Source organism: Lactococcus sp. FSL K6-0773 (assembly GCF_038006485.1).
GTDB lineage: Bacteria > Bacillota > Bacilli > Lactobacillales > Streptococcaceae > Lactococcus > Lactococcus lactis.
The window spans coordinates 1383521-1441191 of the sequence record NZ_JBBOVF010000001.1 but is presented as its reverse complement, the minus strand read 5'-3'; the positions used below and the strand labels follow the sequence as shown (position 1 = coordinate 1441191).

At 35.2% G+C, this 57671-nt stretch carries 52 protein-coding genes, 1 tRNA gene and 1 pseudogene (1 of these 54 cut by a window edge); 40 read left to right on the top strand and 14 right to left on the bottom strand.

Annotated features, from left to right (window positions below; genetic code table 11):
* Nucleotides 1–612: the 5' portion of a peptidylprolyl isomerase gene (locus tag MHB61_RS06925; RefSeq protein ID WP_003131617.1), read on the bottom strand. Its footprint begins 219 nt before the window's first position; only the first 612 of its 831 coding nucleotides appear in the window; it begins with the start codon at nucleotides 610–612; its stop codon lies off the left edge, out of view.
* Nucleotides 613–922: 310 nt separating this feature from the next.
* On the opposite strand from MHB61_RS06925, the gene MHB61_RS06920 reads away from it, so the two are divergent.
* The 3 genes from MHB61_RS06920 to MHB61_RS06910 all read left to right on the top strand — a co-directional run bounded on the left by MHB61_RS06920 (nucleotide 923) and on the right by MHB61_RS06910 (nucleotide 4260).
* Nucleotides 923–2356 (top strand): amino acid permease, encoded by a 1434-nt coding sequence (locus tag MHB61_RS06920; RefSeq protein ID WP_003131616.1) that lies wholly within the window; start codon nucleotides 923–925, stop codon nucleotides 2354–2356.
* A 114-nt stretch (nucleotides 2357–2470) separates the two neighbouring features.
* Nucleotides 2471–3283: an NADPH-dependent FMN reductase gene (locus tag MHB61_RS06915; RefSeq protein ID WP_003131615.1), complete on the top strand. Its 813-nt coding sequence runs from the start codon at nucleotides 2471–2473 to the stop codon at nucleotides 3281–3283.
* Entirely contained in the window at nucleotides 3283–4260 is a 978-nt protein-coding gene (locus MHB61_RS06910; RefSeq protein WP_003131614.1) for an FAD:protein FMN transferase, read from the top strand. Before MHB61_RS06915 ends, MHB61_RS06910 begins: the two co-directional genes overlap by 1 nt.
* A gap of 95 nt (nucleotides 4261–4355) precedes the next feature.
* Here MHB61_RS06910 and lysS read toward each other — a convergent pair whose 3' ends face one another.
* Entirely contained in the window at nucleotides 4356–5840 is a 1485-nt protein-coding gene (lysS, locus tag MHB61_RS06905) for a lysine--tRNA ligase (RefSeq protein ID WP_010905307.1), read from the bottom strand.
* Between the two features lie 198 nt (nucleotides 5841–6038).
* Nucleotides 6039–6857 carry a LysR family transcriptional regulator gene (locus MHB61_RS06900; protein ID WP_003131611.1) on the bottom strand — a complete coding sequence of 273 codons (819 nt, stop codon included), beginning with the start codon at nucleotides 6855–6857 and terminating at the stop codon, nucleotides 6039–6041.
* A 163-nt stretch (nucleotides 6858–7020) separates the two neighbouring features.
* On the opposite strand from MHB61_RS06900, the gene MHB61_RS06895 reads away from it, so the two are divergent.
* On the top strand, nucleotides 7021–8016 hold the full coding sequence (locus MHB61_RS06895) for a YeiH family protein (RefSeq protein WP_010905308.1): 996 nt from the start codon (nucleotides 7021–7023) through the stop codon (nucleotides 8014–8016).
* 212 nt (nucleotides 8017–8228) lie between these two features.
* Here MHB61_RS06895 and MHB61_RS06890 read toward each other — a convergent pair whose 3' ends face one another.
* Nucleotides 8229–9173, bottom strand: a complete 945-nt coding sequence (locus MHB61_RS06890) for an L-lactate dehydrogenase (RefSeq protein ID WP_003131609.1) — start codon at nucleotides 9171–9173, stop codon at nucleotides 8229–8231.
* A gap of 293 nt (nucleotides 9174–9466) precedes the next feature.
* Nucleotides 9467–10287: pseudogene (locus MHB61_RS06885) on the bottom strand (LysR substrate-binding domain-containing protein).
* 154 nt (nucleotides 10288–10441) lie between these two features.
* Between MHB61_RS06885 and MHB61_RS06880 the strand changes: the two are divergent.
* The 5 genes from MHB61_RS06880 (at nucleotide 10442) to MHB61_RS06860 (ending at nucleotide 15839) form a co-directional block, all read left to right on the top strand.
* Nucleotides 10442–11416 carry a TDT family transporter gene (locus MHB61_RS06880; RefSeq protein ID WP_003131606.1) on the top strand — a complete coding sequence of 325 codons (975 nt, stop codon included), beginning with the start codon at nucleotides 10442–10444 and terminating at the stop codon, nucleotides 11414–11416.
* Between the two features lie 288 nt (nucleotides 11417–11704).
* Nucleotides 11705–12925: a tRNA uracil 4-sulfurtransferase ThiI gene (gene thiI, locus MHB61_RS06875; protein ID WP_003131605.1), complete on the top strand. Its 1221-nt coding sequence runs from the start codon at nucleotides 11705–11707 to the stop codon at nucleotides 12923–12925.
* Between the two features lie 213 nt (nucleotides 12926–13138).
* On the top strand, nucleotides 13139–14542 hold the full coding sequence (locus MHB61_RS06870) for an MFS transporter (protein WP_003131604.1): 1404 nt from the start codon (nucleotides 13139–13141) through the stop codon (nucleotides 14540–14542).
* A 160-nt stretch (nucleotides 14543–14702) separates the two neighbouring features.
* Nucleotides 14703–15308: an FMN-dependent NADH-azoreductase gene (locus tag MHB61_RS06865; protein ID WP_003131603.1), complete on the top strand. Its 606-nt coding sequence runs from the start codon at nucleotides 14703–14705 to the stop codon at nucleotides 15306–15308.
* 96 nt (nucleotides 15309–15404) lie between these two features.
* Nucleotides 15405–15839, top strand: coding sequence for an OsmC family protein (locus tag MHB61_RS06860; RefSeq protein WP_003131602.1), 435 nt, complete (start codon nucleotides 15405–15407; stop codon nucleotides 15837–15839).
* A 35-nt stretch (nucleotides 15840–15874) separates the two neighbouring features.
* On the opposite strand, the gene MHB61_RS06855 is transcribed toward MHB61_RS06860, so the two are convergent.
* The 3 genes from MHB61_RS06855 to tyrS form a co-directional block, all read right to left on the bottom strand.
* Entirely contained in the window at nucleotides 15875–17917 is a 2043-nt protein-coding gene (locus MHB61_RS06855; RefSeq protein WP_003131601.1) for a cation:proton antiporter, read from the bottom strand.
* A 90-nt stretch (nucleotides 17918–18007) separates the two neighbouring features.
* Nucleotides 18008–18478 carry a hypothetical protein gene (locus tag MHB61_RS06850; RefSeq protein WP_010905310.1) on the bottom strand — a complete coding sequence of 157 codons (471 nt, stop codon included), beginning with the start codon at nucleotides 18476–18478 and terminating at the stop codon, nucleotides 18008–18010.
* Nucleotides 18479–18601: 123 nt separating this feature from the next.
* Nucleotides 18602–19861 carry a tyrosine--tRNA ligase gene (gene tyrS / locus MHB61_RS06845; RefSeq protein ID WP_003131599.1) on the bottom strand — a complete coding sequence of 420 codons (1260 nt, stop codon included), beginning with the start codon at nucleotides 19859–19861 and terminating at the stop codon, nucleotides 18602–18604.
* A gap of 144 nt (nucleotides 19862–20005) precedes the next feature.
* Here tyrS and MHB61_RS06840 point away from each other — a divergent pair, with 144 nt between their 5' ends.
* Nucleotides 20006–22411 (top strand): transglycosylase domain-containing protein, encoded by a 2406-nt coding sequence (locus MHB61_RS06840; protein ID WP_137016370.1) that lies wholly within the window; start codon nucleotides 20006–20008, stop codon nucleotides 22409–22411.
* Nucleotides 22412–22468: 57 nt separating this feature from the next.
* On the opposite strand, the gene pepA is transcribed toward MHB61_RS06840, so the two are convergent.
* Nucleotides 22469–23536 (bottom strand): glutamyl aminopeptidase, encoded by a 1068-nt coding sequence (gene pepA / locus MHB61_RS06835; RefSeq protein ID WP_014570380.1) that lies wholly within the window; start codon nucleotides 23534–23536, stop codon nucleotides 22469–22471.
* A 102-nt stretch (nucleotides 23537–23638) separates the two neighbouring features.
* Here pepA and MHB61_RS06830 point away from each other — a divergent pair, with 102 nt between their 5' ends.
* The 7 genes from MHB61_RS06830 to groL all read left to right on the top strand — a co-directional run bounded on the left by MHB61_RS06830 (nucleotide 23639) and on the right by groL (nucleotide 29096).
* Entirely contained in the window at nucleotides 23639–23923 is a 285-nt protein-coding gene (locus MHB61_RS06830; protein ID WP_003131596.1) for a hypothetical protein, read from the top strand.
* A 41-nt stretch (nucleotides 23924–23964) separates the two neighbouring features.
* Nucleotides 23965–24282 (top strand): thioredoxin family protein, encoded by a 318-nt coding sequence (locus MHB61_RS06825; RefSeq protein ID WP_003131595.1) that lies wholly within the window; start codon nucleotides 23965–23967, stop codon nucleotides 24280–24282.
* An 85-nt stretch (nucleotides 24283–24367) separates the two neighbouring features.
* The gene (gene ytpR / locus MHB61_RS06820; RefSeq protein ID WP_003131594.1) at nucleotides 24368–24994 is read left to right on the top strand and encodes a YtpR family tRNA-binding protein; all 627 of its coding nucleotides are present in this window, start codon (nucleotides 24368–24370) and stop codon (nucleotides 24992–24994) included.
* Between the two features lie 162 nt (nucleotides 24995–25156).
* Nucleotides 25157–26497, top strand: a complete 1341-nt coding sequence (gene nox, locus MHB61_RS06815; protein WP_014570381.1) for a H2O-forming NADH oxidase — start codon at nucleotides 25157–25159, stop codon at nucleotides 26495–26497.
* A gap of 89 nt (nucleotides 26498–26586) precedes the next feature.
* Nucleotides 26587–26976: a single-stranded DNA-binding protein gene (locus MHB61_RS06810; protein ID WP_010905314.1), complete on the top strand. Its 390-nt coding sequence runs from the start codon at nucleotides 26587–26589 to the stop codon at nucleotides 26974–26976.
* Nucleotides 26977–27095: 119 nt separating this feature from the next.
* A complete protein-coding gene (gene groES / locus MHB61_RS06805) occupies nucleotides 27096–27380 on the top strand; it encodes a co-chaperone GroES (protein ID WP_003131589.1) in 285 nt (94 codons plus the stop codon).
* 87 nt (nucleotides 27381–27467) lie between these two features.
* Nucleotides 27468–29096, top strand: a complete 1629-nt coding sequence (gene groL / locus MHB61_RS06800; RefSeq protein ID WP_003131585.1) for a chaperonin GroEL — start codon at nucleotides 27468–27470, stop codon at nucleotides 29094–29096.
* A gap of 45 nt (nucleotides 29097–29141) precedes the next feature.
* Here groL and MHB61_RS06795 read toward each other — a convergent pair whose 3' ends face one another.
* The 3 genes from MHB61_RS06795 to yycF all read right to left on the bottom strand — a co-directional run bounded on the left by MHB61_RS06795 (nucleotide 29142) and on the right by yycF (nucleotide 32261).
* The gene (locus tag MHB61_RS06795) at nucleotides 29142–29954 is read right to left on the bottom strand and encodes an MBL fold metallo-hydrolase (RefSeq protein WP_003131583.1); all 813 of its coding nucleotides are present in this window, start codon (nucleotides 29952–29954) and stop codon (nucleotides 29142–29144) included.
* A gap of 170 nt (nucleotides 29955–30124) precedes the next feature.
* On the bottom strand, nucleotides 30125–31567 hold the full coding sequence (locus tag MHB61_RS06790; RefSeq protein ID WP_014570382.1) for a sensor histidine kinase: 1443 nt from the start codon (nucleotides 31565–31567) through the stop codon (nucleotides 30125–30127).
* Nucleotides 31560–32261, bottom strand: coding sequence for a response regulator YycF (gene yycF, locus MHB61_RS06785; RefSeq protein WP_003131580.1), 702 nt, complete (start codon nucleotides 32259–32261; stop codon nucleotides 31560–31562). The genes MHB61_RS06790 and yycF overlap by 8 nt, the downstream gene beginning before the upstream one ends.
* 177 nt (nucleotides 32262–32438) lie before the next feature.
* Here yycF and tmk point away from each other — a divergent pair, with 177 nt between their 5' ends.
* The 5 genes from tmk to rsmI all read left to right on the top strand — a co-directional run bounded on the left by tmk (nucleotide 32439) and on the right by rsmI (nucleotide 36095).
* Entirely contained in the window at nucleotides 32439–33074 is a 636-nt protein-coding gene (gene tmk, locus MHB61_RS06780; protein WP_003131575.1) for a dTMP kinase, read from the top strand.
* A 132-nt stretch (nucleotides 33075–33206) separates the two neighbouring features.
* Complete coding sequence (locus tag MHB61_RS06775) at nucleotides 33207–34067, top strand: DNA polymerase III subunit delta' (RefSeq protein ID WP_003131573.1); 861 nt, start codon at nucleotides 33207–33209, stop codon at nucleotides 34065–34067.
* 51 nt (nucleotides 34068–34118) lie between these two features.
* Complete coding sequence (ricT, locus tag MHB61_RS06770; protein ID WP_003131572.1) at nucleotides 34119–34901, top strand: PSP1 domain-containing protein; 783 nt, start codon at nucleotides 34119–34121, stop codon at nucleotides 34899–34901.
* Nucleotides 34894–35220, top strand: a complete 327-nt coding sequence (yabA, locus tag MHB61_RS06765) for a DNA replication initiation control protein YabA (protein WP_003131570.1) — start codon at nucleotides 34894–34896, stop codon at nucleotides 35218–35220. Before ricT ends, yabA begins: the two co-directional genes overlap by 8 nt.
* Nucleotides 35220–36095, top strand: a complete 876-nt coding sequence (rsmI, locus tag MHB61_RS06760) for a 16S rRNA (cytidine(1402)-2'-O)-methyltransferase (RefSeq protein WP_010905318.1) — start codon at nucleotides 35220–35222, stop codon at nucleotides 36093–36095. Before yabA ends, rsmI begins: the two co-directional genes overlap by 1 nt.
* Nucleotides 36096–36171: 76 nt before the next feature.
* Here the strand turns inward: rsmI and MHB61_RS06755 are convergent, their stop codons facing one another.
* Together MHB61_RS06755 and mvk are read right to left on the bottom strand one after the other, a co-directional pair.
* Nucleotides 36172–36363 carry a hypothetical protein gene (locus tag MHB61_RS06755; protein WP_003131566.1) on the bottom strand — a complete coding sequence of 64 codons (192 nt, stop codon included), beginning with the start codon at nucleotides 36361–36363 and terminating at the stop codon, nucleotides 36172–36174.
* Between the two features lie 62 nt (nucleotides 36364–36425).
* Entirely contained in the window at nucleotides 36426–37358 is a 933-nt protein-coding gene (mvk, locus tag MHB61_RS06750; RefSeq protein WP_003131564.1) for a mevalonate kinase, read from the bottom strand.
* A 305-nt stretch (nucleotides 37359–37663) separates the two neighbouring features.
* Between mvk and mvaD the strand changes: the two genes are divergently transcribed.
* From mvaD to MHB61_RS06660, 18 genes are all read left to right on the top strand, one after another.
* On the top strand, nucleotides 37664–38620 hold the full coding sequence (gene mvaD / locus MHB61_RS06745; protein WP_010905319.1) for a diphosphomevalonate decarboxylase: 957 nt from the start codon (nucleotides 37664–37666) through the stop codon (nucleotides 38618–38620).
* Nucleotides 38607–39596, top strand: a complete 990-nt coding sequence (locus MHB61_RS06740; RefSeq protein WP_003131562.1) for a mevalonate kinase family protein — start codon at nucleotides 38607–38609, stop codon at nucleotides 39594–39596. Before mvaD ends, MHB61_RS06740 begins: the two co-directional genes overlap by 14 nt.
* A 52-nt stretch (nucleotides 39597–39648) precedes the next feature.
* Nucleotides 39649–40692, top strand: a complete 1044-nt coding sequence (gene fni, locus MHB61_RS06735) for a type 2 isopentenyl-diphosphate Delta-isomerase (RefSeq protein WP_003131561.1) — start codon at nucleotides 39649–39651, stop codon at nucleotides 40690–40692.
* A 157-nt stretch (nucleotides 40693–40849) separates the two neighbouring features.
* The gene (locus MHB61_RS06730) at nucleotides 40850–41470 is read left to right on the top strand and encodes a superoxide dismutase (protein ID WP_003131560.1); all 621 of its coding nucleotides are present in this window, start codon (nucleotides 40850–40852) and stop codon (nucleotides 41468–41470) included.
* A 248-nt stretch (nucleotides 41471–41718) separates the two neighbouring features.
* Nucleotides 41719–44073, top strand: coding sequence for a carbon starvation CstA family protein (locus MHB61_RS06725; RefSeq protein ID WP_003131559.1), 2355 nt, complete (start codon nucleotides 41719–41721; stop codon nucleotides 44071–44073).
* A gap of 301 nt (nucleotides 44074–44374) precedes the next feature.
* Nucleotides 44375–45715, top strand: a complete 1341-nt coding sequence (locus MHB61_RS06720) for a DEAD/DEAH box helicase (RefSeq protein WP_003131558.1) — start codon at nucleotides 44375–44377, stop codon at nucleotides 45713–45715.
* Nucleotides 45716–45718: 3 nt separating this feature from the next.
* A complete protein-coding gene (locus MHB61_RS06715) occupies nucleotides 45719–46303 on the top strand; it encodes a YdcF family protein (protein WP_003131556.1) in 585 nt (194 codons plus the stop codon).
* Between the two features lie 155 nt (nucleotides 46304–46458).
* Nucleotides 46459–47205 (top strand): MurR/RpiR family transcriptional regulator, encoded by a 747-nt coding sequence (locus MHB61_RS06710; RefSeq protein ID WP_003131554.1) that lies wholly within the window; start codon nucleotides 46459–46461, stop codon nucleotides 47203–47205.
* 241 nt (nucleotides 47206–47446) lie between these two features.
* A complete protein-coding gene (locus tag MHB61_RS06705) occupies nucleotides 47447–47773 on the top strand; it encodes a PTS sugar transporter subunit IIB (protein ID WP_003131553.1) in 327 nt (108 codons plus the stop codon).
* A gap of 84 nt (nucleotides 47774–47857) precedes the next feature.
* Nucleotides 47858–48208 (top strand): PTS lactose/cellobiose transporter subunit IIA, encoded by a 351-nt coding sequence (locus MHB61_RS06700; RefSeq protein ID WP_003131552.1) that lies wholly within the window; start codon nucleotides 47858–47860, stop codon nucleotides 48206–48208.
* Nucleotides 48209–48298: 90 nt separating this feature from the next.
* On the top strand, nucleotides 48299–49030 hold the full coding sequence (locus MHB61_RS06695) for a MurR/RpiR family transcriptional regulator (RefSeq protein WP_003131551.1): 732 nt from the start codon (nucleotides 48299–48301) through the stop codon (nucleotides 49028–49030).
* Nucleotides 49031–49321: 291 nt separating this feature from the next.
* A complete protein-coding gene (locus MHB61_RS06690; RefSeq protein ID WP_003131550.1) occupies nucleotides 49322–50659 on the top strand; it encodes a PTS sugar transporter subunit IIC in 1338 nt (445 codons plus the stop codon).
* A gap of 81 nt (nucleotides 50660–50740) precedes the next feature.
* On the top strand, nucleotides 50741–52177 hold the full coding sequence (locus tag MHB61_RS06685) for a 6-phospho-beta-glucosidase (RefSeq protein WP_003131549.1): 1437 nt from the start codon (nucleotides 50741–50743) through the stop codon (nucleotides 52175–52177).
* Between the two features lie 285 nt (nucleotides 52178–52462).
* On the top strand, nucleotides 52463–52744 hold the full coding sequence (locus MHB61_RS06680; RefSeq protein ID WP_003131548.1) for a hypothetical protein: 282 nt from the start codon (nucleotides 52463–52465) through the stop codon (nucleotides 52742–52744).
* Nucleotides 52745–52901: 157 nt separating this feature from the next.
* Nucleotides 52902–52972 (top strand) — tRNA-Cys (locus MHB61_RS06675).
* Nucleotides 52973–53105: 133 nt separating this feature from the next.
* Nucleotides 53106–55070 (top strand): NAD-dependent DNA ligase LigA, encoded by a 1965-nt coding sequence (gene ligA, locus MHB61_RS06670; RefSeq protein ID WP_003131547.1) that lies wholly within the window; start codon nucleotides 53106–53108, stop codon nucleotides 55068–55070.
* Nucleotides 55071–55222: 152 nt separating this feature from the next.
* Nucleotides 55223–56251 (top strand): diacylglycerol kinase family lipid kinase, encoded by a 1029-nt coding sequence (locus MHB61_RS06665; protein ID WP_010905327.1) that lies wholly within the window; start codon nucleotides 55223–55225, stop codon nucleotides 56249–56251.
* Between the two features lie 216 nt (nucleotides 56252–56467).
* Nucleotides 56468–57604: an ABC transporter ATP-binding protein gene (locus MHB61_RS06660; RefSeq protein WP_003131545.1), complete on the top strand. Its 1137-nt coding sequence runs from the start codon at nucleotides 56468–56470 to the stop codon at nucleotides 57602–57604.
* The last annotated feature ends 67 nt before the right edge of the window (nucleotides 57605–57671 follow it).

Here is a 57671-nt window from a genome sequence, read left to right as displayed (position 1 = left end):
CTTGTCTTGAATTTGACTGGTCATATCTTGGGAATTTTGCACAATGAAAAATTGTGAACTGCTAGAGCTTGCTTGGCCAGTATTTGCTAAAGCAAGTGCGCCGCGGATATTGTACAGTTGATTAGAAATTTCAGTATCAAATGTTTTCCCACCAAAAATTGAAGCAGTACCAGTTCCTTGATTAGAAGGGTCACCAGATTGAATCATGAAATCTTTGATGACACGGAAGAATTCATTATTTTTGTAGTAACCATTTTTGGCAAGAACAAGGAAATTTTGAACCGCATTAGGGGCCAATTTAGGGAAAAGTTTAATATTGATATTTCCAGCAGTCGTTTTAATTTCGACCTCAGCTTCATCCTCAGCAACAGTTGTAGAAAGTTGTGGCAAAGTCAAATCATTAAGGGCAGTTGTAGAATTTTTTACTGCATCATGTAATTTATAATTTGTTGGATAATCAACTTTTTGGCTTGAAGAAGTGCTTGTACTACTTGCTGTATTATCAGTTGTTTTTGGACGATTTGCAAAGAAAACAAGGAGTCCAACGACAATAACTAAGACAATCCCAAAGATTGTAAAAAGAATTGTATTATTTTTTTTATTCGTATTCATAGGAATATTTTAACATAAAAATGAGTAATTATAAATTTTTATCAAATTAATTCTTGCAATTTCTAAAAAAAAGGTATAGAATATAGAAAAATCACGAAAGGAGAATCACGAAATGAATAACTTCTCATTACGCCATCATCATTTGCATAGATAAGAGTTGTGTCATACAGTAGGTATAGATACAGCTTTAGAGTACGCTCAAGTATCTATGCCGGTGATTCTCAAGAGACCGGTTGTAAAGACAACTGGTCTTTTTATTTGTTCGTGCTCTGGTTTGTAGAAAAAAACAAGAGATTAGAAAGCAAAGATTATGGAAAATCAAAATCAGGTCAAGCGCAACCTTAAACAGCGCCACATCACCATGATTGCATTGGGTGGTACAATTGGAACAGGTTTATTTTTAACTTCAGGAGCAACAATTAGTCAAGCAGGTCCCTGGGGCGCAGTTCTTGCTTATTGTTTTATTGGTATTATGGTTTACTTCGTAATGACTTCCTTAGGTGAGATGGCGACATATTTGCCTAACTCAGGTTCATTCTCCGATTATGGCGGTCGTTATGTTGATCCTGCTTTTGGCTTTGCATTAGGGTGGAACTATTGGCTCAATGGAGCGATTACCATTGCCGTGGATTTAACGACAGCAGGATTGATTACGCAGTTTTGGTTCCCGCACCTTCCGTCTTGGATATTTTCAGGAATTGCGACGGTCTTAATTTTTATTATTAATGTTATGGCGGTTGGAGCATTCGGGGAAACAGAATATTGGTTATCAACGATTAAAGTGATTACGATTGTCCTCTTTTTAGCTATTGGTTTACTTACCATTTTTGGAGTTTTGGGACAAGGAAATGTTGATGTCGTTGCCAATTTAAGTGCTGGCAATCATGGCTTTGTTGGTGGAATTTCAGGATTTGTTGGAGTTTTACTTATTGCCGGATTCTCTTTTCAAGGAACTGAGCTTTTAGGGATTACCGCAGGTGAATCTGAAGACCCAGGTAAGTCAATTCCTAAAGCAATGAACTCTATTTTCTGGCGTATCTTACTTTTTTACATCTTTTCAATCATTGTGATTGCTGCAATTATCAATTTTAAAGACCCTCGCTTGTTAAATCCAAATTCGACAGCTGTCATGAGTCCATTTACTATTGTCTTTAAAAATATTGGCTTTGCAGTTGCAGCTTCAGTTATGAATGCGGTCATTCTTACTTCGGTAATTTCATCAGCAAATTCAGTAATGTATGCTTCAACACGTATTCTTTATTCATTGGGACAAGAAAAAGGCGCACCAAAATTCTTTGGACGAACAGCAAAAAATGGAATTCCTTTTTATGCCCTATTAGCCACAACAATTATTTGTTTTATTGCTTTCTTAACTGGAATATTTGGAACGCAAATTTATCTTTTCTTGGTTGATTTATCATCACTAACAGGCTTTCTTGCTTGGCTTGGAATTTCTATCAGTCATATCCGTTTTAGAAGAGCCTATATTGCTCAAGGGAAAAAATTGGAAGATCTTCCTTACAAAGCTAAATGGTTCCCATTTGGTCCAATTGTTGCGCTCTTGATGACTGCGGCGATTGCCATTAATCTTGACCCAGCCATGCTCTTTAGTGAGCACTGGGGTGAAGGCTTAGCTTTATACGCTGCAATTCCTATTTTCATTATTCTTTATTTTGGTTATAAATGGAAGTATAATACAAAAATTATTCCACTTGAAGAAGTAGATTTGAGTCGGGAAAAATAATATCTGAATCACAATTCGTATAGAGTTGTGGTTTTTTATTTATAATATAAAGAGAAGTAAGGACATTTTTTAAGAGTTACTTACCCAAAATTACCAAGTGAAAGAGGAAATGGGATGAAGTTTATCGCCATTGTTGGGACCAATGCTAGTTTTTCTTATAATCGAAAACTCCTTTGGTACATGAAAAAACATTTTACAAAAGAAGCACAAATTGAAATAGTAGAAATTACAGACCTGCCACTATTTTCTGAGGATATCAGAGAAATTCCTGAAGGGGTTCAGAAAATTGCAGAGGCAATAAGAGAAGAGGATGGTTTGATTTTTTCAACGCCTGAATATGATCATGCGATTACTGCTGCTTTGAAATCATTGATAGAATGGCTGTCATGGATAAAACCTCAGCCATTGAACAGTCTACCGGTTATGATTGTTGGGGTTTCTCTTGGAAATATGGGAACTGTTTTTGCCCAAGAAAACCTTCGACAAATTTTGAGTTCACCGGGTCTGGATGCTTTTGTTTTACCTTCCAATCAATTTCTTTTAGGACGAGCAGCTGAAGCATTTAATCAACAAGATGAATTGATCGATGAACGGACAATTAGCTGGTTGGAGCATTGTTTTAATAATTTTATGATTTACAGTAAAACATTAAAACCGATGAGACTTCCTTCGCTAAAAAAAGAGAATAATAAAGAAATAATTGAGAGTGAGGAAAGTAAAAACTCTACAGAAACCGATGAAGTTTGGTGGACTAAAGAAACGAATCAAGGATTGCCAGTTCTTTCCGATGCAGATACAGGAGCTTCTGAGTATGAAGAAGTGATTGAACCTGAAAATTCGGCCTATCTACAATTTTTGGAAGAGGGAGAAACTTGGAAGTTTGATGATATTGGAGAATTAAGAGGAAAATCGGAAGAAGAAGACTGATGAAAATTTTAGAAAAAAAGTCAACCTTGAAAATTTCCAAAACTTATCGAGCTTTAGGGACAGTCATTAGCTTAACAATTTATGGTCATCAAGACGAGGAGCTATTAGATAAAACTTATCAATTAATCAAGTATTATGAGCAGCTTTTTACGGTAAATCGTGACCAATCAGAATTGATGGCTGTCAATCATAAAGCGGGAATAGAGCCTGTTCAAGTATCAGGAGCAGTTTATGGCTTAACAAAAATAGCGCTTGAAAAAAGCAAGGAAGCATTTGGTTTTAATGCAGCAATTGGTCCTCTCGTTAAACTTTGGCATATTGGCTTTTCAGACGCTAAATTGCCAACTCAAGCAGAAATAGATGAAAAGTTAAAAATAATTAATCCAGATAGGATTATTCTAAGGGATGATGAATTTTCAATTTTTTTGCCAGAAAAAGGGATGGAAATTGACTTAGGAGCGATAGCAAAAGGTTATATTGCCGACCGGATTAAAGATTTTTGGCATGCTTACGGTATCTCCTCCGGCATCATTAATCTAGGAGGAAATCTTCTATTGGTGGGAGAAGCTCCGCATCAGACAGATAAAAAATGGCGCATAGGCATTAGAAATCCTTTAACTAATGATAAAAAATCTGTGCTACAGCTTTTGTCTGGTGAAGGTTCTGTTGTGACTTCGGGAATTTCTGAGCGTTACTTGAAAGTGAATGATAAGATTTACCACCATATTATTGACTCCAAAACAGGTTATCCACACCATAATCAGCTGGCCAGTGTTACTATTTTATCCAAAAAATCAATTGATGGTGAAATTGAAACGACCCGATTATTTTTTGCTGACGGTCCAATTGAAAATTGGCTGACAGAAAATCCGGAAGTTTATGGCGCTATTTTTATTAGTAAAGATAAGAAAATAAAAGCCGTTGGAATTCCCCAAAGTCAGATTTATGTTGCTGATCAAAGTTTTGAATTTGAATAAGTTAAAATTTAAGTGTAGATAATTTCTGTCAGTACTTTTGCCAATAAAAATTTACTGACAGAAATAAAAAAACCGCCAAAAGCGGTTTTTATTTTTTATTTCATAGTTGGGAAAAGCAAAACGTCACGGATTGAAGTTGTGCCAGTAAAGAGCATCACTAAGCGATCAATCCCGATACCGAGTCCACCTGTTGGTGGCATACCGTGTTCGAGTGCTTCAACATAATCGTAATCGACACCAGTTGCTTCATCATCTCCAAGTTCTTTAGCTTTAGCTTGAGCTTCAAAACGTTCCAATTGGTCAATTGGGTCATTCAATTCGCTGAAAGCATTGGCGTATTCTTTACCGTTGATGAAAAGTTCAAAACGGTCAGTAAAACGTGGGTCTTTTTCATTCATTTTAGCAAGTGGTGAAATTTCTTTTGGATGACCAAAAACGAAAGTAGGTTGAATCAAAGTTTCTTCAACATATTTTTCAAAGAATTCGTTAATGATATGACCAACAGAAGTGAAATGTTTTTCAACATGAATATCATGTTCTTTTGCAAGAGCTGTTGCTTCTTCAAAAGTCATCTCAGGCCAGAAATCAACTCCAGCAACTTCCTTGATGGCATCAACCATGTGAACACGTTTGAATTTTCCGCCAACATTAATTTCTTTACCATCGTATTCAAGAACATCTTGACCAACCACTGTTTTAGCAACATGTTGGAAGATTCCTTCTGTCAAATCCATGATATCTTCAAAATCAGCATAAGCTTCATAAGATTCCATTGTTGTGAATTCTGGATTATGAGTCATATCCATTCCTTCGTTACGGAAGACACGGCCAAGTTCATAAACTTTTTCCATTCCACCAACAATCAAACGTTTCAAGTGTAATTCAGTTGCAATACGAAGCGCCATATCAATATCAAGACTGTTATGATGTGTGTAGAATGGACGAGCAGCAGCACCACCGGCTTCATTGTTAAGTACTGGAGTTTCAACTTCAAGATATCCACGACCATCCATATAACGACGGATTTCACTGATAATTTTAGAACGAGTGACAAAACGATTGAAGCTTTCTTTATTTGAAATCAAATCCAAATAACGTTTACGATAACGTGTTTCAGTGTCAGTCAAACCATGGAATTTTTCAGGCAAAGGACGAAGCGCTTTTGAGAGGAAAGTCAATTTTTTTGCTTTAATTGACAATTCACCCATGTCAGTTTTCATGATTTCGCCTTCAACACCAAGGAAATCTCCGAGGTCAGCTTTTTTGAAAATTTCATAATTTTCTTCGCCGACTTCATCTTTACGAACATAAAGTTGAATTTGGCCTTCGCGGTCTTGAAGATGGGCGAAACCGACTTTACCTTTACCACGTTTAGTCATCAAACGACCAGCGACAATTCCTGAAAGCGCAAGTTCATGCAATTCTTCTTTCGTCTTTTCGTCATAAGCTTCGTGTAGTTCTTGTGAGTTGTGCGTACGTGTAAATTTATGTCCAAATGGGTCAATTCCCGCTTCGCGCAGGTTTTCCATTTTTTCACGGCGGACTTTCATTTGGTCATTAAGTTCTTCGATTTCAGCCAAAATAGTACTCCTTGTAATTTTTTATTCTCTCTATTTTAACATATTTTCAAAAAATTAACAGAAATTTTTTTGTCAGTAAACGCTTTAAGCATAGGCTTGAGAAGATTTTTTTACTATCAGTAAAAAATGCTGATAAAATGACTGACAGAAATTTAGAAAATGATGAATGACCTTAAAGAATTTCTGTCAGTAAATTTTTTAAAACTCACTTAAATTTTTGATTTTTTTAATCACAGTTTTGAGCAATTTGTCTTGTTCAGACAAAAAAGAAAGACCATAAAAAATGCGTTGATAACGTTCGCCAAGATTTTGAAAAGCAATATTTTCATTAATAAATCGTTTTGAAATCAATGACAGGCCAATGCCAGCCTTAAGTTGACTGACAATCATATCATTGTTATTGACGCTGACCAAATTCTTTGGATTAAGATTATTTTCTTTAAGATAATTATGTGTATAATGAGCCACACCAGACCCTGCTTCGCGAATAAAAAAGATGTCACTTTCTGGATTGCCAGCAAGAACGAGTTCATCTTTAAAAAGTGGGAAAGTTTCGATGGTTTCATCCATCATCGGTTTTTCAATAATTCCAAAATGAATTTCATGATTACGAATTAAATCAAAAACCTCTTGAGAATCAAGCATCATTAATTCAATGTTAAGTTGTTCAAGTTCAGGAATTAAATTTTTAAAAATCAAAGGTAAAACAGTAGTTGCTGAACTATGGGAAGCAGCAATTTTAAAAGGTTTACGACTAGGTGTCTGATTTTTTAGGGAAAATTGTAATTCATTCCAATCATTGAGCGTTTTTAAAGCCTTAGGATAAAGAAGGTGGGCACTTTCTGTGGGAATTACTTCTTGGTGTTGCCCTCTTGAAAAAAGGTGAACTTTTAGTTCTTCCTCCAATTTTTTAATTCTAACAGTTGCGGTTGGCTGTGAAATAAAACATTGATTAGCAGCTCTGGTAAAGCTTTTGGTTTCAAACACAGCAATAAAAGTTTCGAGTAAAGCGAACATAAATCTTCCTTTAATTAATAAAAGTAATTTTAAAAATGATAATAATTTATTTTACAAAATAAAGGAGATTGTGTAAACTAATTGATGCTAGACAATTAAAAAAGGAAAAAGTAGAAAAATGTTAAAATTAAAAAATTATATTAAAAATGATAGACAGGCCATAATGAGTATTTTGCCAGGCTTTCTGCTCTCCTTTGCCATTGCTATAGTAAGTTATTTACTCAATCGTTTCATCTTCCATAGTTTAGGTTCAGCAACCATTGCAATATTATTAGGAATTATTTTAGGTAATTTGTACTTCAAACAAGTCACTTTATTTGCAGGAACAGCTTGGTCAGAAAAAAAACTTCTGGAATTTTCAGTGATGTTTTTAGGGGCCACAGTCACTTTCCAAACCATTGGTAAGTTAGGATTCTCCGGAGTAGGATTTATACTAATACAAATGATTTCAACAATTATTTTTGTTTTGTTTATGGGTAAAAAACTAGGATTTTCTGCTAATGTTTCTGCCCTAATGGCTTCTGGGAATGCAGTTTGTGGTTCATCAGCAATTGCCGCAGTTGAACCAGTTATTGGAGCTGAAACCAGTGAGAAAAGAACATCGATTGCGATGGTCAATCTTATGGGAACTATTTTAATGCTAAGTCTTCCATTTTTAGGAACTTGGATGTTCGGTAATAATGATTTATTAAGGGGGGCACTGATTGGTGGAACAGAACAATCTGTTGGTCAAGTCGTTGCTTCAGCAACAATGGTAAATCCAAACACAACAACCTTAGCCACTCTATTTAAAATTATGCGAATTATCATGCTCGTTTTTGTTGTTTTATATTTTGGTTTCAGAAGTAAAAAACAAAAAAGAAATGAACAAGGACCTACTCAAATAAAAATTAAAAGAAATTCTTTTTTACCCTGGTATGTTCTTGGTTTCTTAGTGCTTTGTACTTTAGATACATTGATTCATTTTGTGCCGGAAGTTTCAGCTACCGCAAAATTTCTATCCGGTTGGTGTGAAACCATTGCCTTAGCTGCTATTGGTTTACGACTAAATTTGGTTGAATTTATAAAAGCAGGAAAAAAATTACTGATTTATGGTTTATCTACTTTAGTCTTTCAAGTAGTTCTTGCACTTATTTTAATAAGCCTTTTAATCAAATAATTAGAATTAAAACGATAATAAAGTCACTAAACCAGAGATTTAGTGACTTTTTTGTGCTAATTATTATCAGTTAAATTTTTGAACCTAGTAAAAAATTATTAATCAATCGGACTCATTAATGTTAAACCAGATTAATCCCCAAAGTGAAGCAATGACTAAAAAGAGTAGAGCAAGCATTTTATTTTCCTTTATATTTGTAAGGTCTGGATAGATTACTTAATAGATTCTATTACCTCTTTAAGTTGACTGACAGATTTTTCAAATTGTTTCTTTTCATAAGCATCAATATTTAGTTCAATGATTTCTCTAACACCATTTTGATTTACAATAGATGGAACACCGGTAAAGACACCTTCTTGACCATATTCACCACGTAAATAGGCAGAAACTGGTAGAATTGCTTGTTCATTATTTAAGATGGCCTTGACAATTCTAGCTGTACTCATTCCAATGCCGTAATAAGTAGCCTGTTTTTTATCAATAATCTCATAGGCAGCATTTTTTACCTTATTTGACAAATTAGACAAATCTTCAACCCCTATTTTTTTATTTTTAACAATAAATTCAAGAATAGGTTTTCCACCTACCGTCGTGTGTGACCAAACTGCAACTTCAGAATCGCCATGTTCGCCAATAATATATCCATGAACGCTCCGTGGATCAATTTCTAGCTTTGTGGCCAATTCTTTTCTAAAACGAGTAGTATCCAAAGTTGTACCAGTTCCGACAATTCGAGATTGATCAAGACCAGAAGTTTCCCAAGCGACATAGGTAAGAATATCCACAGGATTTGAAGCAATTACAAAAATACCATCAAAACCTGAGTCCATAACCTGAGTCACGATTGAGCGCATAATTTTAGCATTTGTATTAACCAAATCTAAACGTGATTGACCTGGTTTTTGATTTACCCCAGCCGTAACGACCACAATATCAGCGTTTTTACAATCCTTATAATCTCCAGCTCTCACAATAACATTTTCTTGCCCCCAAGAAACGCCATCTAATAAATCTAAGGCTTCACCCTCAGCTTTATCCTGATTAACATCTATCAAAACCAACTCATTAACAAGTCCTTGATTAATCATTGAATAAGCAATACTTGTTCCAACAAAACCTGTTCCTATAACAACTACTTTTCTGCTTGTAATTTTCATTTTTAGCTCCTTTTCAATTTATATATATTTTTTTATAAAGCCTATCTGTTAAAAAGCCAAAGATAACTAATCATAGTACATAAAATTAAAATAATAGAAATCACAAAACTAATGATGATAAAAGCCAATTTTATCTCCTCCTTCAACCCCTTTTTCTGATGTCTTTTATAAAATCTATAATTATTTTATCTCTATTTTTGTAATGTGTAAAATGAATTTATTTTATCATTATTATTAATAAAAATAAAAAAAAACAAAAGCAGTTTGCTCATGTTTTTCTATTTTTATTAATTCTAATGAATTTCGGTTTCTTTTTTTATTTTACTAATTAATTTTTGAATCATAGGGTCTTTTTCTTCATCAAAAGAAACTCCTAGAAACTCTCTATGATAATTACTCCCAAGTTCTTGATAAGGGATATCATCAGTTAAAAATGATTTAGAAATTAAAGAAGAACCTAAGCCTGCTTTGATATGGGAAATAATCATCTCATTGCTATTCATACGAACAATGTTTCTTTGAGCAGAAGGAGCGGATTTGAGATATCTTTTGATATAATATCCAATTCCTGAACCAGATTCTCTGGTAAAGAATGTTTCTGAATCCGTATTTCCGGCAAGTACTAATTCATCTAAAAATAAAGGAAATGTTTCGGTTTGATCGCTAATGAGTAATCGCTCAATGATTCCAAAATGTAAATCATGATTTGCAACTAATTCAAATACTTTTTCTGAGTCATACATATTAATTTCTACATCTAAATGTTCCAACTCGCCTTCAAATACTTTAAAGATTCTTGGCATAATACTTAGAGCAGCACTGTGTGAAACCCCAATTTTGAAAGGATGTTTTGCAAGAGATTTTTTTGAACTTCAGCTTGGTCTTCCTCCCATTTTTTTAAATAGGCAATAGCTTTGGGATAGAATAATATGGCGGCTTCAGTCGGAATGATTTCTTGGTGTTTTCCTCTTAAAAATAATGTTGATTTTAATTCTTCTTCGAGTTTCTTAATTCTCACGGTTACAGTGGGTTGGGAAATAAATAAATATTTTCCAGCTAAGGTAAAACTTTTAGTTTCATAAACGACGATAAAGGTCTCAAATAATGAAAACATGTGATTTTCTCCCTAAAATACAAAAATAACAAATTATTTTTTTTAATTTATATGATTATAATAATTTATTTTACAAATTAAATCAACTATTATATATTATTAATAGAATCAATTATTAAAGACGAATTAATAAAAAATATAGAAAGAGAAGTCTATGATGTATTCAAAATTCATATCATTTTTAAAACAAATTCCCCTCCCGATATGTGGCTTAATTTTGGGTTTAATATCCTTAGGGAATCTCCTTTACAGTAAAGGTTACCCTATTTTAGGAAATTCTTACGATATGTTAGGTTTATTCCTGATGTTTTTAATTTTGCTCAAGATAGTACTGGCAATGAAACATACAATTTCGACTTTGAATGACCCAATTGTAGCCTCTGTTTCACCAACTTTTACGATGTCTTTAATGGTACTAAGCGTATTTTTAAAACGTTTGTCCGGCTTTAGTCTTCTTGCGAATGTTACTTGGTGGACTGCTTTAATCTTGCATCTTATCTTAATGATGTATTTTATTTATCTTCATGTGCTACCAAAAGAATTAAAAATACATGATGTTTATCCAAGCTGGTTTATTACTTTTGTAGGCATTGGGGTAATATCGGCAACATCACCAGATTTCGGTCTTGAAGTGGGTAAAGTTGTGGTTTGGATAACATTACTCTTTTACTTTATTCTTCTTCCTATTGTTATGCATAGAGTTTTCATTTTACGAAAAATGCACAAATCTTTACTTCCTTTGATTACAATTATCACGGCACCAGGTTCACTTGGTTTAGTAGGATACCTCACTGTTGTAGAAGCAAAATCTAAAATATTCGTTATCTTTTTATTTATTTTATCGCAAGCTATCTATTTTATAACTTTAGGCTTGCTGACAAAACTTTTGAGAAGTGCCTTTTATCCTAGTTATGCTGCCTTTACATTTCCTCTCGTTATTTCTGCAACTGCGGTAAATTTAACAAGTAAACTCAGCGTTTTTCAGTTCCTGAATTTAGAATTATTAGCGAATATGGAAATCCTTATAGCAATTGCAATCGTTACTTATGTGCTTATCAGATACTGTATTTTTTTAGGATCAAAATTAGTTCAGATTATGTCTGAAAAATATTCTCCTGAAAGTATATAAAAATAAATCATTGATAAAAATTACCACTAGGTCAATAATCTAGTGGCTTTTTATTTTGCTTTAAAATAGAGTATATCAAGCTCAATAGAGCCTTAAGAAATCCTTTATAAATGTGACAATAATTTTAAAAATGCCTATAAAAAAAGAGACACATTGTGTTATAATTAGAACGCTGCGTGCTTTTTTTCTTTAAATAAAGAAGATTTGACTGGTTTTTTGACTTAAATCATTCATTTTTTTGAAGTATTTAATGATTAAAAGTATGCAAAAGAATATAGGAGAACAAAAATGACTGTATTATATGATGAAATCATGGTTCGTTATGGTGAACTTTCAACCAAAGGAAAAAATCGTGGTTACTTTATCAATCGTTTGGCAAAAAATATCCGCGAAGTCCTTGCAGATATGCCTGAATTAAAAATTACAGCAGTAAGAGATAGAGCACACATTGAACTTAATGGAGCAGATTATGCTGAAGTTTCAAATCGTTTAACAAAAGTGTTTGGAATCCAAAATTTTTCACCTTCAATCAAAGTCGAAAAATCAATGCCCATTATCAAAGAAGAAGTTGTGGCACTTTTTAAGGAGATTTATAGCGAAGGGCAGACTTTTAAAATTGCTACCAGACGAGCTGACCATAACTTTGAATTAGATTCAACAGAATTAAATATTGCTTTAGGAGATGTTGTTTTTGATAATTTCTCTTACGCAAAAGTACAAATGAAAAAGCCTGATATCACATTGCGGGCTGAAATCAGACAAGATGCGGCTTATCTTAGTTTTGAAGATATAAAAGGTGCTGGAGGAATGCCAGTCGGAACAGCAGGACGTGGACATCTAATGCTCTCAGGTGGAATTGATTCGCCAGTTGCAGGTTATTTGGCGTTGAAACGCGGAGTTGAGATTGAGGCTGTTCACTTTGCTAGCCCTCCTTACACTTCACCAGGAGCTTTGAAGAAAGCCAAAGACTTAGCAGCTAAATTAACCGTTTTTGGAGGTTCAATTACCTTTATTGAAGTACCATTTACCGAGATTCAAGAAGAAATAAAAGCCAAGGCTCCACAAGCATATTTGATGACAATTACACGCCGTTTTATGATGCGCGTGGTTGATCGTGTTCGTGAAGAACGTGGTGGAAAAGTGATTATTAATGGAGAATCTTTGGGACAAGTTGCTAGCCAAACGCTTGGCTCAATGTCTGCCATTAATGAAGTAACTAATACTCCAGTTATTCGACCAGTAGTAACAATGGATAAAAATGAAATTATTGAAATAGCTGAAAAAATCGATACTTTTAATTTATCAATTCTACCATTTGAAGATTGTTGTACTGTCTTTGCACCACCTTCTCCAAAAACAAATCCAAAACTTGAAAATTGTATTCAATATGAAAAGAGAATGGATGTTGAGGGGATGGTTGACCGTGCGGTCAAAGGAATTATGCTCACAACAATTATTGGTGAAAACTGGGACCAAACTGAAGAAGAGGAATTTGCTGATTTCTTATAATAAAAAATGCTACTTATAATATTATGAGTAGCATTTTCATTTGATTAGGAAACTACGATTGATAGTCTAAACTTGACAAAGATTGGAAACAAGGATATAATTACCAACGTTATTTATAAACTTAGGAAAAATTAATTGAGTTCATCAGTATAACAAGACTTATTAGGAATTTTATTTAAAGAAGGTGATACTCAATTTATAGGAAAGGATTTTATGTCAGACAGAATAAAGGCTTTAATTGCCTTAGGGATATTTACATTTATGTCAACATTGGATGGTTCAATTGTTAATATTGCTCTACCAACAATGTCAAAGGAGCTTCATGTCTCTACTTCTCAAATCACTTGGGTGGTGACAATCTATTTAATTGTAATTTCAGCGATTGTACTGATTTTTGGCCGTTTAGGCGATTTAATAGGTAAATCACGAATTGCCCGCATTGGTTGGGGAATTTTTATTTTAGGCTCTGCACTTGCTGGGTTAAATTTTGGTTGGGGCTTAGGTTTTCTTCTTTTTGCACGGGTGATTCAGGCTATTGGGGCGTCAATGTTTATGGCAACCGGTTTTGGAATTATTTCAGAAATTTTCCCACCTGAAAGTCGAGCAAGAGCACTTTCCATTTCAGCAATGTTTGTATCGGTTGGCTCAATCGCTGGACCTGCCCTTGGAGGACTGATTTTACAGGTCGCTTCATGGAATTATATCTTTTGGATAAATGTCCCTATCGGAATTTTAGCATGGATTTTTGGAAATCATGCTTTGCCAAAAGAAAAAACCAGTGGAAAATGGTCGGATATTGATTTTAAAGGTGGAACATTAATGACTTCTGTTATTGTTTTGCTTTTCTTAGCTCTTAATTTTGGGCAAGCTTTGGGTTGGACCAATCCATTAATTATTATTGGTGCATTGCTTGGCTTTATTCTCTTTGGAATATTTATTTTAACAGAGAAAAAGGTCGCTCAGCCTTTGCTTGATTTAGGAATTTTTAAATCAAAATTATTTTCAATGAGTATTATTATGGCTCTCTTTAATTTTACAGTAGCGATGTTCTCAAGTATTTTGTTACCATTCTACTTACAAGATTTTAGAAATTATGGGCCAGGCTTGGCAGGGATGATTATGATGGCTTATCCTGTTGCTATGCTGATTGCTAGCCCTTTAGCAGGTTCGGCAGCAGATAAAATGGATAAAGAAATTGTTACTTTTGTAGGAATTTCAGGGATTGTTTTGTCACAGCTCGGCTATTTACTGATAAATCCGCATTCTGCTCCATGGCTAGTTGTTGTTATTCTTTTGATTCAAGGAATGTCTATGGGGATTTTCCAAAGCCCAAACAATGCTTTGATTATGGAAACTGTTGACCGTAAGTATTTAGGAATTGCTGGGTCAGTTAATTCTCTTGCCCGTAATATGGCCTTTGTTTTAGGGACGTCTTTAGCAACATTGATTTTATTCACAGCGATGTCTAATCAGTTGGGTTATAAGGTAACAACTTATTTGCACAATCAACCAGATGTCTTTTTACACGGTTTCCACGTGGCCTTCTATTTTTCAACATTTCTTGTTTTAGTGACTTGGGTTCTTGGCTTATTCCGTTTGTTGGGACGTAAAAAGTAAAATAAAAACAATCTAAATGATTGTTTTTTTACTGACAGAATTTCTGTCAGTAAAATGTTTACATGTGTAAATTTTCACGTACTAAATATATTGATAATTTAGAAAAGTTTGCTATAATAATTTTTATAACACAAAAATAATTTCTATAAAGGAACAAAATATGTCTAAACTTCTTGTTGTAAAAGGTCACCCACTTACTGCTGATTATTCACTTTCACTCAAAGGTCTTGATGCTTTCGTCAAAGCCTATAAAGCTGCTCATCCAGAAGATGAAATTGAAGAACTAGATGTTTTCAGTGCTGATATTCCAACTTTGAATACTGAATTGGTCAGTGCAATGTTCGCAGGTGAGAATGCTGAACTTACAGCTTCACAAAAAGATAAATTGGCTCGTTTTGCTGGTTTTACAGAACAATTTTTGTCAGCTGATAAAGTAGTCATTGCTAATCCAATGTATAACTTGATGATTCCTGCTGAACTTAAATCTTGGGTTGATACAGTCAATGTTGCCGGTAAAACATTCAAATATACAGCCGAAGGTCCTGTTGGTTTAGCAAATGGCAAAAAAGTCTTGCACTTACAAGCTAATGGTGGAGTTTATGGAGCACAAGATCCAGCAACAATTTACATGTCAGCAATCTTCAATTTTATCGGTAGCGATTTTAGACAAATTGCCGTTGAAGGACATGCTTATGATCCAGAAAAAACAGAAGAACTTCTTTCTGAATTCATTAATAAAGTAGAGTTAGAAGCTCAAACATTCTAAAGAAAAGTCTGTCATTGAACAGACTTTTTATTGAATTTACAGACAGAAAATAGGAGAGTCATATTTTTTTCTGTCAGTAAATTGAAAGGATAAAAAATGGTAAAACATCTTTTTAATTCACATATTGATTGGGTAGGGGGAAGAAATTCCATCGGTGACTTACAGGCTGGGGCACTGAATGAAAAAATTTCAATTCCTAAAACTATGGATGGACCAGGAGTCGGAACAAATCCTGATGAAATGCTACTCGGAGCAGCCAGTACCTGTTATTCGATTACATTAGCTGCCATGCTTGAGCGAAATGATATTCTCCTGGAACATCTGAAAGTAGATGCTAAAGGAATAGTTGATGTGACAAAAGGAACCTTTACTTATGAAAAAATAACTTATCATGTCGCTATGAAATTGACAAAAGAGTCAGATGAAGTTAAAGCAATTAAACTTGCCAAACGGGCAGAAAGTTCTTGCATGATTTCAAGAGCGATTCAAGGAAATATTGAGTTAGAAACGATTATTAGAATTGAAAAATAAAAAGTTACTGACAGGTCTGTCAGTAACTTTTTATTTTAATTTTTATTTTTCCGACGTTCTAAGAAGTCAAAAAGTAATGTATGATGATTACTTGCAAGTGAATAATCTTCAAGAATATTAACATTAAGACGCATATCTTTGGCTTCTCGTGCAGTAATTGCTCCAGAAAGTTCATGTTCAAAAATGACTTTACGTTCCAAATAATAGGCCCGCATCATTTCGGTAATGTTGTTAGGCTGAGCCTTATTCATCATCCGTGAAATATGACCACCAGTTGCGACGATTTCAGATGTTCTTAAACGTTCTGATTGCAAGAAATTCAATAGTTGCTCATCAAAGACACCATTTAAATTATCAAGAGCTTGCAAGATAAGTTCGGTATTATTGAAATAAAGTTCAGTAATTTCATCTCGTGTTGTTTCCATTGCCGCCTTTGTTTTCTTGAAATAAAAGTCAACATGTAAGACACGAGAGGTAAGTAAATGAAAAGCACGCAAGGCAATAACATAAACAAATTGGATACTGGAAACCAGTGAATGGACAATACTTGTTTCTAATGAGCGAATATATCGTTGATAAGTTCGGTAAGTATACATTGAAATTTTATTTTCACGCAAGGCAACTTCAAGCCCTTCAGATTCAATTCGGATAATCAAAAGTTGCAAATCATTGTAATCAATCGCCATATCTGTTGACTCTTGTTCAATAATTAATTGTTGAATTCGTTCCTGATAAGCATCAATAGCGATATCATAACCCTGAGGGTTTTTAGCCGATTTCATATCCTGATGTAATTCATCAACTACCTCAGATAAAATCGCAATTTTAGAGATATTATTAACTTTAGAAACTTTTTTAACCGCAAAGAAAGGAAGAATGAACATTCCAACTAAGAAACTTAAGCCAGTTACCGCAGCGGCTAGAAAGACGAGAACGGGTTGAACATCTACAGTTCGTGGAACCAAAAGAATCGTTGCGATACTTACTGTTCCTTTAGAACCAGCAAAAGTGAGGAGAAATACATCATTCCAATAAGCAGAAAACGGTTGTTTTTGTTTAAGGGAGCGAAGCCAATAATAAAAAGCAATGACAATAAATCTGAGTGCAAATAATCCAGCAGTCAAGGCAAGAGCAAGAACAATTAAAAGTGCTGATGAATAAACAGGATCAACTAAAAGTGGAACTACAAGTTGATAAAGTTCAATTCCTAAGAAAAGAAAGACAAAGGAATTTAAAATAAATGTTAAAGTATCCCAAATTGTACTCTTGAGTTTTTCAACTTGAGCATCAAATAAAGTAGTTCTCTTAAGACCGTTTGCTGACATGACTCCAGCAACAACTGCAGCAATGATTCCAGAAACATGTAATTCTTCGGAAATGAGAAAGGCAGCAAGAGGAACGACCAGCTCTAAAAGAAGATAACCAGAAACATCCCGTGCGTCAACATCTTCCAGAAGTCTTAAGACAAGTCCTTTGATGTAAATTAAAGTAAAACCAATAGCAGCTCCACCAAGTGCTGAAATAACTAATTTCATTGTTGCATCTGGGAAAGAGAAATAACCAGTAACTAAAGCAACTAAAGCAATCTGAAAAGAAATAATTCCGGAAGCATCATTGAGCAAACCTTCACCTTGCAAAACACTCATAACCCGACGAGGGAAAGAGAAATTCTTTGATAAAGCTCCAACAGCTACAGCATCAGTAGGAGCGAGACTTGCTCCTAATGCAAAGCAAGCAGCTAAAGGTAATCCCATGTAAATCCAATTAGAAATCAAACCCAATCCAAGGGTTGTAATGAAGACAAGAGGGAAAATTAAAACTAAAATAATTTTACTATGTTTTAAAATGTGTTTGACATCAGCTTCTTCGCTTTCTCTAAAAAGAAGAGGAGCAATAATAAATCCTAAGAAAAATTCAGGTGCGACATGTAAAACCTCGTCAGCACCAAAAAAGCCCAAAATAAGTCCTAAAACCACTTGAATAAGAGGGAGGGCAAGTTTTGGGAAAACTTTGTTAAGGACATTTGAAAAAACTAATACCAAAAGGAAAACAATGACATAAAAAATAATATGGAGCATAGAGTCCTTTCTGTGTAATTGACTAATGAGCGCTAAAAAGTACAAAGTAGAGCTATCAAAGCTAGCTCTACCGTACCTAATCTACATAATTTATTTCAAACGATTAATTGCTTTTTTCTTCAAAGCAATTTTTTCATTGATTTTTGAGCAGTCTTTTTTACCTAAAAGCGCTTTACAACGTTTGAGTTCCAAATCAGTGAGTTGACGTTTTACACGTTCTTTACGAGCAGCATCAAACTCACCATTTTTAATTAATTCAAGTTTTTGTTCAAGAATTAATTTTTTATTTTTAACTGCATCAATATAATATTTAAGCTCAGAAATATCATCGGCACTTGCATTTTTAGCCAACAAATCCCCTAATTTTTCATCAAGGGTAACGAGCTTATCAGTAAGTAGTTCAAGTTTAGCGTTGAGCTTTTCTTCTTTTTCTTCATCCGAAAGGGCCATGAAAGCTTCAAATTTCTTACTATCATCAAGTTTTTCAGATTCTTCAGGACGTTTATTGATGTACATCTCACGCAATTTATTTAACTTATCTTCAAATTTTTTATCTATCATTTTGATCACCTAAAAACATATTCAGTACAGTTATTATAACATATTGTGGCCTAAAAGAAAGAGCAATGCTCAAATTTTTTAATAAAAAAAATCTGTCCCATTTAGAACAGAATTTTTGTTTTATTAATAAGTCAAAACGAAGTTTTTCTTTTTCCCACGACGAATGACAGTTAAACGATTTTCAATTTTATCTGAATCTGTAATAACATAATCAAGTGCTTGAACACGTTCACCATTGATATAAATCGCACCATTTGTAATATCTTCACGAGCTTGTCTTTTTGAAGGAGCTATTCCAGCAGAGATTAAAAGTTCAACTAAAGTTAAATCTTCATCATCAGTAACTTGATGTTGTGGAGCTGCTTTAAGACCAGTTAAGATTGATTTAGCATCTAATTGACGCAAATCTCCGCCGCCAAATAAGATTTCTGATGTTTTAACTGCTTGTTCATAAGCTGCTTTTCCGTGAACTAAGCTGACAACTTCACGAGCCAAAACTTTTTGGGCCAAACGCTCATGACGAGCTGCTTCAAATTGTTCTTCAATTTCAGCAATCTCTTCTAATGAAAGGAAGGTGAAAATTTTCAACATTTTTACAGCATCTGCATCATCAACATTAAGCCAAAATTGGTACATTTCATAAGGAGATGTTTTATCAGCATCAAGCCAAATTGCATTTCCTTCTGATTTACCGAATTTTTTACCAGTTGAATCTGTAATTAATGGAATAGTAATAACATGACCTTGCTTGTTCGCTTTACGACGTAAAAGCTCTGTTCCAGCAGTCATATTTCCCCATTGATCAGAACCACCAAGTTGTAAAGTAACATTGTGCAATTGGTTCAATTCGTAGAAATCATAACCTTGCATAATTTGGTAAGCAAATTCTGTATAAGAAATTCCACTTTCCATCCGTGATTTTACAGAGTCTTTAGAAATCATGTAGTTAACGGTGAAATGTTTACCCACATCTCTGAGGAAATCAATAAAAGTCAGATTTTCAAACCAGTTGTAGTTATTGGTCATTTCTGCCTTATTTTCACCATTTTCAAAATCCAGGAAACGCTCAAGCTGACTACGGATTTTTCCAGACCATTTTGTTACAGTGTCTTTTGTTTGAAGTGAACGTTCTGAATCTTTGAAAGAAGGATCACCAATCAAACCAGTTGCACCACCAACAAGCGCATAAGGTTTATGTCCAGCCATTTGTAGACGTTTCATTGTCAAAATTAGTACAAGATTACCTAAATGAAGGGAATCAGCGGTAGGGTCATATCCTACATAATAGGAAACCATGTCCTCCGTCAGCGCTTTAGAAAGCGCAGCTTCGTCCGTTGTTTGGAAAACCAAACCACGTGCTTTAAGTTCGTCAAAAATGTTCATAAAAAAATCCTTTCTATAATGATTGAGCTGTCCACTTTGGATAAAAAGTAAAAAAATTAACAGCACTGTTTTACATTATAACAAATTAATAAAAAAAATTCTGAAAGTGGCGAAAAATTATTTTAAATTTGATATAATAAAGGCATGAAAAAATCCTCAATTGACTCGCAAGAAGAAGCACGTGCGCGTTTAAAAGAAAAAATGGAAAATAAGCGGCGGAAACAAAGTAAGTCTCTGTCCAAAAATCCTAAAGATAATGATGAAAAATCGGGTTGGTCAATCACTTTTAAGGTGGTCCGCGGACTAATTGTAATTTTTGGAATAATTTTTGCTTTAGTGGGTGTCTTTGGTGCGGCGACAGGTGTAGGCTATTTTGCTCGATTGGTTGAGCAAACGAAGACACCAAATAAAACGGAAATGCTTGCAAAAATTAATGATATTCATGGCGTTTCTGTCATTAATTATAGTAATGGTCAAGCAATTTCGGATATCTCTAGTGATTTGGTGCGTGTTACCGTCAAAAGTGACGAGATTTCTCCTAATGTTAAAAATGCTTTAATTGCAACAGAAGATGATAGCTTTAAAACGAATAAGGGCGTGGTTCCTAAGGCAGTTGTTCGTGGAATTCTTGGTTCAGTAGGTGGTGGCACAAGTTCTGGTGGTTCAACCCTTACCCAACAGTTAATTAAACAACAAGTTTTAGGAGATAGTGTTACCTTCCAACGTAAAGCTAGTGAAATTGTCTATGCTCTTAAACTTAATAGCTACTTGAGTAAAGACCAAATTTTGACTGATTATTTAAATGTCTCACCTTTTGGGCGAAATAATAAAGGACAAAATATTGCAGGGATTCAAGAAGCTTCTCTTGGTATATTTGGAAAATCTGCTAAGGATTTAACAATACCTGAGGCTGCTTTTATTGCTGGGTTGCCACAAAGTCCTATCGTGTATTCTCCTTATGCGGCTGATGGTTCTCTAAAGTCAAAAGAAAACATGAGTTACGGTCTTGAACGTCAAAAAGAAGTCTTGTTTTATCTTTATCGTGGGGGCTATATTTCAGAAGCTGATTACAAGAAATACAAAGCTTATGATATTACAACAGAATTTTTACAACCAGGAGTAGCTCAATCACAAGAACATGGTTATTTATATAATGTTGTTTATAATGAAGCAATTACTGATATCTATAATTATTTGATTAAGCGAGATAAAGTTTCGGCAACTGATTTAGGAAATGATAGTACTAAACAACGTTATCGAGAATTAGCTGAACAGTCATTGCAAAACGGTGGTTATACAGTAACTACAACTATCAATCAACAAGTATATGATGCAATGCAAAATGCCGTAACTAATTACAGTGGTTTGATGCAAGACGGTACGGGTCTTATTCAAACTGGTAATGTCTTAATGGATAATAAAACAGGGGCTGTTTATGGCTTTATTGGCGGTTTGGATTTTTCACAAAGCCAAGTAAACCATGCTTTTGATACTAAACGTTCACCTGGTTCTTCAATCAAACCAATACTAGCTTATGGACCGGCAATTGACATGGGCTTGATGGGTTCTGCAAGTGTTCTATCTAACTATCCCGCAAAATATTCGAGTGGGCAAGACATCGAACACGTCGGCAATAAGGGAACGGAGATGATGCCATTTTCAGAAGCCTTGAATGTTTCTTATAATATTCCTGCTTATTGGACCTATCAAACGATTTTGAATAAAGGAAAATCTGTTGAACCTTACATGACGAAGATGGGATATGATGTTGCAGATTATTCTGTAGAGTCACTTCCTCTTGGAGGAGGAATTGATCCAACGGTGGTTCAACATACGAATGGTTATCAAACTTTAGCCAATGGTGGAAAATATGAGCCTTGGTATATTGTTGATAGTATCAAAGATGATACGGGAAATGTAATTTATCAACATCAAAGTACTGGGGGAACTCAAGTTTATTCAGAAGCAACATCTACCATTATGGAATATATGCTTCAAGATGCTATTAAATCTCAAAAAACAAGTAAGTTTTATGGTGAGTTACAAAGCCTTAATTCTTCTCTTGCAACTAATGTTCAATGGGCTGGTAAAACAGGAACAACTGATAATTATACAGACGTTTGGATGATGCTTTCGACACCTTCAGTGACACTTGGTAGTTGGGCTGGTCACGATGACAATTCTGCAATGTCTCAAAATTCAGGTTTTATTAATAACGCAAAATTTACAGCTAATTTGGTGAATGCAATTAATGCTGCCGATCCAAATATTTTCGGACCTGGTCAAAAATTTACTGACCCTAATAGTGATCCAAATGTGACTAAGAGTAAAGTATTAGTTTCTACGGGTGAAAAACCAGGAAAAGTTAATGTTAAATTATCAAATGGTAAGACACAAGAGGTTAATCTCGGTGGAGACACTACGACAAGCTTCTGGGCTACAAAGTCTGGTGCCCCTACAACCACATATGATTTTTCTATTGGTGGTTCGGCAAGTGATATAGCTGCTGGTTGGAAAAAGATATTGCCTAATTATAACTTTGGTCAATAAAATACAAAAAATCACTAGGATAGGTTTCCTAGTGATTTTTTCTTTTGTTTTTTAAATTTAATAGTTTTTAATTTCAGCTACTTTTTCAGTACTAAGTGATGTTACGATATTTCTCAAGAAAGTTTGTGCTTGATTGAAATCATCAATATTGAAAATTGTTTGATGACTGTGAATATAACGAGCAACAACACCAATCGTTGTTGAAGGGACTCCATTATTAGCTAAGTGGGCAGCACCTGCATCAGTTCCACCTTTAGCCATATAAACTTGGGTTTTAACTTTAGCCTTATCAGCAGTTTCAAGCAAGAAATTTTTCATTCCAGGGAGCATAATATGACCTGGGTCAAAGAAACGAAGCGTTGTTCCTTCTCCAAGACGACCGTTGTCATCACCAAACGTATCACTAGCAGGTGAACAATCAACAGCAAAGAACAAATCAGGCTTGAACATAGTTGTAGAAACTTTGGCTCCACGAAGGCCAACTTCTTCTTGAACATTGGCTCCGATAATCAATGTAGCAGGTAATTCTTTGTCAGCTAAAAATTCAAGAAGTTCAAGAATCATTAAACAACCGTAACGATTGTCCCAAGCTTTAGAAATAATATTTTTACCATTAGCAGAGAGAATTGTTTCAGTTTCTGGAATGATTACATCGCCTTGAGCGATTCCAAATTCTGTAGCTTCTGCAGCATTCTCAAAAGCTCCATCAAAGACAATATCAGAAATGGCAGGAATTTGAGGAGTAACACCAGTTCCACGAAGAAGATGTGGAGGAAGCCCACCAGTTACGACAGGAATTTTTTTACCTGTACGTGTGAATAATGTAAAACGTTGTCCAGAGACAACTAAAGGATTCCAACCACCAAGTGGAACGACCCGGAATGTTCCGTCAGCTTTGATTGAGCTGACCATAAAGCCAACTTCATCCATGTGGGCTGCAATCATAATACGTGGGGCATTTGCTACTTTTGAAGTTTTAGTGACAAATATACCACCAAGACCATCAAATTCTGGCTGGTAACCAAGAGCAATCATGCGTGTTTTTAAATAGTCACGAACAGATCCCTCAAAACCAGAAGTCGCTTGAATTTCTGTCAGTGCTTTTACTTTGTCGAATAGTTCCATTTTTCTCCTCCGGAATACTGAAAAATTTACTGACAGATTTGTCAGCAAAAATTTTGATGATTTACACTATAATTATACCAAGAAATATGTTAAAATTTCCATATGAAAAAAATACTAAAGTTTGGTTTGGGAATTATTGCGGGTGCAACAGTTGCTCACGTTGCTTATCATGGCTATAAAACTATGGAAGAAGAAGTGATTCATGAACTTACTGACAGAGCTCGGCAACATTTTTCAACAAGAAAAATAGACGCTTTTTGGATTTTTGAGGAGCCAACTACGGGTGCTCTTTTTGAGGGAGGACTTGTCAGTGAAAATAAGGCAATCACTTTTGAAATCAATGCTAAAACTTTAGAAGTCTTTGAAAAAAATGAAAAAATTCTGTAAGAAAGCTTAGTATTCATTTAGAAATAAAAGGAGAATGTAGAATGATTATTCCAGAAAATATTGAAAATTTAGCCGAACTTGTAAAAGGACCGGAAAAGACAGTCTTCTTTTTCACGGCTGGTTGGTGCGGAGATTGTAATTTTATTAAGCCAAAAATGCCAGAAATTGAAGTAGAAAATCCAGACTTTAAATTTGTTGAAGTAGACCGTGATGAATATATGGATCTTGCGATTGAATGGGGAATTATGGGAATTCCAAGTTTTGTCGTGATTGAGGATGGCAAAGAAAAAGCTCGTCTAGTAAATAAATTACGTAAAACAAAAGAAGAAGTCAATACTTTCTTAGCGAGTGCGAAATAGTATCATCGCAGGACAAGCGTTGATATATTAAGAATTATATTCTATAATAATCAAAGTTAAGAAATTAAAAGGGAAAAATAAGAAAATGATTGCAACATACAACACAAATGTCGGTGACGTTTTAATGCTTATCACTGCAAATGATAAGGGAGAAAAAGTAAACTTCGAACGTAAGGGAAAAGTAGCTCGTGTTTTTATTGAAGAAACTGGAGCGACGGTTGCTTGGAATATTTTTGAAGCGAAATCTCTATTGGCTAATTTGTCAGGAAATGGTCAAGTCGTCTTATCATCTGATGATATTGAAACGTTGAACAAAGAGCTTGGTAAATCAGGATTTAGCGATGTTCTTGTTCACGATGCACAACCCAAATTTGTTGTCGCTGAAATTGTTGAAATGGAAGATCATCCAGATTCAGACCATTTACATATCTGTAAAGTTAATGTTGGTTTTGCCGATCCAGTACAAATTGTTTGTGGTGCTCCAAACGCAGCTCTTGGCTTAAAAACAGTTGCTGCTTTACCTGGTGCTATGATGCCTAACGGCTCATTGATTTTCCCAGGAGCCCTTCGTGGTGTTCAATCTTACGGAATGCTTTGTTCAGCTCGTGAACTTGAATTACCAAATGCTCCTGAGGTTCGTGGAATCATTGAATTATCATCAGATTTATCCGCTGGTAAAGCTTTTGATTCAGAAACAATGTGGCAAGCATAATAATAAAACTGTCAAAATAGTTTATTTTGGCAGTTTTTTTTATCTAAAAAAATAAAATAATTTTTTCACAAAGTTCACAAGCGCTTACAAAAGAAAATAGAAGGACTTATGCTAAACTGAATAATGTAAAAAGAATTTTACATTTAAAGGAGAATTATTAGCATGAAAATCGTAGTTATCGGTACGAACCACGCAGGCATTGCTACAGCAAATACATTAATTGATCAATATCCAGGCCATGAGATTGTTATGATTGACCGTAACAGTAATATGAGTTACTTGGGGTGTGGGACAGCTATTTGGGTCGGAAGACAAATTGAAAAACCAGATGAGCTGTTTTATGCCAAAGCAGAAGATTTTGAAAAAAAGGGAGTAAAGATATTAACAGAAACAGAAGTTTCAGAAATTGACTTTACTAATAAAATGATTTATGCCAAGTCAAAAACTGGAGAAAAGATTACAGAAAGTTATGATAAACTCGTTCTGGCAACAGGTTCACGTCCAATTATTCCTAACTTGCCAGGAAAAGATCTTAAAGGCATTCATTTTTTAAAACTTTTTCAAGAAGGGCAAGCCATTGACGAAGAGTTTGCTAAGAATGATGTGAAACGGATTGCTGTGATTGGTGCTGGTTATATTGGGACAGAAATTGCTGAAGCTGCCAAACGTCGTGGAAAAGAAGTCCTACTTTTTGATGCAGAAAGTACTTCACTTGCTTCATATTATGATGAAGAGTTTGCTAAAGGGATGGATGAAAATCTTGCCCAACATGGAATTGAACTCCATTTTGGGGAATTAGCTCAAGAGTTTAAGGCAAATGAAAAAGGTCATGTATCACAGATTGTAACTAATAAATCAACTTATGATGTTGACCTCGTTATTAATTGTATTGGCTTTACAGCCAATAGTGCATTGGCTGGTGAACATTTAGAAACCTTTAAAAATGGAGCAATCAAAGTGGATAAACATCAACAAAGTAGTGACCCAGATGTTTCTGCTGTAGGAGATGTTGCCACAATCTATTCTAATGCTTTACAAGACTTCACCTACATTGCCCTTGCCTCAAACGCTGTTCGCTCAGGGATTGTTGCTGGTCATAATATTGGAGGAAAATCAATAGAGTCTGTTGGTGTACAAGGTTCTAATGGAATCTCTATTTTTGGTTACAATATGACTTCTACGGGCTTGTCGGTTAAAGCTGCGAAAAAAATCGGCCTAGAAGTTTCATTTAGTGATTTTGAAGATAAGCAAAAAGCATGGTTCCTTCATGAAAATAATGATAGTGTGAAAATTCGTATCGTTTATGAAACAAAAAGTCGCAGAATTATTGGTGCTCAACTTGCTAGCAAGAGTGAAATAATTGCAGGAAATATTAATATGTTTAGTTTAGCTATTCAAGAAAAGAAAACGATTGATGAATTAGCCTTACTTGATTTATTCTTCTTACCACACTTCAATAGTCCATATAATTACATGACTGTTGCAGCTTTAAATGCAAAATAAACCATAAAAAATCTATCAATTGATAGATTTTATATTTTTTTGTGACAAATGTCCTAACTTTACGTATAAAAAGTTAGGAGGATTTTATTATGAATAAAACCATGTTAATTGGACGCTTAACCAGTGCGCCAGAAATTTCAAAAACAACAAATGATAAATCATATGTCCGTGTGACCTTGGCAGTCAATCGCCGTTTCAAAAATGAAAAAGGAGAACGAGAGGCAGATTTTATTTCAATTATTATTTGGGGAAAATCTGCAGAAACTTTAGTTTCTTACGCAAAAAAAGGAAGTCTTATTTCAATTGAAGGAGAAATTAGAACTAGAAATTATACGGATAAGCAAAATCAAAAACATTATGTCACAGAAATCTTAGGACTGAGTTATGATTTACTTGAAAGTAGGGCAACAATCGCTTTACGAGAAAGCGCTATAAAGACTGAAGAAACCTTACTTGATGCGGAAGAACTCCCTTTCTAATTTATTTCATAAAATCTAAATGTTTTCTCTTGACTAAATCTGACCATTGAGATAAAATAAGAATATGTTAGCACTCGTTTAATAAGAGTGCTAAAAAATAAAAAATGGAGGAAAATATAATGTTGAAACCTTTAGAGAATCGCGTAGTTTTACGTGTAAAAGAAGAAGAGGAAAAATCAATGGGTGGAATTGTGTTAACAAGCGCTTCCCAAGAAAAACCTCAAACAGCTGAAGTTGTTGCCGTCGGTGAAGGGAAAACAAATCATCATGGAACACTGATTTCTCCACTCGTAAAAGTAGGGGACACAGTAATTTTTGAAAAATTTGCTGGAACGACCGTAAAAATGGATGGTGAAGAATTCTTGATTCTCAAAGATTCAGACCTTCTTGCAATTGTAGAGTAAAATTATAAAAGCAATCATTTTTTTGGTTGTCTTTTGTCTATCTTAAAATCTATAAAATTAAAAATATATTCTTAAAAAGGAGCTAAAATGTCAAAAGATATTAAATTTTCAAGTGATGCTAGAACAGCGATGATGCGTGGGATTGATATTCTTGCTGATACAGTAAAAACAACCCTTGGACCAAAAGGTCGCAATGTTGTTCTTGAAAAATCATATGGATCACCTTTAATTACAAACGATGGTGTAACGATTGCCAAAGAGATTGAACTTGAAGATCATTTTGAAAATATGGGAGCTAAACTTGTTTCAGAAGTTGCTTCAAAAACAAATGATATCGCAGGTGACGGTACAACAACAGCGACAGTTTTGACACAAGCTATCGTTCGTGAAGGTTTAAAAAATGTTACCGCAGGTGCAAATCCAGTTGGTATTCGCCGAGGAATTGAACTTGCTGCTGAAACAGCTGTTGCGTCAATTAAAGAGATGGCAATTCCTGTCCACGATAAATCAGCAATTGCGCAAGTAGCTACCGTTTCATCACGTAGTGAAAAAGTGGGTGAGTATATTTCTGATGCAATGGAACGTGTAGGTTCTGACGGAGTTATCACCATTGAAGAATCAAAAGGGATGCAAACTGAACTCGATGTTGTTGAAGGAATGCAATTTGACCGTGGATATTTGAGTCAATATATGGTTTCTAATACAGAAAAAATGGTTGCTGAATTAGATAATCCTTATATTCTTATTACCGACAAAAAAATCTCAAACATTCAAGAAATTTTACCGCTCCTTGAACAAATCTTGAAAACAAATCGTCCACTTCTTATTGTAGCTGATGATGTTGATGGAGAAGCATTGCCAACGCTTGTTCTTAATAAGATTAAAGGTGTCTTCAATGTTGTAGCTGTAAAAGCACCAGGATTTGGTGATCGTCGTAAAGCTCAATTGGAAGATTTGGCTATCTTGACAGGTGGTACAGTAATTACTGAAGAACTTGGTCTTGATCTTAAAGATGCTACTCTTGAAGCTTTAGGACAAGCAGCTAAGGCAACTGTGGATAAAGACCACACAACAATTGTTGAAGGTGCTGGTTCTGCTGATGCTATTTCTGATCGTGTAGCTATTATTAAAGCGCAAATTGAAAAAACAACTTCTGATTTTGATCGTGAAAAATTACAAGAACGTCTTGCAAAATTAGCTGGTGGTGTTGCAGTTGTTAAAGTTGGTGCTGCAACTGAAACAGAGCTCAAAGCAATGAAACTCTTGATTGAAGATGCACTTAATGCAACACGTGCAGCCGTTGAGGAAGGTATTGTTTCTGGTGGTGGTACAGCACTTGTTAATGCTATTGCTGCTTTGGATAAACTTTCAGAAGAAGGAGATATTCAAACAGGTATTAACATTGTTCGCCGTGCTCTTGAAGAACCAGTTCGTCAAATTGCTGCCAATGCAGGATATGAAGGTTCAGTTATCATTGATAAACTTCGTTCAGAAGAAGTAGGTACAGGATTCAATGCTGCAACTGGTCAATGGGTTAATATGATTGAAGAAGGAATTGTTGACCCTGCAAAAGTAACTCGTTCAGCTTTGCAAAACGCGGCTTCTGTTGCTGGTTTAATTTTGACTACTGAAGCAGTAGTTGCTAATAAGCCAGAACCAGCTGCTCCAGCTATGCCTCCAATGGACCCTAGCATGGGAATGGGTGGTATGATGTAATAAAAAAGAACCCTTAGGGTTCTTTTTTTATTTGCTGATGAGTAACTAAATATCGTAAAGTTGACTAGCATGTTCGTGACTAGTATCAAGGATCTTCAAGTCCTTTTTGGTATCGACATCATGTTGCTGTAAGTAACCATCCATAGTAAGATGAGCAAGTTCTTTGATATTATTATTTAAACTCAAGTGCCCTAGAAAAATTCGTTTTGTCTTATTACCATGAATACTAAAAGCAGCCTCAGCGCCGTCCTCATTAGATAAGTGGCCTTGGTCACTTAGGATACGTTGCTTTGTCCGCCAAGGATAAGCTCCCATGCGGAGTATCTCAATGTCATGGTTTGATTCCATAAGATAAGCATCTGCATTTTCAATGGTTCCACGCATTCTATCGGATACATAACCTGTATCAGTTAGCATAACAAAACTTTTGTTATCTTTCATGAAACGATAAAACTGTGGTGCGATAGCATCGTGACTCACGCCGAAAGATTCAATATCAATATCACCAAAAGTCATTGTTTTTCCCATTTCAAACAGATGTTTTTGTTCAACAGGGATTTTTCCTAAAGCATTTTTACTATCTAGTTCAGACCAAGTATCTTCATTTGCGTAAAGGTCAATACCATATTTTCTTGCCAAAACACCAATCCCTTTGATATGGTCACTATGTTCATGGGTAATTAATAAAGCATCAATATCATGAATGTCACGGTCAATTTCTGATAGTAAACTTTCTATTTTTTTTCCAGATAGTCCGGCATCAACAAGAATTTTTTTCTTTGGAGTTTCTAAGTAAAAAGAATTTCCTGTTGAACCAGAGGCTAAAATGGAATATTTAAAGCCATTTTGTTCAGTCATACAGTCTATTGTAGCAGAAAAATAGTGGGATTGCCATGAGCTTTTATATTTTATTTGAAAATAAATTTATCAGGAAATTCATTACCTTAAGAGAGTTTTTTGTGGTAAAAGTCTAGGTTTATTCATAAAAAAAGAGTCCACAAATATGTATGGACTCTTTTTAGGGGAAATTATTCATTATCCTCAAATTCAAACTCATCAGTGCCATCATCCCAGTCATCTGCGGCTTCTAAAGAATATGGAAGAGTGAAACTAAAGGTCGTTCCTTTTCCTTCTCCTTCAGAACTTGCAAAAATTGTTCCGCCATGTATTTTAACAATATCATGGACAATAGAGAGGCCTAAACCTGTCCCCCCAACTTTTGAATTTCTTGAAGCATTATCAACTCGGTAGAAACGGTCAAAAATCTTAAGTAAATCAGATTTTGGAATCCCCATTCCTTGGTCACTGATGGAGATTAGAACATCACTTTCACGTTTTTCAACGGAAATTGTAATAGTTCCACCTTTAGGTGAATACTTAATTGCATTTCCGATGATATTGTCAATGACTTGAGCAATTTTATCGGTATCAATTTCGACCCAGATGGGCTGTTCAGAGTATTTTCTGACTAGAGTGAAATTAGAAGAGATTAAATCGTTTGATTCGGTTTCTAAAATTTGGTCTAAACGGTTAATTTGATAGTCTAAGAAGGCAATTAAATTAATCATTTCTTTATTAAGAACGATTCGGTCTTGATCCATTCTTGATAAAGTCAAAAGGTCGGAAATCATTCGAATCATCCGATTAGTTTCAGTAAGTGAAACATTAATAAAGGATGAAGCTGTTTCTTTATCCTCAATGGCTCCGTCTTCTAGTGCTTCCAAGTAGGCTTTTACTGAGGTGAGCGGAGTTCGGAGTTCATGAGAAACATTGGAAACAAAGAGACGGCGCTCTCGTTCGGCCTTGTCTTGTTCAGTCATATCATGTAAGACGGCAATAATTCCTGAGATGAAACCAGATTCACGACGAAAGAGGGAAAATTTAATGTGGAGCGAAATGGATTCATTCCCAGAATCATGTGTCTCAATAGTTATTTCAGGTTCTTTTTCTAATAAATCATAAAAATTATATTGGTCAGTAATTTTTAAAACTTCAACAATATTTTTTTGCATCAAGAGATCATTATCTGTATTCAAATAGTGCAAAGCTGATTTATTGGCCATAATAATATTTCCACGACGATCGGTGGCAATGACGCCATCAACCATATATGCGAGAATACTATCTAATTGATTACGCTGATTTTCAAGATTGTTCTGCGTGCGAACAATATCTTCACCAAGTTTTAAAATTTCATCATATAATTCATTGATTTCACTCGTCCCTTTTGGGATTTTATCGCGATTTAAATAGCCATTTTTTATGTCATTTATCTGTTTAGAAACATTCACAATCATGCGATGTTGCTGATTGAGAAAGACTAAAACAAAGACGAGTGAAAATAAGTAATAACCAATAAAAGTACTTAAATGAGCAAAATTGTAATCAAAACTGCTCATAAAAAGGATGACAAAAAGAAGTAGGTGTGCAACTACTCCTTTAAAAATCATTGAATTAAAAAATTTAATCATGTGGGTTGCTCATGTAGTAGCCAACCCCGCGGCGTGTTGAAACGTATTGTGGACGGCTTGGAGTATCTTCAACTTTTTCACGTAAACGACGAACAGTAACGTCAACTGTACGAACATCTCCAAAGTAGTCATAACCCCAAACGGTTTCCAAAAGGTTTTCACGAGTGATCACTTCGCCAAGGTGTTGAGCAAGGTAGTAAAGCAATTCAAACTCACGGTGTGTAAGGTCGAGTTGTTTATCATTTTTATAAGCCGCATAGTGTGCTGGATTGATACGGAGGTTTCCGATAATCAATTCTTTCTTGACATTGTCAGTAGATTCAGCAGGTGCGACATTGATACGACGCAAGTTTGCTTTAATACGAGCTAATAGTTCACGGTTTGAGAATGGTTTTGTGACATAATCATCAGCACCAAGTTCAAGACCAATTACTTTGTCAAATTCACTATCTTTAGCTGACACCATAATAATTGGAGTGTCAGAAGTTTTACGGATTTCACGTGCAACATCAAGACCATCAAGTTTAGGTAACATCAAATCAAGCAGAATAAGGTCAGGTTGTACTTCTTTAAATGCTTCAAGAGCTTCTTCACCATCAAAAGCTGTAAAGACTTCAAAACCTTCTTTGGTTAAATTAAATTTTACGATATCTGAGATTGGTTTTTCATCATCAACAACAAGAATTTTTTTCATAGTTGTCCTTTCAAGTGGAAAATTTTTTATTGAATGTTACTCGTATTTATTTGAATTAACAAATCAAGTAAGCTGTTTCAGTTATATTATACAATTTTTAGTAAAATTACGCAAAAAGAGACCCTATTATTTTTAGAAAAAAGATAAAATATTTGTTTTTTTGGTATAATAGAGGCTATGAATGGAATTCTAATTTCCCTTGAGGGACCCGATGGAGCAGGAAAAACAACGGTTTTAAAAGAAATTTTACCTGAAATCCAAAAAATGAAGCGCGAAATTGTCCCAACTCGTGAACCAGGCGGTGTTCGAGTGGCGGAAGAAATTCGCCAAATTATTCTTGATCCAAAGAATACAGATATTGATTCTAAAACCGAGTTAATGCTTTTTGCGGCGGCGCGTCGTTTACATATGCAAGAAAAAATGTTGCCAGCTTTACAAGCGGGTAAAGTTGTCATTGTTGACCGATTTATTGATTCATCTGTCGCCTATCAGGGGTATGGCCGTGATTTGGGTGTCGAAGTTGTTGATTGGCTTAACTATTTTGCAACAGATGGGTTGAAGCCTGATTTGACGCTTTATTTTGATGTTGATACGGATGTTGCCCTTGAGCGAATTATGAAAAATCGAGCTGATGAGGTAAATCGTTTAGATTTGGAAAGAGCTGAGATGCATCGTAAAGTTCGTGAAGGTTATTTGGAGATTGTTGTAAAAGAACCTGAGCGTTTTGTAAAAATAGATGCAAGTCAACCTTTAGAAAAAGTGGTAGCTGATACACTTTCCGTCCTCAAAAAAAGATTTGTCAGTGAATTTTAAAGACAATTTAATCTGTCAGCAAAATTAAGAATGCTAAAAAATACTTACATTTTTCAAAAAATGAGGATGTTAAATAGTTTTTTTAATTTTGTTATTTAGACTAGATTTGGTAAATATTTAGAAAGGTTTCTTGTGGAAATAAAAGATATTCAGCCTCAACTTTATAAGCAGTTCTCAACGATTTTGCAACATGGAAAATTAAGTCATGCTTATTTATTTTCAGGGGGATTTGGTTCTTTTGAATTAGCAATCTGGCTGAGCCAAGCCTTATTTTGTGAGAATCCTGAAAATGCTTTGCCTTGTGGTCATTGTCGTTCCTGTCGTCTTGTTGCCCAACAAGAATTTACCGACTTACATATCGTTGAACCTGATGGACAAACGATTAAAACAGCACAAATTCGAGAACTGACACAAGTTTTCAATGAATCTGGTTATGAGGGAAATCAACAAGTGCTTTTAATTAAGGAAGCTGAAAAAATGCATCCTAATGCAGCAAATGCTTTATTGAAATCAATTGAAGAACCAGAAACAGAAATTGTTGTTTTTTTACTGACAGACAATGAAAATATGATTTTACAAACAATAAAATCACGGACACAAATTATTAATTTTCCAAAAAATGTTCAATACTTACAAGATTTTTTGGAAAAGAATGGTATTTTAAAAACACAAGCAGAACTTCTTGCGGAAATCTGTAATTCGACTGACAAAGCATTAGAATTAGCTCAGCAGAGCTGGTTTAACGAAGGGCTTCAAAGACTTCAACAATTTGTAAAACTTCTAAAAACATCTGCTGACGAGGCGTTCTTGTATTTGAAAGAATTAGTCGAAATTTTTGATGACAAAGAAAAACAAAATCAAGCGTTTGAACTTTTATTACAACTTTTTAATCAAGAAAGAATGAGTCAGGAACTTTTAAAAACATTTCAGGCAATAAAAATGTGGAAAAGCAATGTCCGATTTGAGTCAAGTTTAACTTTTCTTGTTTTATGAAACTTGTCAAACTTATCCTTTGATTGAAAAATCTTATATCAGGAGAATATTATGATTTATGAAATAAAATTTGCACATGGCGAATCAAATGTATTTGCAATAAGTGATATAGAACTTGCTCCACAAACAGAAGTTATCCTTCGTTCAGATAAGGGAAACTTTTACGGAAAAATTGTACGTGAAATTTCTGAAGAAGCGAATCTTGAAATTCACCACACGATTGTGCGTGAAGTAAATGAGGATGATCTCCAAGTTATTGCAAAACTTGAAGAACGTTCTAAACAAGCCAAAGATAAAGTTCGCCAACTTGTCATCGAACAAGGTTTGGAAATGAAAATTATTGATGTTGCTTATAATTTCGACCAAATGCAACTTTTTATTTCGTTTACAGCAGAGAATCGTGTTGATTTTCGATTGCTTTTGCGTGAGTTGGCAACAACTTTTAGAATTAGGATTGAACTTCGCCAAATTGGGCCAAGAGATGCGGCTAAAATTCATGGTGGACTTGGACCTTGTGGACGTCCTTTGTGCTGTTCTGAGTTTGTTTATGAATTTCCAAATGTTTCAATCAAAATGGCCAAAAATCAAAATCTATCTTTGAAACAAAATGAATTGAACGGTCTTTGCGGTCGTTTGATGTGCTGTTTAACTTATGAAGATAGTTTTTATAAAGAAGCCCAACAACTTTTCCCAGATTTTGGTGAGTTTGTAACTACCTCAGAAGGAAAAGGAAAAGTTGTTGGCTTAAATGTTTTAAAAAATAGAGTAAAAATCCGCTTTGGAGAATATAGCAAGGATTTTGAACTTGCAGAAATTGAGGTGAATCATGGCTGATAAATATGATGTTTTCGACCAACTGGGAGAACTTGAAAATACATTAAATACCACATTAACGCAAATTTCAGGAATTCGCCAAGTGCTTGAATCATCAATGACTGAAAATGCAACCTTACGCATGGAATTAGAAAAATTGCGTGACCGTTTGGCAGAATTTGAGAAAAAAGAAGTTAAAAAAGAAACGCCTAAAGACCAGCCAAATCCTAACTTGATTCAAATTTTTAATGAAGGTTTCCATGTTTGCCATCTGCATTATGCAGAACGATTGGCTGAAGGGGAATCTTGTTTAGATTGTTTGGAGCTTTTGTATCGCTGATGGAAAATAAATTTAGTATTCAACGGTCATTTAAAGGCCTAAAAACTGCTGGAAGTCTTTATTTGGTTCCAACACCAATTGGCAATATGCAAGATATGACTCTACGTTCTCTTGAAACTTTGAAAACTGTAGATTTGATTTGTTCAGAAGATACGCGAAATACTTTGCGCCTTTTAAACCATTTTGAAATTAAAGTTCCGCAAGAGTCGTTTCATGAACATAATTCCCAAGAAAAAATTCCTAAATTAATTGATTTTTTGAAAAAAGGACAATCTATTGCACAGGTTTCTGATGCTGGAATGCCTTCAATTTCTGACCCAGGCCATGATTTAGTTTTAGCTGCAATTGATGAAGGAATTGATGTTATCGCTCTTCCTGGTGCCTCAGCAGGAATTACTGCCTTGATTGCCTCAGGATTAGTTCCTCAACCTCATATTTTTTATGGCTTCCTTCCTAGAAAAAAAGGGGAGCAGCAAAAGTTCTTGAAAAGTAAGCTTTCTTATCCAGAAACACAAATTTTCTATGAGAGTCCTTTTAGAGTTGGGGATACTTTGGCTAACATGCAGGAAATTTATGGGGATAGAGAAGTTGTTTTAGTTCGCGAATTAACGAAGATTTATGAAGAATATCGTCGTGGTAAGATTTCAGAGGTTTTAGAATCTTTAACAGACCAACCAATAAAAGGGGAATGTCTAATTATTGTTTCAGGAGCGGATGAAGTGGCTCAAGAAGTTCAAGAGCCAGAATTGACAGCGCTCGAAGCAGTTAAAGTTTTAGTTGAACAAAGTGTAAAACCCAATGTTGCCATTAAACAAATTGCTAAAGAACGAGGTCTAAATCGTCAAGAATTATATGCAGAATTTCATGATTTATAAGCAAAAAGTTACTGACAGGCAGTCTGTCAGTAACTTTTTTATATTTTTGATTGATTAACATTTCTGTCAGTAAAATTTAACAGTGCCCGTCAACATTTTCGTTAATCCATTTTTGATTTTCCTCATCAAAAATTCTTAAAGAATGTTGTGAACGTACAAAATCAATGATTTCTTTACGATTTAGCTTTGTTTTACTGACAGCCGAGCCAACAGTAACAATTTCCATTTTTTCGATGAGTGATTGAAGAATTTCGTATTGATTTTCCATAAGTTATCCTTAGTGCAAATTGATAGATTCATTATAACAAAAAAAGATGGTCATCAACCATCTTAAAATGAGTAAATCCAAGTATTTTTAGCGCCATTTTTTAGAAGACGTTGACTGATACGAATAGCATCTTTTTCATTTTCAGCAAGGGCAACCATGACGCCACCTAGCCCTGAACCAGTTAATTTAGCACCAAGTGCACCATTTTTACGAGCAGTTTCGACTAAATTATCTAGACGTGGATGAGAAACTCCCAAATCAGATAATCTTTCGTGAGCTTTATTCATGACATGACCAAATTCTTTGAGTTTGTCTGTCATCAAAAAATCTTTTGAATCGGTCGCTAATTGACCTAAATGATTAATTGAATCTTGTGTTTTTTCTTTTTCTTCAACAAGTTTTTCGCGAACAATATTGATGGCTTGACTCGTAAAGCCGTGAACACCAGTATCGCCAATCACGATAAAGCCATGAAGATTGAGTTCAAAGGGTTCAATTGTGCTGTCTTTAATAAACCACAAAGGGTGTTCAGAATTTACAGTTGCCACATCAATTCCAGAAGATTTTCCGTGAGTAATATTTTCTGAAAAGTTGGCATAAAAGAGTAAATCTTTTTGCGGAAGTTCAGCATCAAAGAAATCATAAAAAGCTCTGATAATGGCAGTTGCCAATGAAGCAGAAGCTCCCAAGCCACGTCCTTGAGGAATATTTGAATCAATTTCTAAAGAGAATGGCATTTTTGATGAATGAAATTTAGAGAGTAAGCGCATAATGAGTTGACGAATTCCTTCAAATTCATCTCCCATTAAATCAAGTCTTCTACGAAATTCGTTATTTTCAATGTATTGGCCATATTTTGATGAGGTAATTGTCACTGTAGTTTTAAGAATTGTTACAGGTAAGGCAATTGCTGGCTGACCATATACAACGGAATGTTCTCCAATTAAGATTAGTTTGGAATGGGCAATTCCCGTCCCCATTTTATTGATAGTCATTATTAACAATTCTCCTGCTAGATTAGTTTCTCATTTTGAAAATGTGAACTGCAAATTAGCATATTTTGGTTAAATTAAAGTCTTATCGAAGGAAAAATTCGATAAACTTTTTCCAATATCATAATTATGAATACAAAAACGTACCTGACAATTTTATAAAATTTCCTCTTGAAAATCAAGTTTTTGTTTCTCTTTTGGCTGTAAATTCATCATTTAGTCTGAAAAAATGTATTTTTTAGTGTAAAAAATAACTTATTGAAATGATAGGAGAGAAGAAAGAATCAAATTTTTGATATAATAGTTTCATGAAAAATATTGTTACTGCAAGGGCGCATACAAATATCGCCTTGATTAAATATTGGGGAAAAGCGGATATCGCTCTAAATATTCCAACAACCTCTTCTTTGTCAATGACTCTGGAGCCATTTTATACAACAACCTCTGTTGAATTTACTGACAATGAGTCTGATTCCTTGATTTTGAATTCTGAAGTGGCAGATAGCAGCCGTGTCAGTCAATTTTTGGAAATGATGCGTGGACAATATGGAAATTTCCCTAAAGTAATGATTCAATCAGAAAATCATGTGCCAACAGCTGCTGGTTTGGCTTCAAGTGCTTCAAGTTTTGCTGCTCTGACAGCTGCTATGTTTGGACTTTTAGATTTAGAAAAAGATGATTCAGAAATGTCACGAATAGCTAGACGCGGTTCAGGGTCGGCTTCTCGGTCAATTTTTGGAAATTTTTCAGTTTGGAATAAAGGAGAAGATCATCAATCTTCCTTTGCGGAATCTTTTTACAACGAAGATATTGGTCTTTCAATGATTGTTGCTGAAATCTCTGCTGAAAAGAAAAAAATGTCGTCAACTAAGGGCATGCAATTGGCACAAACTGCACCAACTTACAGTGCTTGGGTTGAAAAATCGGCCATTCAACTGGAAGAAATGAAGCAGGCCATTTTAAATGCTGATATTGAAAAAGTTGGTCTAGTTGCTCAGGATAATGCATTAGGTATGCATGAACAAAATCGTCTCTCTAATCAACCTTTTGATTATTTCACGCATGAAACAAGACACGTGATTGACTTTGTGAATCAGGCTTATCAATCAGGATTGCTTGCTTTTGTGACTATTGATGCCGGTCCAAACGTCAAAATTATTACTGACCACGCGACTGAAAAAGTTCTCTTAGCTAAATTACAAGCGGAATTTCCAGAATTAACATTTGATATCGCACGTGCTGGGGGCGCTTATGAATATCTCTGAGAAAAAAATGTCAATCAAAGTGCCAGGAAAACTTTTTTTTGCGGGAGAATATTCGGTCACAAAAGAAGGAAACCTCGCCCTTATCACAACAATTGAAACAAATTTTGAAGTAAGAATTTCAGCTACTACAGGGAAATCAATTTTCAAAACAAATGTTGGACTATCTGATTTTGAATTTTCTTTGTCTAAAATTGAATTTACTAAAGAAAATCCGTGGAATTTTGCACTGACAGCTTTAAAAAATACTTTGTCAGCTGCTGACAGCTTTGAAAAAAAATCTGTCAGTAAAATTTTATCATCATCTCCAGAAATTTCTCTTGAGATTGTCAGTGATTTAGGCTTTGGTGAAAATAAAAAAGGCTACGGCTCAAGTGCTTCAGTCGTTTGTGGTCTAGTTAATGCAGTCAATCAGTTTTTTGATTTCCAGTTGTCACTTGAAAAACGTTTTGAAATTGCCGCAAAAACACATTTTGAAGTTCAAGGCTCAGGTTCAATGGGCGATATTGCTGCTATTATGTATGGTGGTTCTGTTTTTTATCAAAATCATAAGCGAGTCATACCTCTCGAAATTCCTTGGGCAACTTATGTGGTTCAAACAGGAAAAGCGGCAAAAACGAGTGAAAAAATAAAAATAAAGCTTTCTGATGAATTTTATCAAGCTTCAAATGAGCTGGTCATTGAATTGGCAACGGCGATTGACATTCAAGATTTTGCTTTATTCAAAGAAAAGTTATCAGAAAATCAACTTTTGCTTTTGGAGAATATTCCAGAAGGTTATATGACTAAAGAATTAGCTATTGCTTTAAACTTACTCAATAGCTATCCTGAATTTGCTGCTAAAATCTCTGGGGCCGGTTTTGGGGAGAATATTATTTTATTTGCTCAAAATACCCAAGCTATTGCTGAAGTCCAAAATAAATTATCGGAATATGGAATCAATCTTGAAAAATTTAAGGTTGCTCAAAAAAATAACTGAGATAAGTCTGCTAAAAAGCAGAGTTAGATTTTAATGAATTGAGAAATAACTGATGAAAACTGAAAAAGAAATCCATCAACATCGTAAAGATGAACACTTATCGTTAGCTTATAAATATTGGCGTGAAGAAAAAAATCAGACCTCGGGCCTGACTTTTTCTGATAGTCGAATCATTCCTAATAGTTTGCCAGAATTATCTACTAAAAAAATCAACTTTTCATCAGAAGTATTTGGACAGAATTTTGAATTTCCTTTTTATATTGAAGCGATGACTGGTGGAACAGAGCGAGCAGATAAAATCAATGCTCAATTAGCAGAAATTGCGAAAAATCAACATTTAGCCATGGCGGTCGGCTCTCAATCGATTGCTTTGAAATTTCCAGAACTAGCTGCTGGTTTCAGTGAAGTTCGTAAAATACACTCTTCTGGTTTTCTTTTTGCCAATATCGGCGCAGGTCATTCTCTAGAAAATGCCAAGCGAGCGGTGGATATGATTGAGGCAAATGCTTTAGAAATCCATGTCAATACAGCGCAAGAATTGCCAATGGATGAAGGAGACCGTGAATTTTATTGGTTAGAAAATATTAATGAAATTGCAAGTCAATTAGAAGTTCCAGTCGTTGTCAAAGAGGTCGGTTTTGGAATATCACAAAAAACCTTTAAAGCACTCGCAAAAACATCTGTCTCAGGAATAAATATTGGGGGAGCTGGCGGAACTAATTTTGCTTGGATTGAACGTAAACGGAGTAAAAATGGTTTTAACTTGGATGAATTTGGTTTGTCAACGCTTGAGAGCCTTTTAGAAGCTAAAATGGCTGATAATAGAAAAAGTTTGATTGCAACAGGTGGAATTACTTCGGCTCAAGAGATTTTTAAATCTTTAATTTTAGGGGCTGATTTGTCAAGTTCTGCTGGTTTTATCTTGAAAAATCTTATGCAAACAGGGCCTGAAAAAGTAGAAGAAGTTATTGAACAATGGAAACAAGATTTGAATAAATTATTTGTTTTAACTGGTTCAAAAAATATTGAAGAATGTCGAAAGGTTGAGCTCCTTTACTCGACTAATATGCTTAATTTTATCCAACAAAGAAAATAATAAATTACAAATCAAATCATTTGGCAATGGTTTCAAAAACGACTATAATGAGAATAGAATTAAAAAAATAAACTAACTGAATTCATTCTCAATCTAGTCAAAATACCAAAGTATTAAGACTTCAAAATGGGTTCACATCTTAAAAGGAGAAATTACTATGGCATTTACATTACCTGAACTTCCATACGCGCCAAATGCGCTTGAACCTTTCTTTGACGAAGCAACAATGCGTTTGCATCATGGAAAACATCATCAAACTTATGTGAATAATCTTAATGCAGCAATTGAAAAACATAATGAACTTGATGACCTTAGCCTTGAAGAATTATTGACAGATTTGTCAGCAATTCCAGAAGACATTCGTACAGCTGTTCGTAACAATGGTGGTGGTCATTTGAACCATAGTCAATTCTGGCTTTGGCTTCGTCCAAACACTGACGGTTCTGAAAACCATGCTGACGGCGAAATTGGGGATGCAATTGCGAAAGAATTTGGTAGTTTTGAAACTTTCAAAACAGAATTTAAAGCTGCAGCCACAGGTCGTTTTGGTTCAGGATGGGCTTGGTTAGTTGTTGATGAAGCTGGAAAATTGAAAGTTGTATCAACTGCAAATCAAGATAATCCAATTTCTGAAGGGTTGACACCAGTTTTAGGACTTGATGTTTGGGAACATGCTTACTATCTTAAATATCACAATGTACGTCCTGATTACATTGAAGCATTCTTTAACCTTGTAAACTGGGATAAAGTTAACGAACTTTATGCTAAAGCAAAATAAAATGATGAATGAGGCTTTCCTTTAAGGAGAGCCTTTTTTTATTTTAGAGAAACCTTTTTTAATGTTAGACTATTCTTTTGGAAATTTATCTTATTTTTACAAAAAGATGTTTTAAGGAGATTTTTTTAAACTTAAATGTTTATATTTTTGATTAAATAGTGCTAAAATATTATTGTAGTCGGTTACATTTTTGTTTTAAAAAATATGGAAGGTCAAATGCATTAATAATTGCATAGGAATAGAGGATTATGAAAGATATTGGAAACTCTTCAAACTTTACCGAAGAAGAAGAGCTATTTTTGTTGCGAAATAAACAAGGAAAAATTGTCGGAATTAAAGATTTAAAGCAGGCAAATTTTCAAGAAACAATGAAAGACTGGAAAAAACATTTACCAAAACCTAGTCTTCTATCAATTATCATTTGGGTGGCGGTCGCTTTACTAGGTGGTCTTGCTTGGTCGTTGATTGCTCTGGCTCAAGGAGAGACGATTAATGCGATTTGGTTTGTTATTGCAGCAGTTTGTTCTTATTTGATTGGCTATCGTTTTTATGCTTTATATATTCAACGTAAGATTATGCGTCCAAATGATTTACGGGCAACTCCTTCGGAAAGCCATAATGACGGAAAAGAATTCGACCCAACCAATCGAGTTGTTTTATTCGGTCACCATTTTGCTTCAATTGCTGGAGCTGGGCCTTTGGTTGGACCAGTTTTAGCGGCACAAATGGGTTACTTACCAGGGACAATTTGGATTATTTTCGGAGTTATTTTTGCCGGAGGGGTACAAGATATGCTTGTTCTCTGGTATTCTCATCGTCGTCGAGCAAAATCTATTGGGGCAATGGCTCATGATGAAGTTGGCAGATTTGCTGGTGGCTTGACTTCATTTATTGTATTTATCATGACAATGATTGTTCTTGCTGTTTTAGCTTTGATTTGTGTGACGGCGATGGCAAATTCTGCTTGGGCAGTCTTTTCGATTGGGATGACCATCCCAATTGCCTTGTTAATGGGAATTTATTTGAAATATATTCGCCCAGGGCATGTGAATGAAATTTCAGCGATTGGTTTTATTCTCCTTTTAGTTGCTATTTTTGGTGGCCGTTGGGTTTCGGAATCTTCATTTGCGCATATTTTCATGCTTTCGCCAACTGCTTTAGTTTGGTGGGTCATGGGCTATACTTTTATTGCAGCCATTATCCCCGCTTGGATTTTACTTACGCCTCGTGATTACTTATCCATGTTTATGAAAATAGGTACAATTGCTGTTTTAGCAATAGCTGTAGTTGGTGTGCGTCCAGATGTTACGATTCCAGCTCTGACTAATTTTGCACATAATACAGATGGTCCTGCTTTTGCTGGTTCCCTCTTTCCCTTCTTATTTGTTACGATTGCCTGTGGAGCCTTGTCTGGTTTCCATGTAATGATGTCTTCTGGAACAACGCCTCATTTGATTGCTAAAGAGTCACAAACGCGAATGATTGGTTATGGTGGGATGCTCTTTGAATCATTTGTTGCTATTATGGCTTTAGTCGCTGCGATTTCTCTTAATCCTGGAATTTATTATTCTATGAATACCCCTCAAGCTAGTATTCAAAAACTCGCAGCTTCAAGTTATCAAGCAGATAAAAGTGCCGAATATAATGCTGCCAAAGCAATTCCAAATGTAGCCATGATGCCTGATGGTTCAAAACTCAGTATTGACTGGGAAGGAACGACTGGTGAAAAAGCACTTGAGCAAGTGGCAAAAGATGTAGGTGAACAATCAATCGTTTCACGGACTGGTGGTGCACCAACTTTAGCCGTTTCAATGTCAAATATTCTACATAAGGTTCCACTTATTGGTGGGACAAATATGATGGGATTCTGGTATCATTTTGCGATTATGTTTGAGGCGCTCTTTATCCTGTCAGCTGTTTCAGCGGCAACAAAATCGACTCGTTATTTACTTAATGATGCCCTGCGTGGCTTCAAAAAATTAGGTCGCTTAGGTGATGATGATTGGTTACCTAGTAAAATTATAACGACAGCAGTGATTGTTGGAGTTTGGGGTGCTTTGCTTTTGATGGGCGTTTCTGATCCGAATGGTGGAATAAAAATCATGTATCCGCTCTTTGGGATTTCTAATCAATTAATTGCGGCGGTAGCTCTGGCTATTGTTTGTGTCATGGTTATCCGTAAAGGTTATCTTAAATGGGTTTGGATTCCAGCACTTCCTTTAGTTTGGGATGTTTGTGTAACTTTTGCGGCCAGTTGGCAAAAAATCTTTTCAAATGATGTCAATATTGGTTACTTTGCTTCTTATTCAGCAGCAAAAGCCCAAGTGGCTTCTGGTAAATTATCTGGTCTAGCATTAACGAATGCGCAAGCAACCATGCGTAATACAATGATTCAAGGAAGTCTGTCAGTCATTTTCTTACTTTGTGTGGCTATATTATTAGTCATCTGTGCCTTTAAAGTTGCTAAAATTTTAAGAACAAATGAAGTTGGTGATAAATTTAGCTCAGAAGAAGTTTTTGAAGAATCAAATCTTTTTGAAACTTCAAGTTTCTGGCCTAGTAAGCTTGAACATAAGGTTTTAAAAAGTAAAGTTAATGAATAATGGAAAATAAAAGTTACTGACAGGATTTCTGTCAGTAACTTTTTATTTATAATATAATCACTGACTTCAACGTTGAACAGCTGTCAGTAATTTTTTCTAATTTTAGCGCCATCAGTAAATTTTAAAAATAAAAATGCTGACAGATTTTAAAAATGAGTTTAAATAGTGGCAAGAACTGGTTTCTTAAATGTTTTTTTTCTGATATAATAGAAAAAAGTCCCTTCCATGGATAAATCAGCAAAAACAGAGATTCGTCATTTTTTAAATGAAACGAATAATCCTCAACAAATGAAAGAAAAAAATGAAATTTACAGACTTTAATTTTAAAGATTATATTAACCAAACGTTAGAGAATATCAAATTTGAAAAACCAACTGAAGTACAAGAAAAATTGATTCCAATTGTTCTCTCAGGCCGTGACCTGGTAGGGGAATCAAAAACTGGTTCAGGAAAAACACACACTTTTTTACTCCCAATTTTCCAAAAAATTGATACTGATCTTGATGAAGTGCAAGCAGTCATTACGGCTCCTTCACGTGAATTAGCTACTCAAATTTACAAAGCAGCTCAAGAATTTACAAAAGTTAATGACAAGCTTCGTGTTTCAAACTTTGTCGGTGGGACTGATAAGGCCCGTCAAATCAAAAAATTGGAATCATCACAACCACATGTCGTAATTGGAACACCAGGTCGAATCCATGACTTAATCAAATCTAATGCTTTAATTGTGCATACTGCTAATACTTTTGTTGTCGATGAAGCGGATATGACACTTGACATGGGATTTTTGGCAGATGTTGACCAAATTGCTTCAAGTTTTGGTAAACGTGTACAAATGCTCGTTTTCTCAGCAACTATTCCTCAAAAACTTCAACCATTTTTGAAAAAATATTTGCATAATCCTGTCATGCAAAAAATCGCCAATAAGACAGTAATTTCAGATACAATCGAAAATTGGCTTGTTTCTACCAAAGGAAGTTCTCATAATCAACTTTTGCTCCAATTGACAAAAGCAACGAATCCTTACATGGCAATGATTTTTGCCAATACCAAAGGTCGTGTTGATGACATTCATCATTTCTTGACAAGTAACGGACTTAAAGTTGCAAAAATTCATGGTGATGTACCGCCACGTGAACGTAAACGTATCATGAATTCAATTAAAAATTTGGATTATCAATATGTTGTGGCAACCGATATTGCCGCGCGTGGAATTGATATTGAAGGTGTGTCACACATTATCAATGATGAAATTCCAAAAGATTTAACTTTCTTTGTTCACCGAGTGGGCCGTTCTGGCCGTAATGGATTACAAGGAACAGCCATTACACTCTATAGTCCTTCTGATGATTCAAGTATTCGTGAGATTGAAAAAATGGGTGTTACATTCCAGCCAAAAGCTATTAAAGATGGTGAAATTGTTGATTCTTATGACCGTGACCGTCGTGAAAAACGGACGAAAAAACAAGATGAAATTTCAACAAAAACCATTGGTGCCCTTAAAAAAGGTAAAAAACACGTTAAACCAGGTTACAAACGTGCAATTAAATGGCAAATTGAAGAAGATAACAAGAAAAAACGCCGTGCTGAGCGTAATAAAAATGCCCGTAAAACACGTGATTCTCGTAAACAAAGTTTCTAATTAATGAAAAAGACTTTTAAGATTATAGGCGCTTTTGTTGGTCTGATTCTTTTGATTCCAGTAATTTGTCTTGCTTTGATTCTCAGCAAATCTACTGACAGAACTGCTGAAAACTCCACAGACATTAAAACAATTTTAGTCCTTGGCTCACGAATAAATCAAAATAAAAAACCAGCCAAGATTACTCAAGAGCGGCTAGATGCAGCGCTCTTGCTTGCTAAGAATAATCCGCAAGCCAAAATTATTGTGTCTGGAGCAAAAGGAGCTGACGAGCCTGTTAGTGAAGCTTTTAGTATGAAAAATTATCTGATAACTCATCATATTAGGGCTGACAGAATTATTAGTGAAGATAAGGCGGGTGATACCGCGGAAAATATCGCTTATTCCAAAAAATATTTTGACGGAAAAACTGTGATTGTCACTAGCGATTTTCATCTTTACCGAGCCTTGTATCTAGCAAAACAAGAAGGTGTAAAAGTAGAAGGCTTTGCTGCAAAGACAAAAGTCAATAATCTTTTTTATTATCCTAATTATTACGGTCATGAAATTCTTGGCTTAATCTATGCTTTCGTTTTTGGAAAAGGCTAAGAAAATTTCAATTATTATAAGGATAAAAGCTGTCAGTAATTTTTACTGACAGCTTTGCTAAAATTTGGCAAATCCTTTCAAACAATGATTCTGTCAGTAAATTTTTAAAAGAATTTGTGGCGGAGCTAAATATTTCCAAATACGGAGAGTAAAAAATGATGTTTCTACCCGAACAAATCAGTAAACTTAACGAGCTTGAAACGCTAGTTTTTGATTTTATCATTAAATCACCTGAAGAAGTCCAACAAATGACGATTCGTGATTTAGCAAGTCAAGCCCATGTTTCAACTTCGACAATTGTCCGACTATGTACAAAACTTGGTTTTGAAGGTTGGTCTGATTTAAAATTTTACCTCAAAAATCAACTCAAAGAAAAAACACCAGAAGAGCAACATTATGATAATATGCTCGAATTCAACATGTTTTTACGTCGAATGAATACAGATAATTATCAGGCAAAACTCAATAATGCTGCACAAATGATTGCTAAAGCTGATTATACCGTGTTTTTAGGTTTAGGAACATCTGGTTCATTAAGTGAGTATGCTACTAAATATTTTGTAAATACTGGATTACGAAGCTTCGTTATTTCTGACCCGTTTCAAGCTGTTCAAGTTCAGGGAATGGGAAATGTTGTGGCAGTAATCATGTCTGTGTCAGGTGAAACAGAACAAGTTGTTAATAAAGAATTGGAGTTTAAAGCGGGCGGAGCAAAAATTATTTCGATTACAAATAATGAAGATTGCACCGTTGCTAAACTTGCTGATTACCAACTCTCGTACAGTCTTGTTAACGAATGGTCCAAACAGTATCCGTTAGGAAATCTGACCACGCAACTCCCAGTACTAGCTATTTTAGAAATTTTAGCTCATAAATCGATTGATTATCATCTTAAAAAATAATAAATTTGTTCCAAAAAGAGAAACAAATATTTCAAAAAGCCACTATTTGATAGTAGCTTTTTTATTTTATGCCATAAAAGTCGCCTAAAGGTTGCTATAAAGCGAAAAATAAACTAATTAACAAATTATATAAAGCACTTTCAAAAAATAGATAACGCTTGCATTATGAAAATGAAAACGTTATAATTATTTTTATAAAGAACGTTAAATTATAAAACGTTAAGAATAAGGAGAAATAATTATGGCAGATAAAGTTATTGCACTTGCATGTGCAGCCGGTATGTCAACATCACTTTTGGTATCAAAAATGCAAAAAGCAGCAGCAGATAACGGGAAAGATTACGAAATTTTCGCAAAATCAACAGCGGATATTGATAACATGCTTGCCGGAACAGGCTCACCAAAACCTGACGTTCTTCTTTTAGGCCCACAAGTTGCCTTCATGAAAGGTGAAGTTGCTAAAAAAGCTGAAATCGCTGGTGTGCCAATGGACGTTATCAAAATGCAAGATTATGGAATGATGCGCGGAGATAAAGTTCTTGCAGCAGCTGAAAACTTGATGAATTAAGGTTTGAAAATTTCAAACTTGTGAAAGAGCGAAAGCTCTTTTACTATGTAAAAATCTAAGCAAAGAGAAATGGGAAGATAAGAAATGACTGATAAATACGAGAATCCAACAAGTGATGACTACATGGGTGTTGTAATGGGCATTATCATGAGTGGAGGAAATGCCAAAGGTTTAGCCTTCCAAGCCATTCAACAAGCCAAAGCTGGTGAATTTGCCGAAGCTGAAAGTTCATTAAACGAAGCGAGTGAACAACTTCGTGAAGCACATGATGTTCAGACTGACCTTTTGACACGTTTAGCTCAAGGCGAAAAAATTGGTTGGAATCTTTACATGGTTCATGCTCAAGACCACTTAATGAATGCGATTACCTTTAAAGACCTTGCTGTAGAAGTTGTCGGTCAAGAACAACGCCTGCAAGCACTTGAAAACAAATAATATAGCTCCTAGCTTATTAGAAAAGCAAGATTAAAAGTTGCGGAGACGCAACTTTTTTCTAACCAAAAAGTTTAAAGAAGAAAGGAGAGAATGATGAGTTTTTTTGGAAATGTTGACTTTCAAAAATTAACCTACACGGAAAGAACTTGTTATAGTTATTTACGAGATAATGTTGATAAAATTCCTTATATGCGAGTCCGTGATATTGCTCTGGAAGCACATGTTGTAACTTCTAGCGTCATGCGCCTCATTCATAAAATGGGTTATGATTCATATACAGATTTTAAAGAGTACATTATTGATAAAAAAGAATTGGAAAAAGGAAGCTCAAATACGGCAATTCCTTTTTCACTAGATATTTTCTCTAACGATATTGAACAACGTTTGGATAATCTGGCACATCGAGTCATTGAAAGTGACAATATCATTTTTACAGGAGTAGGTTCCAGCGGTTTAATTTGCGATTATGCAGCTAGAAGATTAGCGGGAGTTGGAATTAATACCTTTTCATTTAGTGATGTGACTTATCCAATTGCTTCAAAATTACAAAATACAACCAACACTTTAGTAATTGCTTTATCCATCTCTGGGGAAACGAATGAAATCATTGAAGTACTGACCAGTCTGCGCTCTAATAAAGATGTCTATATTTCATGTATCACACCAAAATTGAATTCAAGTATTGCTGAACTGAGCGATTTTGTCCTTACTTATCGAATTAATGAACACCGAATCAATACGCATTATGATTTGACGAGTCAATTACCAACAGTTTATTTGACTGAGCGTTTAACAGATTTGGTTTATCAATTATCAAATTAAAAAGCCAAATTGGCTTTTTTATCTGCTCAGCCGTTCCTAATCATTTGATGGATAAAACAAAAAAAGTTAAATTGAGATAACAAATATAATTTGAAAGGCTAATTTTCGCAACCTTAAAGGAAACTTATATGACATTTTTGGCACATTAGTCTTCACGAGTGGTACAGAACCAAAGTTTTGGAAAAACAAGAAACCGCTTTCTTTCTTTTGCTCTTTAGTGTTATAATGAAAATGTAGAAAAGATGAACGTGAAACCAGTTCATCAAAAAAAGTAAAGGAGACTGTTCAACCATGAACAATTTTATTCAAAACAAAATCATGCCTCCAATGATGAAATTTTTGAATACCCGTGCAGTCACGGCAATCAAAAATGGTATGATTTATCCTATTCCATTTATCATTATTGGTTCAGTATTCTTGATTCTTGGTCAATTGCCATTCCAAGCAGGCCAAGACTTCATGAACAAAATCAAATTGGGCCCACTCTTTTTACAAATTAATAATGCTTCATTTGGTATTATGGCCTTGCTTGCCGTATTCGGTATTGCTTACGCGTGGGTTCGAGATGCAGGTTATGAAGGAGTTCCTGCTGGTTTAACTGGTATTATCGTTCACATCTTGTTGCAACCAGACACAATTCATCAAGTAACATCTGTTACTGACCCAACTAAAGTTTCAACTGCTTATCAAGTAGGGGGAGTAATTGACCGAGCTTGGTTAGGTGGGAAAGGGATGGTTCTTTCAATCATCGTCGGACTCTTAGTCGGTTGGATTTACACTGGCTTTATGCGTCGTAACATCACAATTAAAATGCCAGAACAAGTTCCAGAAAACGTTGCGGCATCATTCACTTCACTTGTTCCTGCAGGAGCAATCATTGCCTTAGCTGGAGTTGTTCACGGAATTACAACAATCGGATTCAACACAACTTTCATTGAATTAGTTTATAAATGGATTCAAACTCCATTACAACACGTAACTGATGGTCCTGTCGGCGTCTTCGTTATTGCCTTTATGCCAGTATTTATCTGGTGGTTCGGTGTTCACGGAGCGACAATCATCGGTGGGATTATGGGACCATTGCTTCAAGCCAACTCTGCTGACAATGCTGCCCTCTATAAAGCAGGACATCTCAGTCTTTCAAATGGAGCCCACATCGTTACACAATCATTCATGGACCAATACTTGACAGTTACTGGTTCTGGTTTGACCATTGGTTTGGTTATCTTCCTCTTAGTGAGTGCAAAATCAGTTCAAGGTAAAACTTTAGGACGTATGGAAATTGGACCTGCAGTGTTCAATATTAATGAACCAATTCTCTTTGGTCTTCCTATTGTCTTAAATCCTATTCTTGCAATTCCATTTATCTTAGCACCATTGATTTCAGGAATCTTGACTTACTTAGTGATTTATCTAGGAATCATTCCACCATTTAACGGAGCTTATGTTCCATGGACAACACCTGCAGTTCTTTCAGGATACCTTGTAGGTGGCTGGCAAGGTATGGTTTGGCAAGTTATTATCCTTGCATTGACATCACTTCTCTACTGGCCATTTGCCAAAGCTTATGACAATATTCTTCTTAAAGAAGAAGCTGAAACAGAAGCTGAAATTAATGCTGCTGAATAATAGCAAATTTTAGATGAGCTCAAGAATTCTTGAGCTTATCTTATTAAAAATGTTAATTCTAAAAATTTAAAAGGAGAAATTATGACTTTAAAAAAAGACTTCCTCTGGGGAGGAGCAGTTGCTGCACATCAACTTGAAGGAGGATGGAATGCCGGCGGAAAGGGAGTTTCTGTTGCTGATGTCATGACAGCAGGGAGCAATGGAGTAGAGAGAAAAATCACAGATGGGGTAATTGAGGGAGAAAATTATCCGAATCATGAAGCTATTGATTTTTATCATCGCTACAAAGAAGATATTGCACTCTTTGATGAATTGGGATTAAATTGTTTTAGAACTTCCATTGCATGGACTCGTATTTTTCCAAATGGAGATGAAGCGGAACCTAATGAAGAAGGTTTGCAATTCTATGATGATTTATTTGATGAGTGTTTAAAACATGGGATTGAACCTGTAATTACTCTATCTCACTTTGAACTTCCTTATCACTTAGTGACAGAATATGGTGGCTTTCGTAATCGTAAACTCATTGATTTCTTTGTCCATTTTTCAGAAGTCGTAATGAATCGTTATAAAGATAAAGTTAAATATTGGATGACTTTCAATGAAATCAACAACCAAGCAAACTATTTGCGTGATTTTGCACCATTTACTAATTCTGGTTTAAAATTCCCAGAAGGAGCAAGCGAAAAAGAACGTGAAGAAATGATGTATCAAGCGGCTCATTATGAGTTGGTTGCTTCTGCCAAAGTTGTCGCTCTGGGACATAAAATCAATCCAGATTTCCAAATTGGATGTATGATTGCCATGTGTCCGATTTATCCTGCAACTTGTAAACCAGAAGATATGATGGCTTCAACCGTTGCTATGCAACGTCGCTATTGGTTTGCAGATGTTCATGTTCGCGGACATTACCCAAGCTATTTAAAAGCCTATTTTGACCGTAAGGAATTTAAACTTGATATTCTTGATGATGATTTGAAAGCATTGGAAGAAGGAAAAGTAGATTATATTGGTTTTTCTTACTACATGAGTTTTGCAATTAAAGACCATGGTAAAGCTCCTACTTTTGATTACAATGAAGATAAAGATTTAGTCAAAAATGAATATGTTAAAGCTTCTGAATGGGGCTGGCAAATTGATCCTTTAGGATTACGTTATGCAATGAATTGGTTCTATGAACGTTATGAAAAACCACTCTTCATTGTTGAAAATGGTTTTGGTGCTGTAGATGAAGTTGAAGCTGACGGAAGTATTCATGACCCTTATCGAGTAGATTATTTAAAAGCTCATATAGAAGCAATGAAAAATGCTGTAGATTATGATGGAGTTGACTTAATGGGTTATACTCCGTGGGGCTTTATTGACCTTGTTTCTGCTGGGACAGGTGAGATGAAAAAACGCTATGGCGTCATATATGTAGATAAGGATAACGAAGGAAATGGGACATTAGAACGTTCGAAAAAAGACTCCTTTACTTGGTATCAAAAAGTTATCGCAACAAATGGTGAAGAACTTTAAAAATAAAAGACACGAAAGTGTCTTTTTATTTTTATTGGAATGTAAAGAAAACACTCCAAAAGTGGAAAAAGTAGTATAAAGGGTACGTAACTGTATTTTATTAATTTTTTGGTGAACTTTAAAGCTTAATAAAGTAAAAATATCAGATTATAAGTTATTTTCATGTAAAAAACGTTTCCGATATGAAAAGAACAAGGGTTAAATTTCCAACTAGCTTTTGACAAATTTGTTCATTTTGCTAAAATATCTTTACTGAGTAGTTCATGTGTAACAGAAAGGGGTTTTATGCAAGCAAAATATAGGGGACAGCTTGTAGAAGTCTGGAAAATTTCGCATCGACCAATTCATGAAATATGGGTTAGGCAGGCTTTTGAACAAGAACGGCTTTCTTGGAATGAATGGAATAAAAACGTTTTAAATTTTGAGTCAATTTCAGGAGATTTGGCTTTAGTTGGCGATTTTTTGATTCAAAAAGATGGAAGAAGATTTCATGTTGTCAGCAGAGAAAATGTTCAGCGGGATTTGGTCTTTATGGACACAGAAACAAATTTTAAAATTGGTAATTAAAACAGAAAAGTTGCATAGCTCAAGTCATTTTTTATTGATTTGGAGTTAGTAAATGATTATTAAAGCCTATCAGTCTTGATTTAAATGATTTAACAGGAAGTAGAGTGAGCTCATGCTTGCCATAAATTTATTTTTCCGCTATAATAGTTAATGTTGTGGCGGCGTAGTGAAGTGGTAACACATGGCTCTGCAAAAGCTTAATCGTCGGTTCAAATCCGACCGTCGCCTTAATAAAAAAAGATACTTGCTTGGAAAAGCAAGTTTTTTTGTTTTAAATTACATCATTTTTTTAATAGAAATTTGCCTTTTTGATGTGCTTCGGTAATCATAATGACTGGTCTTTTGTGTTAAAATAGGAGCTATGAATATCGAGTCAAAAATAAAAGAGCTTACGGAAAAATTAAATCAGTATGCTTATGAATATTATACTTTAGATGAGCCTTCGGTAGAAGACAGTGAGTACGATCGACTCTATCAAGAATTGGTAAAATTGGAGGCTGAAAATCCACAACTAACTAGAGCGGATTCTCCAACGCACCGAACAGGTGGGGTTATTTTAGATGGATTTGTTAAATTTAGACACCCTTATAATCTCTATAGTTTAGGGGATGTTTTTTCGCGTGAAGAATTAGCAGTTTGGGAAGAACGAGTCCGCAAGGAAATTGCTAATCCAGAGTATATTTGTGAATTAAAAATTGATGGTCTTTCATTGTCTCTTTATTATGAGAATGGTTTGCTTATGACTGCAGCGACTCGGGGCGATGGAACAACGGGTGAAAATATCACAGAAAATGTGAAACGGATCAAAGATGTTCCTTTAAAGCTTAAAGAAGCAATTGATATTGTGGTACGTGGTGAAGCTTATCTTCCACGTAAGAATTTTGCTAAACTGAACAAAGAGCGTGAACTTGAAGGAGCAACTCCTTTTGCTAATCCAAGAAATGCGGCAGCTGGAACTTTACGTCAACTTGATACAAAAATAGTTGCCAAACGTGGTCTTGCAACTTTCCTTTATCAAGAAGCAAGTCCAGCAACCAATGACACTCAAGAAGAAGTCTTAGAATATTTTGAAGAACTTGGTTTCCAAGTCAATCCTGAACGTAAATTTGCTCGAAATATGGATGAAATTTGGGAATTTATTGAAGAGGCTACCCGTCTGCGTGACGAACTCCCCTATGACATTGACGGGGTTGTTGTAAAAGTTAATAATCTTGCTGAGCAGGAGGAATTAGGTTTTACGGTTAAGGCACCGCGCTGGGCGATTGCTTACAAATTTCCAGCTGAACAAGCAGAAACAGAAATTTTGTCTGTTGACTGGACTGTCGGTCGGACAGGAGTTGTCACCCCAACAGCAAATATGACCCCTGTTCTTTTAGCACAGACAACGGTTGCTCGAGCAACTTTGCACAATGTGGACTATATTGAAGAAAAAGATATCCGTATTGGTGATCATGTCTTGATTTATAAGGCAGGGGATATTATTCCGAAGGTTGGGAAAGTACTTTTGGACAAACGCCCAGAAGGTCTTGAAGGCTTAGAAATTCCAACGAAATGTCCAGAGTGTGGTTCGGAGTTAATTCATTTTGAAGATGAAGTGGCTTTACGCTGTGTTAACCCCTTATGTCCGGCGCAAATTCGGGAAAAACTAATTCATTTTGCTAGTCGTGATGCTATGAATATTGTGGGCTTAGGCCCGTCAGTCATTTCACAACTTTTTGATAAAAAATTGGTGGCTGATGTTGCTGATTTATATCAATTGACGATTGAAGATTTACTGACATTAGATAAGGTCAAAGAAACATTGGCTCAAAAAATTGTGTCAGCAATTGCGCAGAGTCGTGAAAATTCGGCGGAAAAATTATTATTTGGTTTAGGAATTCGTCATGTTGGTGGTAAAGCGGCTAAATTACTTTTGGAACGTTTTGCTAATCTTCGAGCGCTTTCTAAAGCAACAGAAGAAGAAATTTCTGAAATTCCATCTTTAGGTGGGGTCATTGCTACGGCTGTCGTTTCTTATTTTGAAACTGACGGAGCAAAAATTTTACTGGATGAACTTGAAAATGCTGGTGTAAATTTTGATTATTTAGGGGCTGTTAATATTGAAGGAATATTATCAGGTAAGACAGTTGTCTTAACTGGTAAATTGACGACTTTGAAGCGCTCAGAAGCAAAAGAAAAATTGGAAGCGTTGGGAGCAAATGTTTCTGGTTCTGTTTCTAAGAAAACTGATTTGGTAGTCGCCGGAGAAGAAGCAGGTAGCAAACTGACAAAAGCTCAAGACTTAGGAATTGAAATCTGGTCAGAGCAAGATTTGCTTGATTTATAAACTAATTTGTATTGAATATTACTGACAGACTTTAGTGAGAGCGTAAATTTACTGACAGAAATTTGAACTTTGGTTCAATTGGTGGGGTCACTCTTTTGGGAGTTTGTCAGTAAATTATTTTTAAGAATGGATGAGAGAAGGTTTCGGAGAAAATGATGAAGGCGAGATTGATTTACAATCCGACATCGGGTCAAGAAATTATAAAAAAATATATTGCAGATATTTTGGATAAATTAGAGCAATATGGTTATGAGGCCAGTGCTTATCAAACCACAGCAGAACAAGATTCCGCAAAAAAAGAGGCGGCAAGAGCAACAGAAGCTGGCTTTGATTTAATCATTGCGGCTGGTGGTGATGGTACTATTAATGAAGTTGTAGCTGGAATTTCTCCTTTTGAGAAACGTCCTCAATTAGCTATTGTTCCAACGGGAACGACAAACGACTTTGCTAGGGCTTTAAAAATTCCAAGAGGAAAACCGCTTGAAGCGATTGAAATTATTGGTAAAAATCAGATTCTAAATATTGATGTCGGTCATGCCGTAATCAGAGAAACACAAGATGAACAGTATTTTATTAATATCGCTGCTGGGGGCGGTTTGACAGAACTTACTTACAGTGTTCCCAGTCATTTAAAAACGGCTTTTGGTTATTTGGCCTATTTAGCAAAGGGTGCAGAACTTTTACCTCGTGTGCGTAAAGCACCGGTTCGTGTTGTTCATGATGAAGGCGTATTTGAGGGTGATATTTCAATGTTCTTTGCCGCACTTACTAATTCAGTTGGTGGCTTTGAAAAGATTGCACCTGATGCTAAATTAGATGATGGACTTTTCACACTGATTTTGGTGAAAACAGATAATCTATTTGAACTTATTGCTTTACTTGCGATTGTAGCTAATGGAAAACATTTGGATGATGTTAATTTGGAATACATTAAAACAAGTAAAATAGAAATCGAAGCCTTAGGCGGTCAAAAAATTCTTCTTAATTTAGATGGAGAATATGGTGGAGATGCTCCAGTTCAATTTGATAATCTCAAAGGTCATTTGGATATGTATGTAAATCTTGATGAAATCAACGATGACCATTACCTTGGAGACGAAGAAACCTTGGCATTAGAAGCAGTTGCGCAAAAATTTGCCGAAGAAGCCAATAAAATTAAAGACGAAGATGAAGAAGATTAAAAAGTTACTGACAGATCTGTCAGTAACTTTTTCTGTCAGTAAAATACGACGGCTCGGAGCATTTTAGTTGAGGCTAAGAGAATTGTCAACTACATTAATAATTCTGTCAGTAAAATGTGCAACTTGTAAAATTAATTTAGGCAAATCACTGATTGAAAACAGAAAACGTTTACAGTAGAATAATATTAAAGAACAAATGTTATTAGAGGAGAAAAAATGACAACACTCAGTTTAGACAAAATCTACAAAAAATATCCCAATGCGACGCAATACGCAGTTGAAGATTTCAACATTGATATCAAAGATAAAGAATTCATTGTATTCGTTGGTCCTTCAGGTTGTGGTAAATCAACAACATTGCGAATGGTCGCTGGTCTTGAAGATATTACCGAAGGTGAATTTAAAATTGACGGTAAAATCATGAATGATGTCGCACCAAAAGATCGTGATATTGCCATGGTTTTCCAAAACTATGCGCTTTATCCACATATGACCGTTTTTGATAACATGGCCTTTGGTTTGAAACTTCGTAAGTTCAAAAAAGATGAAATTAAACGTCGTGTTGAAGAAGCTGGAACAATTCTTGGTCTTTCTGATTTGCTTGACCGTAAACCTGCTGACTTATCAGGTGGTCAACGTCAACGGGTAGCAATGGGACGTGCGATTGTCCGTGATGCCAAAGTTTTCCTCATGGATGAACCTTTGTCAAACTTAGATGCTAAACTTCGTGTTTCAATGCGTACAGAAATTGCAAAAATTCACCGTCGAATTGGAGCGACAACAATCTATGTAACCCATGACCAAACTGAAGCGATGACTCTTGCTGACCGTATTGTTATTATGTCATCATCACCAAACTCTGATAAAACAGGGACAGTTGGTCGTGTTGAACAAATCGGAACACCACAAGAGCTTTATAATGAACCTGCTAATAAATTTGTTGCCGGTTTTATCGGTAGTCCTGCGATGAACTTCTTTAATGTCAAAGTTGCTTCTGGAAAATTAACAAATAATGAAGGTTTGAATATGGACCTTCCAGAAGGAAAAGCAAAATTGCTTAAAGAACAAGGGTATGAAGGAAAAGAAGTGATTCTTGGAATTCGTCCAGAAGACATTCAAGCAAGCAATTTGGCACAACAAGCCTATCCAAATCAAACAATTGAAGCTGAAGTTGTCGTTTCTGAACTTCTTGGAGCAGAAACTATGCTTTATCTTAGAGCTGGTTCAACTGAATTTGTTTCTCGTGTTGAAGCGCGTGATTTCCGCAATCCAGGAGAAAAAATTACAGTGGCTTTGAACCTAAACAAATCACATTTCTTTGATGCTCAAACTGAACATCGCATCATTGATTAAAATTTACGCCCTCTTATCTCTAAAGATTCTGTCATTAATTGATAGAATCTTTTTTAGTTTGTAAGTG

Bases quoted from the DNA above. Each gene is read 5' to 3' on its own strand.
- MHB61_RS06920 (WP_003131616.1), top strand. From the start codon at position 923: ATGGAAAATCAAAATCAGGTCAAGCGCAACCTTAAACAGCGCCACATC.
- MHB61_RS06915 (WP_003131615.1), top strand. From the start codon at position 2,471: ATGAAGTTTATCGCCATTGTTGGGACCAATGCTAGTTTTTCTTATAAT.
- MHB61_RS06910 (WP_003131614.1), top strand. From the start codon at position 3,283: ATGAAAATTTTAGAAAAAAAGTCAACCTTGAAAATTTCCAAAACTTAT.
- MHB61_RS06900 (WP_003131611.1), bottom strand. From the start codon at position 6,857: ATGTTCGCTTTACTCGAAACTTTTATTGCTGTGTTTGAAACCAAAAGC.
- MHB61_RS06895 (WP_010905308.1), top strand. From the start codon at position 7,021: ATGAGTATTTTGCCAGGCTTTCTGCTCTCCTTTGCCATTGCTATAGTA.
- MHB61_RS06890 (WP_003131609.1), bottom strand. From the start codon at position 9,173: ATGAAAATTACAAGCAGAAAAGTAGTTGTTATAGGAACAGGTTTTGTT.
- MHB61_RS06880 (WP_003131606.1), top strand. From the start codon at position 10,442: ATGATGTATTCAAAATTCATATCATTTTTAAAACAAATTCCCCTCCCG.
- thiI (WP_003131605.1), top strand. From the start codon at position 11,705: ATGACTGTATTATATGATGAAATCATGGTTCGTTATGGTGAACTTTCA.
- MHB61_RS06870 (WP_003131604.1), top strand. From the start codon at position 13,139: ATGTCAGACAGAATAAAGGCTTTAATTGCCTTAGGGATATTTACATTT.
- MHB61_RS06865 (WP_003131603.1), top strand. From the start codon at position 14,703: ATGTCTAAACTTCTTGTTGTAAAAGGTCACCCACTTACTGCTGATTAT.
- MHB61_RS06860 (WP_003131602.1), top strand. From the start codon at position 15,405: ATGGTAAAACATCTTTTTAATTCACATATTGATTGGGTAGGGGGAAGA.
- MHB61_RS06855 (WP_003131601.1), bottom strand. From the start codon at position 17,917: ATGCTCCATATTATTTTTTATGTCATTGTTTTCCTTTTGGTATTAGTT.
- MHB61_RS06850 (WP_010905310.1), bottom strand. From the start codon at position 18,478: ATGATAGATAAAAAATTTGAAGATAAGTTAAATAAATTGCGTGAGATG.
- tyrS (WP_003131599.1), bottom strand. From the start codon at position 19,861: ATGAACATTTTTGACGAACTTAAAGCACGTGGTTTGGTTTTCCAAACA.
- MHB61_RS06840 (WP_137016370.1), top strand. From the start codon at position 20,006: ATGAAAAAATCCTCAATTGACTCGCAAGAAGAAGCACGTGCGCGTTTA.
- pepA (WP_014570380.1), bottom strand. From the start codon at position 23,536: ATGGAACTATTCGACAAAGTAAAAGCACTGACAGAAATTCAAGCGACT.
- MHB61_RS06830 (WP_003131596.1), top strand. From the start codon at position 23,639: ATGAAAAAAATACTAAAGTTTGGTTTGGGAATTATTGCGGGTGCAACA.
- MHB61_RS06825 (WP_003131595.1), top strand. From the start codon at position 23,965: ATGATTATTCCAGAAAATATTGAAAATTTAGCCGAACTTGTAAAAGGA.
- ytpR (WP_003131594.1), top strand. From the start codon at position 24,368: ATGATTGCAACATACAACACAAATGTCGGTGACGTTTTAATGCTTATC.
- nox (WP_014570381.1), top strand. From the start codon at position 25,157: ATGAAAATCGTAGTTATCGGTACGAACCACGCAGGCATTGCTACAGCA.
- MHB61_RS06810 (WP_010905314.1), top strand. From the start codon at position 26,587: ATGAATAAAACCATGTTAATTGGACGCTTAACCAGTGCGCCAGAAATT.
- groES (WP_003131589.1), top strand. From the start codon at position 27,096: ATGTTGAAACCTTTAGAGAATCGCGTAGTTTTACGTGTAAAAGAAGAA.
- groL (WP_003131585.1), top strand. From the start codon at position 27,468: ATGTCAAAAGATATTAAATTTTCAAGTGATGCTAGAACAGCGATGATG.
- MHB61_RS06795 (WP_003131583.1), bottom strand. From the start codon at position 29,954: ATGACTGAACAAAATGGCTTTAAATATTCCATTTTAGCCTCTGGTTCA.
- MHB61_RS06790 (WP_014570382.1), bottom strand. From the start codon at position 31,567: ATGATTAAATTTTTTAATTCAATGATTTTTAAAGGAGTAGTTGCACAC.
- yycF (WP_003131580.1), bottom strand. From the start codon at position 32,261: ATGAAAAAAATTCTTGTTGTTGATGATGAAAAACCAATCTCAGATATC.
- tmk (WP_003131575.1), top strand. From the start codon at position 32,439: ATGAATGGAATTCTAATTTCCCTTGAGGGACCCGATGGAGCAGGAAAA.
- ricT (WP_003131572.1), top strand. From the start codon at position 34,119: ATGATTTATGAAATAAAATTTGCACATGGCGAATCAAATGTATTTGCA.
- yabA (WP_003131570.1), top strand. From the start codon at position 34,894: ATGGCTGATAAATATGATGTTTTCGACCAACTGGGAGAACTTGAAAAT.
- rsmI (WP_010905318.1), top strand. From the start codon at position 35,220: ATGGAAAATAAATTTAGTATTCAACGGTCATTTAAAGGCCTAAAAACT.
- MHB61_RS06755 (WP_003131566.1), bottom strand. From the start codon at position 36,363: ATGGAAAATCAATACGAAATTCTTCAATCACTCATCGAAAAAATGGAA.
- mvk (WP_003131564.1), bottom strand. From the start codon at position 37,358: ATGACTATCAATAAAATGGGGACGGGAATTGCCCATTCCAAACTAATC.
- mvaD (WP_010905319.1), top strand. From the start codon at position 37,664: ATGAAAAATATTGTTACTGCAAGGGCGCATACAAATATCGCCTTGATT.
- MHB61_RS06740 (WP_003131562.1), top strand. From the start codon at position 38,607: ATGAATATCTCTGAGAAAAAAATGTCAATCAAAGTGCCAGGAAAACTT.
- fni (WP_003131561.1), top strand. From the start codon at position 39,649: ATGAAAACTGAAAAAGAAATCCATCAACATCGTAAAGATGAACACTTA.
- MHB61_RS06730 (WP_003131560.1), top strand. From the start codon at position 40,850: ATGGCATTTACATTACCTGAACTTCCATACGCGCCAAATGCGCTTGAA.
- MHB61_RS06725 (WP_003131559.1), top strand. From the start codon at position 41,719: ATGAAAGATATTGGAAACTCTTCAAACTTTACCGAAGAAGAAGAGCTA.
- MHB61_RS06720 (WP_003131558.1), top strand. From the start codon at position 44,375: ATGAAATTTACAGACTTTAATTTTAAAGATTATATTAACCAAACGTTA.
- MHB61_RS06715 (WP_003131556.1), top strand. From the start codon at position 45,719: ATGAAAAAGACTTTTAAGATTATAGGCGCTTTTGTTGGTCTGATTCTT.
- MHB61_RS06710 (WP_003131554.1), top strand. From the start codon at position 46,459: ATGATGTTTCTACCCGAACAAATCAGTAAACTTAACGAGCTTGAAACG.
- MHB61_RS06705 (WP_003131553.1), top strand. From the start codon at position 47,447: ATGGCAGATAAAGTTATTGCACTTGCATGTGCAGCCGGTATGTCAACA.
- MHB61_RS06700 (WP_003131552.1), top strand. From the start codon at position 47,858: ATGACTGATAAATACGAGAATCCAACAAGTGATGACTACATGGGTGTT.
- MHB61_RS06695 (WP_003131551.1), top strand. From the start codon at position 48,299: ATGATGAGTTTTTTTGGAAATGTTGACTTTCAAAAATTAACCTACACG.
- MHB61_RS06690 (WP_003131550.1), top strand. From the start codon at position 49,322: ATGAACAATTTTATTCAAAACAAAATCATGCCTCCAATGATGAAATTT.
- MHB61_RS06685 (WP_003131549.1), top strand. From the start codon at position 50,741: ATGACTTTAAAAAAAGACTTCCTCTGGGGAGGAGCAGTTGCTGCACAT.
- MHB61_RS06680 (WP_003131548.1), top strand. From the start codon at position 52,463: ATGCAAGCAAAATATAGGGGACAGCTTGTAGAAGTCTGGAAAATTTCG.
- ligA (WP_003131547.1), top strand. From the start codon at position 53,106: ATGAATATCGAGTCAAAAATAAAAGAGCTTACGGAAAAATTAAATCAG.
- MHB61_RS06665 (WP_010905327.1), top strand. From the start codon at position 55,223: ATGATGAAGGCGAGATTGATTTACAATCCGACATCGGGTCAAGAAATT.
- MHB61_RS06660 (WP_003131545.1), top strand. From the start codon at position 56,468: ATGACAACACTCAGTTTAGACAAAATCTACAAAAAATATCCCAATGCG.